At 41.5% G+C, this 45156-nt stretch carries 33 protein-coding genes and 1 pseudogene; 19 read left to right on the top strand and 15 right to left on the bottom strand.

Annotated features, from left to right (window positions below):
* Positions 1–179 precede the first annotated feature (179 nt).
* Together V7K42_RS02345 and V7K42_RS02350 are read right to left on the bottom strand one after the other, a co-directional pair.
* Positions 180–503 carry a hypothetical protein gene (locus V7K42_RS02345; RefSeq protein ID WP_334913178.1) on the bottom strand — a complete coding sequence of 108 codons (324 nt, stop codon included), beginning with the start codon at positions 501–503 and terminating at the stop codon, positions 180–182.
* A 1246-nt stretch (positions 504–1749) separates the two neighbouring features.
* On the bottom strand, positions 1750–2571 hold the full coding sequence (locus V7K42_RS02350; RefSeq protein ID WP_334913233.1) for a hypothetical protein: 822 nt from the start codon (positions 2569–2571) through the stop codon (positions 1750–1752).
* 105 nt (positions 2572–2676) lie between these two features.
* On the opposite strand from V7K42_RS02350, the gene V7K42_RS02355 reads away from it, so the two are divergent.
* From V7K42_RS02355 to recG, 7 genes and pseudogenes are all read left to right on the top strand, one after another.
* Complete coding sequence (locus V7K42_RS02355) at positions 2677–3474, top strand: HAD family hydrolase (RefSeq protein ID WP_334913180.1); 798 nt, start codon at positions 2677–2679, stop codon at positions 3472–3474.
* Positions 3475–3630: 156 nt separating this feature from the next.
* Positions 3631–4350, top strand: a pseudogene (locus tag V7K42_RS02360) (Uma2 family endonuclease).
* A gap of 805 nt (positions 4351–5155) precedes the next feature.
* Positions 5156–5326: a hypothetical protein gene (locus V7K42_RS02365; RefSeq protein ID WP_334913182.1), complete on the top strand. Its 171-nt coding sequence runs from the start codon at positions 5156–5158 to the stop codon at positions 5324–5326.
* A 236-nt stretch (positions 5327–5562) separates the two neighbouring features.
* Positions 5563–6357, top strand: coding sequence for a 30S ribosomal protein S2 (rpsB, locus tag V7K42_RS02370; protein WP_012411819.1), 795 nt, complete (start codon positions 5563–5565; stop codon positions 6355–6357).
* A 206-nt stretch (positions 6358–6563) separates the two neighbouring features.
* Positions 6564–7508 carry a translation elongation factor Ts gene (gene tsf / locus V7K42_RS02375; RefSeq protein ID WP_334913184.1) on the top strand — a complete coding sequence of 315 codons (945 nt, stop codon included), beginning with the start codon at positions 6564–6566 and terminating at the stop codon, positions 7506–7508.
* A 314-nt stretch (positions 7509–7822) separates the two neighbouring features.
* Positions 7823–8656, top strand: coding sequence for a hypothetical protein (locus V7K42_RS02380; protein ID WP_334913186.1), 834 nt, complete (start codon positions 7823–7825; stop codon positions 8654–8656).
* A 196-nt stretch (positions 8657–8852) separates the two neighbouring features.
* The gene (recG, locus tag V7K42_RS02385; RefSeq protein WP_334913188.1) at positions 8853–11339 is read left to right on the top strand and encodes an ATP-dependent DNA helicase RecG; all 2487 of its coding nucleotides are present in this window, start codon (positions 8853–8855) and stop codon (positions 11337–11339) included.
* Between the two features lie 287 nt (positions 11340–11626).
* Here the strand turns inward: recG and V7K42_RS02390 are convergent, their stop codons facing one another.
* The 3 genes from V7K42_RS02390 to V7K42_RS02400 form a co-directional block, all read right to left on the bottom strand.
* Positions 11627–13123 carry an aldehyde dehydrogenase family protein gene (locus V7K42_RS02390; protein WP_334913190.1) on the bottom strand — a complete coding sequence of 499 codons (1497 nt, stop codon included), beginning with the start codon at positions 13121–13123 and terminating at the stop codon, positions 11627–11629.
* Between the two features lie 113 nt (positions 13124–13236).
* Positions 13237–13959, bottom strand: a complete 723-nt coding sequence (locus V7K42_RS02395) for a cyclase family protein (protein ID WP_334913192.1) — start codon at positions 13957–13959, stop codon at positions 13237–13239.
* A 281-nt stretch (positions 13960–14240) separates the two neighbouring features.
* Positions 14241–17024 carry a PAS domain S-box protein gene (locus V7K42_RS02400; RefSeq protein ID WP_334913235.1) on the bottom strand — a complete coding sequence of 928 codons (2784 nt, stop codon included), beginning with the start codon at positions 17022–17024 and terminating at the stop codon, positions 14241–14243.
* 932 nt (positions 17025–17956) lie between these two features.
* On the opposite strand from V7K42_RS02400, the gene V7K42_RS02405 reads away from it, so the two are divergent.
* From V7K42_RS02405 to V7K42_RS02415, 3 genes are all read left to right on the top strand, one after another.
* On the top strand, positions 17957–20494 hold the full coding sequence (locus tag V7K42_RS02405; RefSeq protein ID WP_334913194.1) for a proteasome protein: 2538 nt from the start codon (positions 17957–17959) through the stop codon (positions 20492–20494).
* A 379-nt stretch (positions 20495–20873) separates the two neighbouring features.
* A complete protein-coding gene (locus tag V7K42_RS02410) occupies positions 20874–23915 on the top strand; it encodes a molecular chaperone (protein WP_442938508.1) in 3042 nt (1013 codons plus the stop codon).
* A 237-nt stretch (positions 23916–24152) separates the two neighbouring features.
* On the top strand, positions 24153–25244 hold the full coding sequence (locus V7K42_RS02415; RefSeq protein WP_334913196.1) for a hypothetical protein: 1092 nt from the start codon (positions 24153–24155) through the stop codon (positions 25242–25244).
* 87 nt (positions 25245–25331) lie between these two features.
* Here the strand turns inward: V7K42_RS02415 and V7K42_RS02420 are convergent, their stop codons facing one another.
* On the bottom strand, positions 25332–25511 hold the full coding sequence (locus V7K42_RS02420; RefSeq protein WP_069071239.1) for a high light inducible protein: 180 nt from the start codon (positions 25509–25511) through the stop codon (positions 25332–25334).
* A 304-nt stretch (positions 25512–25815) separates the two neighbouring features.
* Here V7K42_RS02420 and V7K42_RS02425 point away from each other — a divergent pair, with 304 nt between their 5' ends.
* The 3 genes from V7K42_RS02425 to trpD all read left to right on the top strand — a co-directional run bounded on the left by V7K42_RS02425 (position 25816) and on the right by trpD (position 29036).
* Positions 25816–26961: a hypothetical protein gene (locus V7K42_RS02425; RefSeq protein WP_334913198.1), complete on the top strand. Its 1146-nt coding sequence runs from the start codon at positions 25816–25818 to the stop codon at positions 26959–26961.
* A gap of 9 nt (positions 26962–26970) precedes the next feature.
* Positions 26971–27858, top strand: coding sequence for a DNA adenine methylase (locus V7K42_RS02430; RefSeq protein WP_334913200.1), 888 nt, complete (start codon positions 26971–26973; stop codon positions 27856–27858).
* Positions 27859–27941: 83 nt separating this feature from the next.
* A complete protein-coding gene (trpD, locus tag V7K42_RS02435; protein WP_334913202.1) occupies positions 27942–29036 on the top strand; it encodes an anthranilate phosphoribosyltransferase in 1095 nt (364 codons plus the stop codon).
* Here trpD and V7K42_RS02440 read toward each other — a convergent pair.
* Positions 28966–30006: a retropepsin-like aspartic protease family protein gene (locus V7K42_RS02440; protein WP_334913203.1), complete on the bottom strand. Its 1041-nt coding sequence runs from the start codon at positions 30004–30006 to the stop codon at positions 28966–28968. The genes trpD and V7K42_RS02440 overlap by 71 nt on opposite strands.
* A 419-nt stretch (positions 30007–30425) precedes the next feature.
* Between V7K42_RS02440 and carA the strand changes: the two genes are divergently transcribed.
* The 5 genes from carA to V7K42_RS02465 all read left to right on the top strand — a co-directional run bounded on the left by carA (position 30426) and on the right by V7K42_RS02465 (position 34860).
* Entirely contained in the window at positions 30426–31592 is a 1167-nt protein-coding gene (gene carA, locus V7K42_RS02445; RefSeq protein WP_334913205.1) for a glutamine-hydrolyzing carbamoyl-phosphate synthase small subunit, read from the top strand.
* Between the two features lie 166 nt (positions 31593–31758).
* Entirely contained in the window at positions 31759–32109 is a 351-nt protein-coding gene (locus tag V7K42_RS02450) for an STAS domain-containing protein (RefSeq protein ID WP_334913207.1), read from the top strand.
* Between the two features lie 664 nt (positions 32110–32773).
* Positions 32774–33289: a Mini-ribonuclease 3 gene (locus V7K42_RS02455; protein WP_334913209.1), complete on the top strand. Its 516-nt coding sequence runs from the start codon at positions 32774–32776 to the stop codon at positions 33287–33289.
* 96 nt (positions 33290–33385) lie between these two features.
* Positions 33386–34471 (top strand): 23S rRNA (guanosine(2251)-2'-O)-methyltransferase RlmB, encoded by a 1086-nt coding sequence (rlmB, locus tag V7K42_RS02460; protein WP_334913211.1) that lies wholly within the window; start codon positions 33386–33388, stop codon positions 34469–34471.
* Between the two features lie 86 nt (positions 34472–34557).
* A complete protein-coding gene (locus V7K42_RS02465; protein WP_334913213.1) occupies positions 34558–34860 on the top strand; it encodes a DUF1816 domain-containing protein in 303 nt (100 codons plus the stop codon).
* 188 nt (positions 34861–35048) lie between these two features.
* On the opposite strand, the gene V7K42_RS02470 is transcribed toward V7K42_RS02465, so the two are convergent.
* The 4 genes from V7K42_RS02470 to V7K42_RS02485 all read right to left on the bottom strand — a co-directional run bounded on the left by V7K42_RS02470 (position 35049) and on the right by V7K42_RS02485 (position 39895).
* Positions 35049–35897: an alpha/beta fold hydrolase gene (locus tag V7K42_RS02470; RefSeq protein WP_334913215.1), complete on the bottom strand. Its 849-nt coding sequence runs from the start codon at positions 35895–35897 to the stop codon at positions 35049–35051.
* Positions 35898–36051: 154 nt separating this feature from the next.
* Positions 36052–36936 carry a tRNA pseudouridine(55) synthase TruB gene (gene truB, locus V7K42_RS02475; protein WP_334913217.1) on the bottom strand — a complete coding sequence of 295 codons (885 nt, stop codon included), beginning with the start codon at positions 36934–36936 and terminating at the stop codon, positions 36052–36054.
* A 248-nt stretch (positions 36937–37184) separates the two neighbouring features.
* Entirely contained in the window at positions 37185–38954 is a 1770-nt protein-coding gene (locus V7K42_RS02480) for a WD40 repeat domain-containing protein (RefSeq protein WP_334913219.1), read from the bottom strand.
* Positions 38955–39499: 545 nt separating this feature from the next.
* Entirely contained in the window at positions 39500–39895 is a 396-nt protein-coding gene (locus tag V7K42_RS02485) for a hypothetical protein (RefSeq protein ID WP_334913221.1), read from the bottom strand.
* A 713-nt stretch (positions 39896–40608) separates the two neighbouring features.
* Between V7K42_RS02485 and V7K42_RS02490 the strand changes: the two genes are divergently transcribed.
* Positions 40609–41286, top strand: a complete 678-nt coding sequence (locus V7K42_RS02490) for an SDR family oxidoreductase (protein ID WP_334913223.1) — start codon at positions 40609–40611, stop codon at positions 41284–41286.
* 1 nt (position 41287) lies between these two features.
* Here the strand turns inward: V7K42_RS02490 and V7K42_RS02495 are convergent, their stop codons facing one another.
* The 4 genes from V7K42_RS02495 to V7K42_RS02510 form a co-directional block, all read right to left on the bottom strand.
* Positions 41288–42340 carry an aromatic ring-hydroxylating dioxygenase subunit alpha gene (locus tag V7K42_RS02495; RefSeq protein ID WP_334913225.1) on the bottom strand — a complete coding sequence of 351 codons (1053 nt, stop codon included), beginning with the start codon at positions 42338–42340 and terminating at the stop codon, positions 41288–41290.
* A gap of 178 nt (positions 42341–42518) precedes the next feature.
* Entirely contained in the window at positions 42519–42956 is a 438-nt protein-coding gene (locus V7K42_RS02500; protein WP_334913227.1) for a secondary thiamine-phosphate synthase enzyme YjbQ, read from the bottom strand.
* A gap of 49 nt (positions 42957–43005) precedes the next feature.
* Positions 43006–44193 (bottom strand): pyridoxal phosphate-dependent aminotransferase, encoded by a 1188-nt coding sequence (locus V7K42_RS02505; protein ID WP_334913229.1) that lies wholly within the window; start codon positions 44191–44193, stop codon positions 43006–43008.
* A gap of 240 nt (positions 44194–44433) precedes the next feature.
* Positions 44434–44652: a hypothetical protein gene (locus V7K42_RS02510; protein WP_334913231.1), complete on the bottom strand. Its 219-nt coding sequence runs from the start codon at positions 44650–44652 to the stop codon at positions 44434–44436.
* Positions 44653–45156: the final 504 nt, after the last annotated feature.

Raw genomic sequence — 45156 nt, forward strand, 5'->3', positions numbered from 1 at the left:
CTACTGATTAGAGAATTAGGTGTTATAAAGTATTAAAACATATAAGTATTTCAGCGATCGCTCTTTGGAGAAAAACTTTTTGGTTTACTGATAATGTCTTCTCTTTATCTGAAATTAAAAACTGCTCTTGCCGAAAGTAGACAAGAGCAGTTTTTAATAACAAAGCCCAAAATAAGAATTTAGGCATCTTCAAGTTCAAATTGAGCCACCGTAACAGCGTTAAAAGCAAAAGCTAAAACCAATGGCATCGGCGACTGAAACCAAAAGGTACAAAGAACAGCTAAAATTGTTCCAATTACTGCGGACATCGACCACAATCTTTCTTCAAAGGTTAATCCCTTCTCAGCTTTAATCACTCTGAGAACATTCACTGGGATTGGTTCTGGCATTACCCCACCTGGCGGAAAAGCCCAGAAGTTGTTACGTCGCTCTACAAATAAATCTGTCCAGCCATTTTCTTGGCACCATGCCTCAATCCATTGAAGTGAGTAATGATTCATCATCGCGTTTCGGAGTTCGGTTTGTAGAAGTTGTGTACTCTGTGAAGATAAACTCTTGGAGATTCCTAAATAACTAACTAATCGCTATAAAATTAATCGCTAATTATCCAGCTTTTAAGCTTTGTTAAGTAGTTGAAACGCATTAAATTACGCTCAAACCTTACTTTCACTAGTTAAAACATTAGCAGTTCATGGAGTCTGTTTAATTTAAAAGACAATAAACTTTACTTGAAAGGTTAAAAGTCAAGAAATGTAAATAAGCTAGTGAGTATTACTGCTTAATAAACCTCTTTATATCTTAAAATTCCAATCTAAAAATGAATAATTGTGAACAAACCAACAAGGATAGGCATAACCCGTCTTAGACCTTGCTCTCTCCAATTAAACTATTCCTTTCGAGTTAGTAATTTCAAGTTTTACCTTCATAAAGAGAGATAATTTTTGCTTTTTTTTATATGATTACTATTTGATTTTTGCTAAAACCTCGGTACATCTTAATATCCTGGAATCCTCTTGCCTACTGCCTTTTGCTTAATAAGCCAATTAATTTCAGGAATCAAACCGGATTCCTATATATTCTGTTAAAGCTTGTGTAATGTCAAAAATAATTGCTAATTAATCAAATTATTGATATTTAGGACTAAGGCATATTTTCAAAATTTTTATATCCTGAGACATAGGCGATCGCTATATTGTCACGATCAACAGAAGAGGTTTAAGTAACGAGCAGTGGGAGAGATTATACCATTTCTGTTTGAAAGTTACGCAAAACTACACGCGGTAGGGACAATTCACTAGTTGCCCCTACCGCGTGTAGTTTTGGCTATTGTTTGCATGAGTCCTGTCTGGTTCTGGAAAGGTTAAATATTTACTTTTAAACCGTACAGGCGCAGAGAACACAAAGCAAAAAAGAGATTTTTGGAGTTATAGCACAAGCCTTGGTGGTTAGGACATCAACAGATGATGAAACTTAGACACAAAAAGATTTTTCACCCAGTCCCTAGTCCCCAGCCCCCAGTCCCTTGCTATACCTTGAAAAGGCTACTGCAAATTGACATAAGTACCTAAATATGTATTTAGATTTTCAGGCATTTAAGTTTGATTTTTTCACTATTAGCTAGCGATGCTTGCGCCGGGCTACGCTAGCTTGAAACAATCAATTTAATAATGCATACGAAAGTCATTTTGTACAGTTCGTCAGTTTTTAATCTATTACATTTAATTACGTCTACCTACTTAAAGCCATAATTTATTGTCTAGCCGAGCCTGAATTTTTCATTCCAGATTGGTTTGGCAAAGTTGGGGAATTTGGTTGGCGACTAGTACGAAAAGTCACATTCACGCCTTCATTCGATTGCTCCAGAACCAGGAGAGGCGTGGGTTTAGCCTTTTGATCCCAATGCATAGTAGCAATCCGACCCTGAAGTGTTGGTTGCCAACTATCTTCATCTTCTATGGGACTTAGATAAGTTTCTATACAGTCAATAATTTGACTAATAGTCGCAGAAGTTGCTTGCGTCGGTAACTTCATTAACCTGACTTGAATGCGAAACAGCACTCGTTTAGCAGAGTTTCCTGGACTCCCAGTTTCATACTCTACATCAAAAGTTTCATCTACTTGCCGTCCAGAGCTATTAGCAATTCCGACAGATCCAAGTTGTGCTTGATTTGGACGCAGAGCTTGAGTAACTTTATCTTTAATCTGAATCTTCACCTGATTAAGGATTGCAAAATGAAACACCTCCTCTGACATCCGCATTCGCAGATAATCTAGGTTAAAGTCCCGTGAGTTGACCAAATCGGGATTAGTTTCCATTTTGCGAATCGTTTCCAGCGCCAGCTTAAACTTTTTTTCTAATTCTCGCGCCCGGAATTGTTCAAACTTAAGTTTTTTCTCCAGCTTATCCTTCTGGAGCTTACTATAGACAATTAAAGCAATCACCGCGAAAGCCAGTCCTCCAGAAGTTACCAACAATAACGGTGGTATTTGAGGATTACTTGCTGGCACTTCCTGGGTTGCTTTTTTAGGCTTTGTCCCAGAGGATTGGGCAAGAAACATTGAAGTGGACATGATTGCAAACTGAAAAACTTGACTCCTGATGTCTAGGATGCCCAAATCTTTCATGCCATCTTGCTGTATGATTAATATTTTTAACAGCTTTTTACAAAACCCCCTATGTCCAGACATTTGAGCATCCCTGCCCTGTCTGAAGTTTCATCTACAAGCTTTCGCAATATTCGTCTGATAGCCACAGATATGGATGGCACGCTAACTAGACGAGGAAAATTTACTTCCGCACTGCTGCAAGCTTTGGAGGATTTAGCGACTGCTGACATTAAGGTGCTGATTGTCACAGGACGTTCTGGTGGGTGGGTGAGTGGATTGAGTGCGATTATGCCAGTAGCAGGTGCTATGGCAGAAAATGGCGGTTTGTACTTTCCACCTAGAGATCAGAAACCAGTAGTTTTAACACCCATTCCCGATTTAGTTAAACATCGCCAGCACTTGGCTACAACTTTTGAGAATTTACAAACTAAATTTCCCCAAATCCAAGAATCTGCTGATAATCGTTTTCGCGTCACCGACTGGACTTTTGATGTAGCTGGTTTGAGTCAAGATGAACTACAAACACTAGATAGTCTTTGTCAACAAATGGGTTGGGGATTTACCTATAGCAATGTACAGTGCCACATTAAACCCCAAGGACAAGACAAAGCTGTGGGATTGTTGCAAGTATTGCGCGAATATTTGCCCCAGTACTCACCAGAACAAATTGTTACTGTAGGCGATAGTCCCAATGATGAAAGTTTATTCGATCGGCGTTATTTTCCTGTTTCTGTAGGCGTGGCAAATGTTCTGGAATATATGAATCAGTTGAAATATCACCCTGTTTATATTACTAATGCTGCCGAAGGCGAAGGATTTTGTGAGTTATCTAGTTATATTTTGAAAAGCTTGCACATCCCAACTTAGGGAGAGCAAAACTTGCTCTACAATAATCTTGTAGCACTGATTTTACAACCATGACCGAAACAAAAAGGATACAGAGCAACTAAATTTATTTATGAGGATTCTTAATTTTGAATTTTGAATTTTGAATTTTGAATTTTGAATTCGGAGCGAAGCGACGTGACGGCTACTTTACCTGTTGGTATCGAATCAGAAATCTTCTATCCCAGTGCTGATGGTCAACCAGTGGCAGAAACCTACGACCACCTTTATGCCTTACTAACTACTCTGGAAGTCCTAAAACAGTATTTGGTAGTTCGTCAAGCAACAGTATTAGGAAATCAATTTCTTTATTATGCACAAGGCTTTCCCAAGTTGCGGGTAGCCCCAGATGTAATGGTGATTTTTGATGTTGCACCCGGGGGTCGGGACAACTATAAAATTTGGGAAGAGGGTCAAGTACCCACAGTTATTTTTGAAATGACATCCTTTGGTACTAAAGGACAAGACGAAATCTTCAAAAAGACCCTCTATGAGCAGCTAGGTGTCAAAGAATACTGGCTATTTGACCCTAAAGGCTAGTGGGTAGAACAATAGTTACGTGGCTATCGTCTGCGGGGAGAAATCTACGAACCTATAGAAGATGGACGCAGTGAACCGCTACAACTGCGTTTGGTGATTGAGGGAAGGCTAATTGGGTTTTATCGAGAAGATACTGGGGAAAAATTACTCATCCCTAATGAACTGGCAAAGGCTTTGGGGCAGGAAGTTTTAGCAAGGCAGCAGGCAGAAGAACTGGTAGAACAAGAACGCCGACGAGCAGAACAAGCAGAATTGCAGATAAAACAGTTAAAGGCAAGGTTGCGATCGCTCAATCTAGACCCCGATACTATTGATTAACATATCCTCTTCTGTCACTTTCCGGGAGGGCGATCGCTAGAAGGCTCATGAGGCAATCAATACAAGCTATACTATTAGAAAAAATAGGTCTTGTATTTGTTATTAGAAAAGAATTGCGCCTAGGCGTAGCCCGTCGTAGACATCGCTTGCTATAGAAAAGCTCTAGATTTTAGAAAAGGCAAATGTTTTGGAGAGTGACAGAAGAGGAATATATAAAACCGATATATGTGTAGTTTTCTGCAAGACGGTTTGAAAAACTTCATCGTAAATAAAAGGGTTTAAGACCCCTACCTCTACAGGTAGCCCCAGTTTCAGTCGGGGTTTAAATCCCCGCCTGAAATTGTCTTGAATTTTGAATTTGAATTTTGAATTGTTAACCTGTCTGGGTTTACAATTTGCTATATCTGAGTTTTTCAGCCATCATTTACAACGGAAAATCAAGCCTTTCAAGAGCATCTTGCAGGTTTTTGATTATATTTTGGCTAAATGCCAAGTAGACAATTTGTTACCTGTGTCTTTGCCACATTTATTACCTCAGACAGAATACAATAGATGAATCTCTAGCGCGTTTCAATCTAGTAAGTCTCAACAATACTGCTTTGATTGAGAAACTGTTTTATACAGTCATTTCTAGGTAACACTAGATCAAAGGATAAATAAACGCCAGCCCTTTAAGCACGCAGAGACGCTAAGAGACTAACAGATACTTCGAGAATAGGTTAGCGTTTTATTTCCAATTTCCACTATAAAATCCAAGACCAATGTAGAGTCAAAAATTTACCTGTGAATACAGAGGTATAAAATTATGCAAGAAATTGAAAGATTCTTCAGCAACTTTTTCAGTGGCATACTCAACCGCTTTAAGTATTCTGCGATGGACGCTGCCGATCGCAAAATGAGAGAAACTATCGACGATCAGGTAGAACAACGGCGGCAAAAACCTAAGCCGAAGGATCGAGAAGACCGCGATTCGTAATTTGTAGCTCTCTACGAGACGCTGCGCGAAGGCGGACTTTAACGTAATTTTTGAGTTAAATAATAGCGCTTCCTATTGTTGAGTGGGCAGCGCTTATTTTATCGCCCCACCAAACTCTTGCCAATGTGCTAACCTAGTATGGTTAACTAATCTCGCACATCTGAGAATTCGGGTGTTTCCCAGTTGGGAAATGCACTTGGATGGAGGTTTAACCCGAATAGGAGTTAAGAATTTATATGCCAGTAGTTTCATTGGCTCAAATGATGGAGTCAGGGGTTCACTTTGGGCATCAGACCCGGCGTTGGAACCCAAAAATGTCTCCTTACATTTATACTTCCCGCAATGGTGTGCATATTATCGACTTGGTGCAAACTGCCCAGTTGATGGATAATGCTTACAACTATATGCGATCGCACGCAGAGCAAGGGAAGAAGTTTCTTTTTGTCGGCACTAAGCGCCAAGCAGCTGGAATTATTGCTCAAGAAGCCAGCCGTTGTGGTTCCCACTACATTAACCAACGCTGGTTGGGTGGAATGTTGACCAACTGGGCAACCATCAAAACACGGGTAGATCGTTTGAAAGATTTAGAACGCCGTGAAGAAACCGGCGCACTAGATTTATTACCCAAAAAAGAAGCATCAATGCTACGTCGGGAAATGACGAAGCTTCAGAAATACTTGGGCGGCATTAAAACAATGCGGAAAGTACCCGATATCGTGGTCATTGTAGACCAACGGCGGGAATATAACGCAGTTCAAGAATGCCAAAAGCTGAATATTCCTATTGTGTCCATGTTGGATACAAACTGTGACCCCGATGTAGTAGATATCCCCATCCCAGCAAACGACGATGCCATCCGGTCAATTAAGCTGATAGTCGGAAAATTGGCGGATGCCATTTATGAAGGTCGTCACGGTCAGCTAGATGCTGAAGATGATTACGAAGATTACGACGGTAGTGAGTATGACGATGACTACGAAGAAACCGAATATACTGATGCCGTAATTCCCGATGAGGAAACAGAGGAATAAGTAAAGCAGGGGTGGAGGAAGTATCCAAAGGAGGGCGGTTGTTTGCAGAGTAGCAGTAATCCGCCCTAACCTGGGGTATTAAGGTATAGACAAAAACTCATACCTGATAATTTCATTATTTTTTCTGCCCCAGCCCTGAGTAAGATAGAAATACTCAACACCCGTGAGCGATTACAACTCGAGGTCAAGTTAGGAATTGAGGCAACATGGCGGAAATATCTGCAAAACTCGTCCAAGAGCTACGCCAAAAAACTGGTGCCGGCATGATGGACTGCAAAAAGGCGCTGATAGAGACTGAAGGTAACGTAGAAGAAGCCGCAGACTGGCTACGCAAAAAGGGCATTTCTAAGGCAGGGGCAAAAAACGATCGCATTGCGGCAGAAGGTCTAGTAGACACTTACATTCAGCCTGGTGGCCGTGTCGGTGTACTTATAGAAGTCAACTGCCAAACCGACTTTGTTGCTCGTAACGACGCTTTTAAAGCTTTAGTTAAAAACCTAGCAAAGCAAGCAGCGACTGCTGATAGTGTTGAGTCTTTGTTGGCTCAACAGTACGCTGAAAGTCCAGGCGGGACTGTAGAAGAATTCATCAAGCAAACTATTGCTACGCTCGGTGAAAATATCCGAGTGCGTCGCTTTATCAATTTTGCACTAGCAGAAGGCACGCAAGGTGTAGTAGACAGCTACATTCACACTGGCGGTCGAGTTGGTGTATTAGTAGAACTGGGTTCTCAAAGTGAGTCAGTGGCTACTAATTCAGAGTTTCAAAGCTTGGCACGGAACACTGCTATGCAAGTTGCGGCTTGTCCAAATGTCGAGTATGTGAGCGTAGACCAAATCCCTGCCGAAATTGCCCAAAAAGAAAAAGACATTGAAATGGGCAAAGATGATTTGGCAAACAAGCCAGATAACATCAAAGAAAAGATTGTTCAGGGACGGATTGAAAAACGCCTGAAAGAATTGACTTTGCTAGATCAGCCTTACATCCGCGATCAGAGTATTTCTGTGGAAGACCTCTTGAAGCAAGCGAAGACGCAATTAGGCACAGAGATTCAAGTTAATCGCTTTGTCCGCTATATATTGGGCGAAGGCATTGAGAAGCAAGAGATTAGCTTTGCTGATGAAGTCGCTGCACAAATTAGCAGTATGTAATAGTGGTCATTGGTAATTAGTCATTAGTCATTAGTTTTGACCAAGGACAAAGGACTCTTTAACAAACAGGTCAAGCAAATAGCCTGACCTGTATTTTTTTAGTAGAGACGCGAAATATCGCATTTATAGCAACAGCCTTGGTGGTTAGGATATCAATAGATGATGAAACTTAGACACAAGAAGACTTTTCACCCAGTCCCCAGTCCCCAGTCCCTTGCTATGATTTAAAATCTAAAATCCTTTGGGAAGTTATTATAAAATAAATTTGTACATTTGTACTATGTAATAGTTCACATGGACAAGAACGAAAAGATATGGCAAGAGCAATCGAGCGAATTGAACAGGATATTGAAGCACTCAAAGAAGCGATTCGGGCGATCGCAATAGAACTACAAACCGCTTATGCTAGTTATCTAAACACTTTGGGGCTAGCTGTACGAAAACAATTGATTCTGGCGAGTTACCATCTTTGTACACAGGGGTATCCTGAAAACTTTCTGCATCTGTCATTAAATCAGCGCCAGCAATTGCAACAAGCCATCCGCAAGTCGGGTCAGGTGGCAGCAGAGCAATTGCTCGTTTGTATTAAAAGTGACGAAGCTAAGTTAGATAATGAAGAGGTGGAAGAAGAGGATAAGGAAGTAGTATCTTCTGAACTTCTAGACACCTCAAATTCTCAGCCTTTGACTGCTGACACTTCTAATCCTATAGAAGTAGCAAAATGGCAACATAACTTAGAAGAGACCACGCAAGAGATACTGAAAAAACTTTCTCATGATGCTAATCTTTTATTACAAAAAGCTGGGATATTACCCAAAAAATTACCAGAACCGATTTTAGCGGCTGCGGCTGCGGCTGCATCAGAAGCATCTGCCGAGGTTATGCCAGGGCCACCGAACTTATTAAACTTAGTCATTGAAATTGAAAATGAGCAGCAGTCAGAAGATTCTGGACTGACGCAAATCATGGCTATTAACCTGCGGCTAGGAGAAATTGAATTTGCTGATGTGGCACTCTCCTCTGAACGTAGGCAAATTCGCAGTATTTTAGTTAAGCTAAACAAACTAGGAAGAGAGTATCAAAAGAAACATCGGGAAAGAGCGATCGCTGAAGCTGAAGCTGCATGGCGTGCTAGTTGGTTTGAATAAAAAATCGGATTGCTATCGGAATCATATTTGATTTTTGAAAAAACTCAGTACAACTGAAAAGCTGCTTCTTCCCTACTCCCCACTCCCAGCCTAGGCAAATCATTTCATAAATAAAATAGGAATCCTCTATATGAGTTATAAGTTATGAATAATTTATTCCTAACTCCCAACTGCTGACTTCTAACTCTATTGACCAATGACTAATGAAAAACCAGATTGGATACGATTGCACAAAGCCTTGGCAATAGAAGCCGAACGGGGCTTTACAGACTTGGTGGGCAAACAATATCGCTTCAGTGAATTTCTAAGCCTAACTTTGGGCAAATTTCCAACAGGCTTACCCCAAACTGAACGCCGCCGTTGGCAAGGACTAGCGGTGCAATTTGCTAGTTATCCACATCTGGCACTTGAAGAAAGACAACATTTAGTAGCAGAGACTCGTAGATATCTCTCTCAACTACAGCAAGATGAAGAGGGAGAGCAGGGGATCAGAGGAGCAGGAGAGCAGGGGAGAACTTATCAAGCTAAAGTCCAAAATCCGAAATCTCCAATTGTTGCTGAGGTGAGTCGGAGGCTTGCACCGAAAATTGACCAAAAACTCAGCGATTTACCAGAAATAGGCTTCAAAAAAGCTGGTAATTTGGCACGACTTGGTTTACACACTGTCCGCGACTTGCTTTTTTACTATCCTCGTGACCACATTGATTATGCGCGTCAGGTGAATATCCGCGAGTTACAGGCAGGTGAGACGGTGACAATAGTGGCAACTGTGAAGCGTTGCAACTGCTTTAATAGCCCTAAAAATCAGAAATTATCAATTTTAGAACTGGTTGTCAAAGATAATAGCGGTCAAATTAAAATTGGTCGTTTTTACGCAGGGACGCGCTTTAGTAGTCGCGCTTGGCAAGAAAGTTTAAAACGCCGTTATCCAGTGGGTAGTATTTTAGCTGCGTGTGGGTTGGTGAAAGAAAGTAAATACGGCTTGACACTTGATAATCCAGAACTAGAGGTTTTGGCAAATCCAGGAGATTCGATTGAGTCGCTGAATATTGGGCGAGTAGTGCCAATTTATGGATTGACTGAAGGAGTAGTGGCGAATACAGTCCGACAGGCGGTAATTGCTGCTTTGCCTGCTGCGGCTAACCTAAAAGACCCTTTACCCAATGGTTTGCGACAGAAGTATGGTTTGATGGAATTGAAAGATGCGATCGCTAACATCCACTTTCCAAATGATAGTGCCGCTCTACAAGTTGCCCGTCATCGCCTAGTCTTTGATGAATTTTTCTACCTCCAACTTGGGTTACTGCAACGTCAACAGCAAGCAAGAGCGATTCAAACTAGTGCCATCCTCATCCCACGCGGTCAACTTGTAGAGAAGTTCCACGAAATACTACCTTTTCAACTCACTGGCGCACAGAAACGAGTTCTTAACGATATCCTCAACGATTTGCAAAAACCTGTACCAATGAATCGTTTGGTGCAAGGTGATGTTGGTTCAGGTAAAACGGTCGTCGCCGTGCTAGCTATCCTCGCAGCAATTCAATCTGGCTACCAAGCGGCGTTAATGGCTCCTACAGAAGTTTTGGCAGAACAACATTATCGCAAGTTAGTTAGTTGGTTTAACCTCTTGCATTTACCAGTGGAATTACTGACAGGCTCCACCAAAACTGCCAAACGAAGACAAATACATTCTCAGTTAGGAACTGGTGAATTACCTCTATTAGTGGGAACCCATGCCTTAATTCAAGACTCTGTAAGCTTCAAGCAACTGGGGTTAGTGGTGATCGATGAACAACATCGTTTCGGGGTAGAACAACGGGCGCGTTTGCAGCAAAAAGGCGAGCAACCCCATGTGTTAACTATGACAGCTACTCCGATTCCCCGAACCTTGGCACTGACGATACATGGGGATTTAGATGTGAGCCAAATTGATGAATTACCGCCAGGACGACAAAAGATTCAGACAACAGTATTGTCAGGTCAGCAACGCAACCATGCTTACGACCTCATCCGCCGAGAAATTGCCCAAGGTAGACAAGTTTATGTAGTTTTGCCCTTGGTGGAAGAATCAGAAAAACTGGATTTGCGATCGGCTGTTGAGGAGCATCAAAAGTTACAAGAAAGTATTTTTCCTGACTTTCAAGTGGGTCTGTTGCACGGTCGCATGAGTTCAGCCGATAAGGATGAAGCGATTACAAAATTCCGTGATAACCAAACGCAAATTTTGGTTTCTACTACAGTTGTTGAGGTAGGTGTGGACGTACCTAATGCTACGGTAATGCTACTTGAAAATGCGGAGCGATTTGGCTTATCACAACTGCACCAACTCCGGGGGCGTGTCGGTCGTGGTGCGGCTCAGTCTTACTGTCTGTTGATGAGCAGTTCCAGAAGTCCTGATGCTCAACAACGCTTGAAGGTGTTGGAACAATCTCAGGATGGCTTTTTTATCTCTGAGATGGATATGCGTTTTCGTGGCCCAGGGCAAGTACTGGGAACTCGTCAATCAGGAGTGCCAGATTTTACCTTAGCGAGTTTAGTTGAGGATGAAGAAGTTTTACTTTTAGCGCGGCAAGCAGCAGAGAAAATTATAGAGATGGATGTTACTTTAGAGCGTTGGTATTTGATGAAAGAAGAATTGAAGTATCGATATGAGCGCTTAATGGGTGGGGCGATTTTGACATAATATATTCTTGTCTTAATGATGAACAGCTACTAGATATAGATTGCACTTCAGTTTTTGATAGCTGGGGCGATCGCTGTTAATTCTCATCGCCATTGGGAGAAGTCAAGCTATGCGTAATTTTAGAAACTGGATGAAGGATAATTTATAAGCTGTCGCGCCTACAAGTTGCCTCATAACCTTTTAGGTAAAACCTGTAAACCCTCCCCTCTGCCCCCCCGCTCCTCTGCCCCTCTGCTGTCTCAATGTGCAAATTAAAAACACAACAGCTTAGTTGCTGGATTGCAAAATTAACTGCGGTTATCAATTTGAGCGCGTTGCAAACTTCCAGAAAAGTCAACATAAACGCTTTTCCATTCTGTGAAAACATCCAAAGCAGTAGTTCCAGCTTCGCGGTGTCCATTACCGGTTTGTTTCACGCCACCAAAGGGCAAATGTACTTCTGCACCAATAGTAGGGCCGTTAATATAGGTGATACCTGCTTCGATGTCGCGCATGGCAGTAAAAGCCCGATTGATATCGCGGGTATAAACTGAAGAAGAAAGTCCGTAATTGCTATCGTTGAGAATTGCGATCGCTTCCTCAAAGGAACTAACCTCAATTAATGCCACCACTGGCCCAAATATCTCTTCACGAGCAACTCGCATATCAGGAGTTACATCATCCAAAATAGTTGGTTGAAAGAAGTAGCCATTTTTCAATTCGCCTTCACTAGCAATTTCTCCACCAATTAAAACCTTTGCTCCTTCCTCACGGGCGATATCCAAATACTTGCTCACCTGTTGGAGTTGCTTTTGATTGACAATCGGGCCAATATCTGTATTAGTGTCAGTGCCAGCACCCAAGCGTAACTTACTAGTACGCTCATAAAGCATGGTGGTAAATTTTTCTTTAATATCACGATGCAAAATCAGGCGACTAGTGGCCGTACACCGTTGACCGGTTGTTCCAAATGCTCCCCACACTGCACCATCTAAGGCAAGTTCCAAATCGGCATCTTCCATTACCACTTGGGCATTTTTACCACCCATTTCTAGACAGACACGTTTGTGAGTGCGTCCGCAAGTAGCGCCAACAAAAGCACCAGTTTCTGAAGAACCGGTAAACGATACCAAATCTACATTGGGATGCTCAACTAAAGCTTTCCCTGCCTCTTCTCCCACACCATGCACCAAGTTAATTACTCCTGGTGGTAAACCTGCTTGTTGGAAAATTTCAATCAATTTAGTTGCACAGGCGGAGGTATCTTCGGCAGGTTTGAGGATGACTGTATTGCCACACACCAAAGCTGGCATAGCTTTCCAGCAAGGAATTGCCACAGGGAAATTCCAGGGAGTAATTAAGGCACAAACTCCGATAGGCATTCGCACAGTCATGGCGAATTTATTAGACATTTCCGATGGTGTGGTTTGCCCGAATAGTCGCCGTCCTTCGCCAGCAGTGTAAAAGGCACAGTCAATACCTTCTTGCACATCTCCCCTAGCTTCTGTTAGGGGTTTACCCATTTCTCGACTGATTAACTGGGCAAGTTCTTCTTTATGCTGGAGTAATATTTCCCCGACGCGAAAGATGTATTCTGCCCTCGCTGGGGCCGGGACTGTGCGCCAACTACGGTAGGCTTTACGGGCGGCGGCTACTGCTGTATCTACATCATTAACTTGCGATCGGGGAAATGTGGCAACAACTTCGGTTTTGTTTGCAGGATTGCGACTTTCTAAAGTTGCTTCCCCTACAGCACTCAACCATTGACCATCGATGTAATTGCGGCAAGATAGCGGAGTTGTCATCTTGAAAATCTCCGGCTGATTATCCACTGGAACTTGTGTACTAAGTTTGCTTGCTTTCTAGGTTATCCTCAAGTTTAAAAAATTGGTGTGAGATAGAAATATCGATATAAAAATTAAGGCACTAACGCCAAGACACCCACAGGAGAACCAGAACCACCACGCAACCGAAGAATCCCGATCGCTAGAGTAGTACCTTTAGGTGGTAACTGATCCAAATTGGTGAGATTTTCTAAAACAATACGGGGTTTTTCCAATACCAAACGATTAGTAGCAAAAGTGTTATCCTGTCCGGGCTCTACACCATGAGTATCAATTCCTACCCCAGCGATTTGCCGTTCCTTCAGTAAAAATTGAGTTGCGTCGCTACCAAAACCTGGAAAATGTGCAATACCTTGAGCATCATGATTTAGAAATGCACTTTTATCAAACCACTTTTTTTGCCAGCCAGTATTCAGTATAACTACGCAGCCTTGAGGAATTTCACCGTATTCTTCTTCCCAAGCCACAACATCAGCAACAGTCAGGGCATAATCAGAATTCACGGCTGTGGCTTGGCGAATATCTATGACTACCGCAGGTACAACTAGAGATTGGGCGGGGTATTGGTCAATTCCCATACTATAGCTATGAAAGCTATTAGGAGCGTTGATATGGGTAGCACTATGTTCCCCCAAGGCGAAACCTCGGAGATAATAGCCATCATTATTGAGTTCAGCCACAGTTTCAAATTCTACTGTCGGATCTCCCGGCCACTGGGGAATATCTATGTCAATTACATGACTTAGATGGATAACGCGTGTGTAGGTGATACTATTTTGACCTTGGGGTTGTATCATCCCAGCCTTTTACTTTACTTGTGTATTCAGGGATTTTTTAAATGTACTATCGCCTGGGTTGGGCTATGCCAACGCAAAGATAGTACTACCATTACAACGTTTTTCAATCAATTGAACTGTAATATTTCTAGTCATAACTCACTATACTAGTACAAATAATCCCCCCAATTCCTGTAAATTTTAGGTTTTTGGGGGGTTAAAATGTTGCAGCAAAAAGTGAATTAATCTTAGTTAACAACCAATAGGTTAACTTTTTGATTAAGAAAAGATTAAAGTTGTATCTATGTTGAAGGCTGCTGATGTAATGGAATCATGATGACAAACTCCGCACCTTCTCCTGGCGCTGAAATACACTGAATTTTTCCGCCGTGTTTTTGGACGACAATTTGGTAGCTAATTGACAACCCCATACCTGTACCTTTCCCCACGGGTTTTGTAGTAAAGAAGGGGTCAAATAAGCGTTTGCGTACTTCCTCAGTCATGCCTGGGCCATTGTCGGCAATGCTAATGATTACACGGTCTTCTTGAATGAAGGTACGAATGCGAATTGTGGGCATTGGGCATTGGGCATTGGGCATGGGGCATGGGGCTTTTGGTATTTGGAAAACTTTCTTCCAGTCCCCAGTCCCTACTCCCTCTTCCAAAACATCGATCGCATTTGTCAACACATTCATAAACACCTGGTTCATCTGTCCAGCGTGACAGACTACCGGTTCCAGGTTGCCGTAGTCTCGGATTACTTGGATGTCGGGATGTCCTGGTTTGGTTTTCAGGCGATTTTGCAACAGCAGCAACGCGCTATCAATACCTTCATGAATATCCACTCGTTTCGTGCCATCTTCATCAAGGCGAGAAAAATTACGTAAAGATAGGACAATCTGCCGAATACGTTCGGTTCCCACGTTCATAGAATCCAAAATTTTGGGCAAATCTTGTTTGAGAAAGTCTAAATCAATGTTGTAGATTTGCTCGTGAATCTCTGGTGTTGGTGGACAGTAATTCTGTTGATAAAGTTCTACCAAGTGCAATAAATCTTTAGTATATTCACGGGCGTGGCTAATATTGCCGTAGATAAAATTAACAGGATTATTGATTTCGTGGGCAATACCTGCAACCAATTGTCCCAAACTCGACATTTTTTCAGTTTGAATCAGTTGCGCTTGGGTTTGTTGAAGTTCTAGTAATGCTGCTTCTAGCTGCTGGGCTTTGTCTTGGGCGGTTTGGGCAGCAATGCGACTTTGGGTGTAGAGTTTAGCTTGGTCAATAGCGATCGCTAATTGAACTGTAACTGCTTGTAGTAAATCTACTTCGTTGTCTAGCCAAGGCCGGAAGCCCTGACAATAACCACAACTAAATGCACCTATTTCGCCAGATTGGGTGTGTACGGGTAGCGACATAAAGGCAGTGAAACCAAAATCCTGCAAAAACTGCTGTGCTATAGAATCGCCCACAGTTTTAACATCATTAATGCGGATGATTTCTCTATTTAAGGTTTTGCCTGCAATTAGTTCGATTTCTGCATTAGTTGCTTCTTGGTAGTTAAGCAGACAGGGTAAAAAGGAACTTTTCGCCTCATATACTCTCTCCCAGTAGGGTAAATCAGCCTCTTGCCTATACCAAAAGAAGGCGCAGCGATCAATCTGGAATAAGTTACGGATCTCCTGCACTGCGGTTTCTACAATGTAATTCAGATCAAAGGAAGCTCGAATCTGGTTAGAAAGACGGTTGAGTAATGCTTCCCGTTGGACGCTTTCTCTGAGTGCGACTTCTGCTTGTTTGCGATCGGTAGTGTCATGGCAAATACCAACGAAGTTTAAAACATTACCATTGCCATCTCTAATAGCAGATGAGTTGCTTGTATGCCATCGCCAAGTGCCATTTTTGTGTTTTATTCGATATTCAATTGCGTCTTGCTTTTCGGTTGTTGTCGCAATTCTTTGGAAATAATCTGCACAGATAGGCACATCGTCAGGATGTATGAAGGGAACAAAAGATTGGCCTTCAACCTCTGCAACCTCATGCCCAAAAATTTCAGTCCAGTTAGGAGAAACGTAAGAAAATATTCCTTCAAGTGTCAGGGCAAAAATAATGTTATTGGCATTTTCAATAATGGTACGAAATTTGGTATCGCTTTCTATTAATGCTGCTTGTACTTTGTCGCTGGTGTCGCGCACAAGAACTATGATTTGCCGATCTGGTAATGGTAATAACCTAACTTCAAAATTATTTTTTCCTTGTGCAAGCGGTAAGGTATATTCAAAACTGACTGGAGATTGAGTCTCAAGTACTTGAGTTATTGCTTGCTGTAAGCGATCGCCAACAACAGCTGGTACGCATTCTCGCAAACTCTTACCCTGACAATCTCCTGTGGAAATATACAGGTTCTCCATCTTCCCTGGCTTATAATCTAAAATACATCCATCAGTATCAAGACGAAAGTACAAATCAGGAAGCACTTCCAAAATTGCTGCCAATTCTGATGTTTTTTGGCTTAACTGGGCTTCAACTGCTTGGCGTTTTTCAGTTTCGGCTTGTAGGTTTTGTAGTACTTTTGTTAACTCTCCGTTTCTTTTTGGGGATGTAATATTTTTTAGAAAAAGAGAGAAATTCTTAGATGCTGATGAGCTTTTTTGCAGAGTAGTTTGACTTCCCACTATCAGCACTTCTGTTATATCCACACAATAACCGATGTAACCGACAAAGCTACCATCTACAGCAAATCGTGGCGCGGCTGTATCTAAAATCCAACGATATTTTCCATCAGCCCGACGCAGGCGATATTGCCTCTGAAAGGAATCATGCACAGCGAATGCTTCTAGGTATATATTGTCACATCGCTGTCTATCTTCTGGATGGACGCTACAAGCCCAGAGATTACCTATTTCCTCTTCTCGCGCAGATGCAGGCCCGCCTGTCGTTAGATATGTTCCAGTAAATTCCAGCCAATTTGAATTTAAGTAACAGTAAAGCGCATCACATCCAGCCATCCAAATCATCAGAGGAGCAGTATCCGCCTGTCGGCAAAATACTTTTTCATCCTGTGGTATTTCTTCCTCTTCAACCATGATTTGGTTAATGTAGCTCTGCACCTTTTTAGAAAACACTTTTGCCTGCCTGCTCTGCTTAAATTATGAAGGTAATAATCTGAAAAGAGGATTTGTTAATAAATGGATATCATCTACATTACGGTCTATTATTTATCTTAATACTTTATTCATTTTCTATCTGCAACAAATACTGTTTTATTGTAAATAAAATTAAAAAATGCTGAAGTTATGATTAAGATTAATTTCATAATTTTGGTTAACAATTAAACTATTCATCTATCAGGTAAATTCTTCCACTATGTTTATTCTTAAAATTACCTTTAAATTCATCTTATCTATACGATCGCATTGCCCAAAACCTTATTTAGCTTCACAAAAACTATATGACCTGCCATGATACGATTACATCTTTATCAGAAATTCATAATAATCAGTAATTTCATATCAAATAAATATTGATTTTTTATCAAGAAGATTTCAGCATGAATTAAAGTCCTGGCTACTATAAGTCACGGCTATACAAACAAAACCCACCTCCGTAGGTTTAAAATTTTTGATATTTCATATTTTCCGGGTAAGTAAACTTTGCTTGTGTAGTAGCAAATTATATTTACCTAATGTTTTTCATAAATCCTCTTAGAATGACTAGTCTAACAATTGAATGCCCACATCTATACTAACTAAGCTGTTCTGAACTTATGAGTGTATAAAAGCCTACTTTAATTATTCGGATTTCTGTTAGCGGTAGTGGGGCTTTATGCCATTCTGACTTCTGAATCCTTTTTCAACTTTCCCTAAAAAACCCGATTTTTCAAAATGCTTCATCCCAAAATCGCAAATTAAATGAGAGAGATGCTAAATGTGATATCAACAGGTTGCAACAATGGCTAGCGTTCGCATTTTATATGTTATAAAGCTCACAGAAATTAATGTTAGGCAGGAACTACTTTATGGAACCAGATAAACTGGGCCGTTTTAAGGAGTACGGCGAATTCATCCTCCGAAAGATAGATTCTGTGCCCCAGCACCCTTCAAAACAAGAAGATTGGGTTCCAGCTAGTCTTGATGACTGTCTCCTGCGTTTGCGGTCAGCTGCCCAAAAAACTGTAGACCTTGCAACTTCACCTGTCAAAATTGGGGTGATGGGGGAATTCAGTAGCGGGAAAACTTTACTTTTAGGCAGTCTAATTGGATATGCAGATGCTTTACCAGTCAGTGAAAACCCCACTACAGGTAATGTTACTGCAATACATATCATTCCGCAAGACGACTTTGCAACTACTCAATTAAGTAATTTCACTGTAGAGTATCTTTCTCACGAAGGTGTACATGAGTGTCTACGCTTCATGTTAGGAGAAGCCCATAAACGCACGACAGCAGCAGGGCTTCCTCCTATACCAGTATCGAAACTCAACTCTGGCAAAGATATTATTGGTTGGTGTGAAGAGGCTTGGAATAGTAGTAACAATTTAGAGTTACGTTATTTACTGCGGGAGTTGGTATTATTCCTCCGGGCTTATCAAGCTTATGGGGAAGTGATGTGTGGTGGACATTACCAGATTGATGCTATCACCGCCCGCGAGGGATTACAGCTGGTTGAACAGCCAATGGCAATCCAAAGTCTGAAATTTGAAGATTTACCCCCAGAGCATATCCGATTGCCGAGTCCACCCCAAAGGCTACCAACAAAGTTATTGCAGAATAGCTTTCCACTGATCCGGCGTGTAGATATTGATGTGAAAATCTCACGGGAAATTTGGGATTTTGCAGGCGCTGCTAAATTTATTCTGATCGACTTTCCAGGATTAGGGGCTGCTAATTCGGGGGCTAGAGATACCTTTTTGTCGTTGCGGGAATTAGCAGAAGTACAAACAATTTTGGTATTGCTAAATGGTAAATCCCCCGGTAGCGATCGCGCCAATAAAATCTTTACCATGATGCAGCAGCAGCGACCGGGACAAGACCTGAAAGATTTAATTCTCGTCGGTGTGGGTCGCTTCGATCAACTCCCCCTAGACAGTGAAGGTGGCGAAAGAGAACTCGATCAACTGATTGAAGATAGTTCACATTTAAAAGAGGAAACCGTTTTCCAAAAACTCAAAGTTCTGCAAACTACCATTGACGGTGCAGAAGCCTTTACAACCCAAAAAGACCGCATCGTTTTACTGTCGCCACTGTTGGGACTGGCTGAATTAGCAAAACGTTCTAGTACAGTCAAAGCCGGCTCACCAGATTTTTTAGCTAATTTGGACTATCCTGATTACCTAGATCGGTCTAAACGCCTACAAAATAAATGGGAGCTATTAAGCGAACGCCTGTTAGACACCGATCCCCGCAGTAATTTAGGCAAACAGCTAGGTTACTTCGGTCAAGATGGCGGACTTAGTAAGTTGCGGGAAGTGATTCAAACTCACGTAGCAACTCATGGTTTGAAGCAACTGTATGAAGATACCCGCAGAGCTTCTGATGTAGTGAGTCAGCAACAAGACCACTTGAAAGACATCATAGATGAAATTCACGAGCAAGGTATCCCTACAGGAGACAGCCCCGCTTTTCTTGAGTTGCGCTATGTGGTCGAAAGCTTGGATAAAATCTACAGGAATTTTCAAAAAGATTTAGGGACAGAACCACTCAAAGATCGGCGCGGTGTTGTCGTCAGTGATGTAGTTAAAGACGAACTCACTTTTAGAATCCTTAATTGGAACCAGTGGACTTTACTCTTCAACAAAGCCAACAATGGAGCGATCGCTCTGGCAGAATCTAAAGGTGCAGCCGGGAAACTATTCGATCGGGGAAATCGTGTAAATACTTCTCTACCAACCAAGAGCGATGATTTTTATCCAGTATTTGAAAAAACCGTTAAGGAAGTAGAAGATTTTGCCCGCGATCGCATCCATCAAGCAGTGGTAGATTTGTTGAACCAATTGTCAAATTATGTAGCCCCAGAACGCGAACAATTGCAAGCATTTTTCCATCTAGATATGGAAAAAGAAATTGAAGAAAAATTTGGTTTTGAAGATGCCGATCTCTTTTACAAGTTATTACTAGGGTGCGATCCTAACGAATGGAAAGAAGCGATCGTTTCGGAAATTAGTAGTAAAGATAAAACCGTTGCACCTGAAAGCATTTTTCCCCTAGCGCGTCAAGACGAGAAACACAACGTTGGTCAAATCTTTGACTGGGCCCCAGAAAAAAACCAGGGTTTATCTAGATCGAGCAATCACCAACTTTTAGTACTACGGCTACGAGATGAAATTACTGCTAGCGCTAGTCTCCATCTTGTGCAGTATGTTAGCGAAGTTAATCAGCAAATTAATTCGGAAATAGAAGGTATTTTGGATCAAATTATTCCTAGTTTGCAAAACCTTTCAAAAAAAGAAACTTTGCTGAGATATTTAGCGGCTGGGGACTTGCCAACAGAGGTAGCAATTCCTACTTGGTTACAGATTCTTTCAGAAATTGCTTCTGTTTCTTACTTAGATGTTTGAAATAAGTTAACTCAGAAAATAACTGATTGCGATCGGGTGATAGGAGGATGTTTTTGTGAGACGTGATGCTATTTTTTATACAATTTTCAAGCGTGTCCCAATCTACGCATACGCATCGCGCCACATAAAAAAGCCAGTGCTAAAAAGAATCAGTGTTACAAAACCTAATGATTAAAAGTCTTCACCACAAAGATTTTCTAAATTTGTCATTTTTATGATAAAAAACCATAGTTTTTAGCCAGCTATAAGGGATTTCCAAGGAATAAATTATCCCAAAAAACGAACCACAGAGACAATAGAGTTGCCAGTGCGTTGCGGGGGTGGAGGAGTTTGTAGCACCTGGCGCAACACAGAGAGAGGAGAGATCAAGAGGATTTTTGTGTCAGTTTTGGAATATTTTTTTATTTGGAAGTCTTTAAAACAAACAACAGAAAGTGATATTGTAATGAACCCTTTCCAACTCAACAAATATAGCGATCGAGAACCAAGCGAGAAACAACAAAAAAGATTTCCGGGATGGTTTGCTTTAGATTTTGGCACATCGAATTCCACAGTCACACTTTTCGATCCGATTGAAGTACCGATCGCAGAAATTCTACCAAAAGAACAGGAAATGCGGTTGCGCGATCGCTTATCACAATGGTTGAGTTCTCCTGCTTCAGTGGCTTTACCAGATGTCAGCGATGATGATTGGGCAAAATTCATCACCGAAATTAGCAAAAATCTGGAGATAGATCCAAGAAAGTTGAGTGAAGTATTTGAAAGTGACAATAAAGAGCGATTTTTGGAAGCAATTCGCCAAATTGAGCTTTCTTTAGGAAACAGCGAGAGATTCCGCCGGGCTGTCAGCAAAAAACTTTACCAAATCTATCATGAGGTATTCCGCGTTCCTACCCTAGAGTCGCAAAATCTGATCCCAGTTGTGCTGGATATCGATCGCCGCGATACGGAAATTCCCAGCGAGTTAGAAATTTCGCAGTTAGGGAACTTAAACCTGCGGATGGGTAGGGAAGCTAGAGATAACCGCAAAAAAGCGATCGCTCAAGGTACAAACAGTTCTTTAAAAGAAATTATCAGCAGATTTCACCATTCGCCCAAACGTTATTTTGGCCAGGAGCGATCGTTTTCAATTATTTTGGATGGTAAGGAAGAAATAATTACTGCTAACCAATTGATCCAATCTGCTTGGGCGCATTTAATCGAGTTAACTGAAGATTACCGCCAACGCGCCCAACGGAGATTTTCAGAAGGGACTTTTTTAACAGCAGTTGTCACCTACCCCACTGTCGCCCCACCAGTTGTTCGCAAGGAAGTTAAGGAATTTGTTGAGCAATTGGGGATCGATGATGTGCAAACTGCTTATGATGAAGCCGTTTCTGTAGCGATATTCTTTTTGTGGCGAGAATTTGGTGGTAATCTCAATATTGGTATCGAGTCATTCAAAACTCGTTGCCGTCAAGTCGGAAATAAATGGTCACAAAATGTCCTCGTTTTAGATATCGGCGGCGGAACCACAGATTTAGCTTTAATTGAACTGACTTTAGAAGATAAAACCCCAGCTTTTGCCGATTATGAAGACCGGGGTTTAGGAGGACGTTACTATAAACTCACCCCCAAACTATTAGGTTCATCTGGTCATTTACAGTTAGGTGGTGAGTTAATTACGCTGCGGATTTTTAGATTATTAAAAGTTGCGATCGCAGATTTTTTATTGACAGCAGTAACAACAGGTGATATCGAAAGCGAAAAGCTAGAAGATTTAATTAGCTCTGAATTAAACGAGCGCTTTTTAGAACAAGGCAAATTCAAAAGTGGCAGTCTTTTAAAATGTCTAGATAAAGAAAATCCAGAAGGCGATATTGCTTACAAAGATGCCCTAGATACTGCCGAGAAAGTATTACCCACTCGTTGGCAACAAGCACCACAACGGCTGCAATCATTTTATATCCTCTGGGATTATGCAGAAGCCGCTAAACTTAAACTTGGACAAAAAGCACTAGCAGATAATTCTTTATTAACCTTCACACTTTCTGAACAACAAATTTCTGAACTGCTCAACCAAAGTGCCGTTAAATTACAAGTCAAAGATCCAAATAGCATCTGCGTCACCCTAGATAGCCAGCAATTTGAACGAGCCGCCACTTCTGGAATTAAAGAAGCGATCGGTATTGCTAAAGGATTAATGGAAAGTCGCTTGCGTCCCGATGATATTACCAAAGATTCATGGAATTCTCAAAAAGTTGATTGGTTAATTCTGTCTGGAAAAACTTGTAATTTAGACATAGTACAGCGCCAAATCTATCAAGAATTTAGTAAATCTCCATATTTTGTGTGGAATCCAGAACGGATTACCTTTGTATTGGAATTTACCAAATTAGCTACCTCCGCAGGTGCTTGCTATGCCGAAAAATTGCGAAGATTGAGATTTGATCCAGAAGAGTCCAAAAGCTTGCTGCGGAAGGGAGCCAACCAGCTAGAAATTGATGTTAAAAACCTGTTTTATTATTTACCTTGTAACTTCAAACGCAAAACCCAAAGTAACGATTTACTAACTATATTCAAAGCTGGACAAGAACTCTATCAACTCGCACCTTGGGAAACTGCCGCCAAGGTTCGTACTGCATGGCAAGGGATACAATTAACTAATATTATTTACCGTCAAGACTACGAGGATGGAGATTTACGACTATGGGGTAGCTTTGACGGTAAAAATCTCATGAATAAACTGGGAATGCAAGAGGCAGAATTTCTGAAAAAAATTAAAGTCCAGTTTGAAATTGACCAAACCCTTGAATTTAGTGTGTTGCTTTCTCAAGGAACCCCCCATTATTTAATTGATATTCCCGGCATTGATTTGGAATCGGTTATTTCAGAAACATCACCGCTATTTGCTGATGGTAAATTGAACTGGAATATTGCTGTAGAAGGCTTCAATAAAGATTTAAATGATGGTGATATTGCCATCAATGTTATTGAGTCCGCAACTGTCGATCAACCAGATGCCTATCATCTTGTATTTGAAGTAGGAAATGATGGTAGTAAATTGTTCCAAAAATTTCACTATCTACGCGACGGCGTGACGGAACCAGGAATTGGATTAATTAGTAATCCTTTACCTCCATTCCCGCAAACTGGCCAGCACACATTCTATATTTATCAAACAGACGCAGAAACCAACAGCAAAAAATGGATAAGAATTGGCGCACTTAGTAAACCAGATGTGACAACAGATTATCCCTGCCAATATCGTGTAACTCTTGACGATCAAGGTATCCTGCGGATGCACGCTGGTGAAGTCCCTTATTGGACATCAAACAGTCAGGAATGCTTAAAAGAAGAGGGATGCGTTTATATTGCTGAATTAGAATTGCAGCCGAATGAAGTTGATAAAGAACGCGATCCATTTTGCGGGATACATTAGGGGCTTTAAAATAATACGAAATATCCCAGAACTGACGCAAAAATCCACTCTATTTCTCCTCTCTCTGTGTTCTCTGCGTCTCTGTGGTTCGTATTTCATTGAAACCCCCTAACGTCCTCATACAAATGCATTAAACCTTTCTGCTCCCTCCGTTGAAAAATTAATGTTTTTAAACTCATAGGAACCCAGAGTTTTACCAAATTTAATCCGCTACAAACATCTTTGGAGGTGATATTCATGCAGCACTTGCGTCAATTATTAGAGATAGAAAACTCAGAGTTAGCCCAGTTACTGCGGTTTAGTTTGTATGGACTAGAGGCTACTTTAAATCAGGCTCGTACAGAATTTCCATTAGATCCAGGATCTAAAATATGCGATGAAGTGCTGCAAGAGCTTCATAACCTATTGCAACCTGAACCCCTACAGCTAGATACTGGTTGGGAAGATGCGCCAGATGATTTAAAACTAAATCACCTGCGAGAAGCTTTCGATTCTGATTCAGAACTTAATTATTCTCTGGGTAATTCCCAACTGCAAAGCACAACGGATTCTGATTTGTGGAATGAGATTCAACGCAAGCTGCTGCGAGTACCAGAAGATTTGGCTGCAACTTGGCGATCGCGCACCTTAGATTTAGCTCAAGAAGTTGGTGCGATCGCAGATAATTCTAACCTCTATCAACTTCCCTTTATCCGCGATGAAATTATCTACCCCGGACTTAGTGGTACTGTTCAAACCCAGGGCTTAACTCTGTATCGAAAAGCACTGTTTAACCCGCAGAATACACAAGGTGATGCATCCGATTTAGCACCAGCATTTTTATTTTTATATATGAATTTTATCGAAATAGATCCAGATTTACATCATGCTTTAAAGAGCGTTTTTAGCTTCGATGTCATTTCCTTACACTCCAAAACAGAACAGCGCGATCAATATATTGATGCTTTAAGCGATCGCTTCCAACGCACCCAAAAAGCTGAAAAAAACACCGATCCCCTGTCAATTCTCCGTGCTTGGATTGACATGGATGAAGCCATACATTCCCTAGTATTTATACCACCGGCTGAACGCTATTCTTGGTGGGGAAAGCTACAACATGAATCACGGCGCATTTTGAAGAAAGTCGCTGATGAAGCTATTAATGCAGGTAATGAAGTGCGAATTCGCCAATTATCGGGACTTTATGCCGATATTTGTGCTTCATCTAAGGATGACTTACAACTAGACTGTGGTGGTATTCCTGGCGAAGTATTAACTTGTCTGCGAGTATATGCGCGAATTAATCAGGATGAATCCCCAGGGCGTGTAATATTTCGCTCATCACGATAAGGGAATTTCCTGACAAAGGAAAGGCAGACGATTTTATAAATCGCTGCCTTGTCCAATCATCTAATGAAGGTGTAAAAACGTTGAAATCTAAAGGATGCCCCAGAAGTGTAAAATCCCTTGACCAGAAAACACTTCAAGCGCAACAGCAGATAAAAAACCAATCATTGCAAAACGACCGTTCCAGTTTTCGCTCTGAGGAGTGAAGCCCCAGCGCAAAGCATTAGGATCTTCTGAAACTGAAGGCGTAGTCTTTTTAACGTCTGCCATAAATAATACTCCGAGCTTTTATGTTGTAACAGTTATAACTGTCTGTAAAGTAATGTAACAGTTTTTTACGAAAATGCAACATAAACTCGATATAAAATTCAGCAGTATATATTACGGGTACGTAATTTTATGATAGTAGGTTTGCGATCGCCTACGAGGGCAAGCTACGCCCCAATAGCCAACTACTTCAGAAAATCGTAGCTATTCAGGAGGAAATTAACTCTTGCTTGGTCATTTCTATGCTTTAATAACCAATGCTGAACTAAACTATGGCAAAGATAAATATTAATAAAAATTTGGATATATGGCAGAAGTTCTTCATTTTACAGGATTTATCAAAGGAGTGACCTATAAAACTTACTTAGATGATAAATTAAGTAGGATTAGTTTAGATGTATTTGATATCAATAAAGAAAGGGGTTATGGATTAATCAAGTCACCTACAACTGAAATTGCTTATTCAAAATGGGTATCACCTAAGAGAACCAGAAGTTATCCATTTGCCAGAATTTATAATACATATAATTCCTCTAAAGTTATAACTATTATCCCGGTGATTAAAGATGAGGGCAAAGATGGCGATATAGATAAAATCCAATACTCTACAATTTCTTGGATGAATTTGCTTAATATCTATATAGTACTTGCTTATTACGAAACGGCGAAAAAAAGTACTAAAAAGGGGCAAATTAATAAGAATAAGTTGAGTAATCAGAAATTTGCTAATGATTTTGTTAAATTTCAAATTAGTGAGATATTAGCATATCGCCAAAGCGCGCTTCATTGGAATAAGAATCTATTTGAAGAAAGATTTACACAAACTTTTGAAAAAGCTCTAGATTCTTATGATTATATTTTTAATCCAACTGGAGTAATAATTCACTCACGAGAAGGATCAGATAAATATTTACATAAAATCAGAGAAGAGTTTGAGGAATTTAAGAATATTTCTCTTAAAGGTTCTCAGAGTGCTAGTAAGAGAGAAGCGCTGACTTCTCATAAGCTAGAATATTTAGTGGATGGATTAAAAGCAACTTTTAGTATTGAAAACTATCTTGGCGGAATTTACTATTTGACTCCTGATGAGATAATATTCGAGAACAACATATATATTATACAAGAGTCAAAAAATACTTCAACAGCATCTTTGCCAAAGCTCCCTGATATTCAAGATGGTTTATTCAAGCTAATTTTATTTTCTAATTTAGATTCTTTAATATTGAATGATCAGGAAGTATTCTTTGTTACAAAACTCAAGCTTACAGGTAACAATGTTATCGGTTCTATTGTCTTTCCAGATGCATCATTAGAAGAACTAGAATATTTTTTAGAAGTTAATATTAAGATTTTTAATACCAATCAAAAACTAATTATCAAAAAATTGGCTTTAGAGGCTCAAAATAATCAGATACTTAAAATAGAAGTATCCAGTAATTTTCCAACATTGTAATTCTTGGTTATGATTAAAAGTCCTTTACGATATCCTGGTGGAAAGTCAAAAGCAATAAATCAAATAGTTGAATACTTGCCAGAGAGCTTTTCGGAATTTCGAGAGCCTTTTGTAGGTGGCGGCTCTGTATTTATTTATTTAAGACAAAAGTTTCCTCATATCAAGATTTGGATTAACGATTTAAACCGCGAACTCTTTTTATTCTGGAAGTTTGCTCAATCTGATTTAGCTCAGTTAGTTAAAGAAATTCGACATATTAAAGTCAAATTTACAGAAGGTAAATCACTATTTGCAGAATTAACTAATGTAGATGTCAATAATTTATCTGATTTAGAAAGAGCAGTTCGTTTTTTCGTTCTCAATAGAATTACTTTTTCAGGAACTGTAGAATCAGGTGGCTTTTCCCAAGAAGCTTTTCATAAAAGATTTACTAATTCTTCAATAGAACGCTTAGAAAAATTAGAAGGTATTCTATCAGAAAATGTCCAAATTACTAATCTCGATTACAGCCACCTATTAAAATCAGCAGGAGAAGATGTATTTTTATTTTTAGATCCCCCATATTTTAGTGCTACAAAATCAAAGCTATATGGTAAAGATGGTAACTTGCATACATCTTTTGAGCATCAAAGATTTGTTGAACTTATACAACAATGCCATCATCGCTGGCTAATTACCTACGATGACTCATCGCAAATCAGAGAAAATTTTCAATGGGCTAATATCTCAGCATGGGAATTGCAGTATGGCATGAATAACTATAAACAGAGTGGTGCAGCGAAAGGAAAAGAGCTATTTATTACTAACTACGAAGTTAAACTTTATTTAGATAAAAAAGCAAAAAATCAGAAGTTTGTTGATCCAGCTTTGCAGTTAAGCCTTGATATTTCAACCTAACTTTAATAGCGACCAATTTTCCGGTAGGATAGCTCCCATACCCTTCAACCTAGCTACACCCTACCAAACCAGAAACCTTAGCTATGACAACTTTTTCAATCTCTGCTCAAGAAGCCTCTGCTAGCTGGTATATGCTACTGCAACAATTAATAGATGGCCAATCCTTATCCCGTACTCAAGCTGCTGAATTGATGCAAGGTTGGCTTAGTGAAGCGGTTCCCCCAGAGTTATCAGGGGCTATTTTAACAGCGTTGAACTTTAGAGGCATTTCTGCCGACGAGTTGACCGGCATGGCTGAAGTATTACAATCTCAATCAAGGCTGGGGACTGGGGATTGGGGACTGGGGACTGGGCAAAAATCTACTCAATCTCTAATGCCTGTAATAGATACCTGTGGCACGGGTGGAGATGGTTCCTCAACTTTTAATATTTCCACAGCCGTGGCTTTTGTTGCAGCTGCATCTGGCGTACCTGTCGCTAAACACGGCAATCGTTCAGCTTCAAGTCTCACGGGGAGCGCAGATGTATTGGAAGCCTTGGGTGTAAACTTAAGCGCATCGGGTGACAAGGTGCAAGCCGCATTACAAGAGGTGGGGATCACTTTTTTGTTTGCACCTGGTTGGCATCCAGCACTCAAAGCAGTTGCCCAATTGCGGCGGACTCTCAGGGTAAGAACGGTGTTTAATTTGCTGGGGCCGTTAGTAAATCCTTTGCGTCCAACTGGGCAAGTAGTGGGGCTATTTACTCCCAAACTTTTGGCGACTGTTGCCCAAGCATTAAACAATTTGGGCAAGGAAAAGGCGATCGTTTTACATGGACGAGAAAAACTTGATGAGGCTGGGTTAGGAGATGAAACTGATTTAGCGGTTTTATCAAATGGAGAAGTGCAGGTAACTACCATTAATCCCCTCGATTTGGATCTAACACCTGCTCCTATAGGTATGCTTCGGGGTGGCGATGTCCAAGAGAACGCGGCGATTCTCAAGGCGGTACTCCAAGGTAAGGGAACTCAAGCGCAACAAGATGCTGTAGCATTAAATGCGTCGTTGGCGCTGCAAGTAGCGGGGACGATCGCACTCCTCGATCACGCCCAAGGGATTAAAATCGCTAAGGATATCCTACAAAGTGGGGCTGCTTGGACGAAGTTGGAGCAATTGGTTGAGTTTTTGGGGAATTGATTTGCGATCGCAATTGCGGGCGAAATTCTACTACATTCCGTTTAATAGTGACATCGTAGTTACCAAAAAAGTCATGTCCTAAAAGTCCAGTTTCTAGATCCGCACCTGCGATCGCCACTGGTATTTTATTTACTATTACCCCACCAATTGCCATCGAATTAACATAGCCCACAGGAAATTCTACAGCTCTAGAACTAGCAGTATTTGCCTTAGCTCTGCCTACAGTCACGACTCCCAAAGCATTAGCCATCTCTTGGGTGATGACAGTGCCACTAGCTCCTGTATCTATAATCATTTCAAATTGTCGCTGACCATTGAAGGTGACTTCGACAATTGGCGTTCCACCAAGTCGTCTTTTAATCGGGGCTGTAAATACTTCCTGATCTGGAATCACCACTACTGATGAGGGCAAATCTGGCTCTGCTGGTAATGGTTCTGTTTCTTGCGGAGGTGAGGTATACTTTGGTGTGATTCTTGTTTGGGGAACCACAACTACTATCCTCTTCGGTTCAGCAACCCGCACAGGGCGAGGATTAGCTTGTTGTTGAGCATATTTAATTTGGTGGTGATATTCAGCGATTTTGGTCTGAGCGATCGCAAATTCTGGGCTTTGTCGCCGGACTCTTTCCATCAACGCGATCGCATCCTGGTACTGATTCGCCACCAAAATCCAATCACCTGGAGATTGAGCAGATCGGCTAATACTCCAAGCACCAACCGCTTTGTCTAAACCCTGTTCAAAAAGACTTGGTTCGCTTTCAGGCGGCTCTAGCGGCTGTACTTCCGGGGTAACTGTCGGTTTCGGCGGTTCTACAGTAGGCTGTGCTGATGCCAGATCCCCAATTAGTGTGGGTTGCTCATTGCCACCAGTTGCAGTGTTCCGTTTGTCTTCACTACAGGCAACACACAAAACCGCTAAAGCGCTTGATACAAAAATTAGGGTTGCACGGGATAAAAAAGACTGAAGCATAATTAATTTTAACCGTCCAAGCTTTGCCAGATCCACTCCCGCCACTTTAAATTCCCAATTTAATTTTAATTAACTATCCAAAAAACTCCCAATTGCCCAACTCATGGGATAATTAACAATCGCAGTATTGGGGACTGGGGACTGGAGACTAGGTGGGGAAGAGTTTTCCCAATGCCCAATTCCTAATTCCCAATTCCCAATGGGAGCAACGCGAAAAAGTGAGATCATCGTCCAATGAGCAGGGGGAGCAGGGGGAGTAGGGGAGGCAGGGGGAGTAAAGAGAAATATTTAGTAATTTTTGCTGCCAAGATAGTCCAAAATACACTTAATTTCTTGATTCCCCCCCTGCCTCCTCTGCCTCCCCTGCTTACCCACCTCACAAAATCGCATTGCTCCAATTCCCAATTCCCCAATTTACTATGCCCCTGACTGATGCAATACCTGCTTTACTTGTCCTGGCAGATGGAACCACTTATCGCGGTTGGTCTTTCGGTGCTACGGGAACCGCGATCGGAGAAGTGGTGTTTAACACTGGCATGACCGGCTACCAAGAAGTCCTGACTGACCCTAGTTACTGCGGTCAGATTGTTATTTTTACCTATCCAGAATTAGGTAACACTGGGATTAATCTTGAAGATGAGGAATCAGATGGCCCCAAAGTGCGGGGTGCGATCGCTCGAAATATTTGTCAACGACCAAGTAACTGGCGAACGACACAATCCTTACCAGACTACCTCAAACAAAACCAAGTACCGGGGATATACGGCATCGATACCCGTGCCCTCACCCGCAAAATTCGGATGTTTGGAGCCATGAACGGTGGCATTTCCACAACCACTCTCGATGAGGCGGAATTGCTACAGCAGGTACAGGCGGCTCCCAACATGGCGGGATTGAATCTGGTTCAAGAAGTCACCACCTCAATAGCTTATGAATGGTCAGATCCCACTATTCCAGCATGGGAATTCAACTCTGAGGCTGCGGAAAATCTTGGGGCAGCCTTTACCGTTGTTGCCCTTGACTTTGGCGTAAAACGCAATATTTTGCGTCGCTTAGTCAGTTACGGTTGTCGGGTAATTGTTGTGCCTGCTGATACACCACCAGAAGAAATCCTCAATTACAATCCAGATGGTGTGTTTCTTTCTAACGGGCCAGGCGACCCGGCTGCCGTCACTGGAGGGATTGCAACTGCTAAAGCGCTTTTGTTAAGTCAAAAGCCTATCTTTGGTATTTGTATGGGGCATCAGATATTAGGTCATGCATTAGGGGCAGAAACCTATAAACTTAAATTTGGTCATCGTGGTTTAAATCAGCCTGCTGGATTACAACAACGGGTAGAAATTACTAGCCAAAACCATAGTTTTGCGATCGATCCAGATTCTTTACCTACGGCAGTTGTAGAAATCAGCCACCTGAACTTAAACGATCGCACCATTGCCGGAGTCCGTCACAAGTCTCTACCTGTATTCTCCGTACAGTATCACCCAGAAGCTAGTCCTGGCCCCCACGATGCTGATTACTTGTTTGAGCAATTTGTTCAAGCCATGCGAACAGCCCGTCAAGCCGCAACAGCCGAGGTTAGGTAAATAGGGACTGGGGACTGGGGACTAGGGACTGGGGAAGAGCTTTCCCAATACCCAATACCCAGTACCCAGTACCCAGTACCCCAAAAGATTGTAGACAACTTGCTCAAAAACCATTTATACTTGAGCGTTCACTTTAACTCATGAGGAGGGAATTATTGCTGAGCCATTGAATCTAACCGTTAGCCTGAGGGGTACTCGTGAAGTCCGGGATAACTGCCAGCTATTCCGCCTCACAGGTTTGTTAGATGCGTTTTCTGAACCAACATTTCGTAAAGTACTTGGCAACAAGATTGAAGAGGGCCCTAAGCATATTATTTTGGATCTCTCACAAATCGACTTTATTGATAGCTCTGGCTTGGGTGCTTTGGTACAACTAGCCAAGCAAGCTCAAACTGCTGAGGGCACTTTGCAAATTGTCACGAATGCCCGTGTAACTCAAACGGTGAAGCTTGTTCGCCTAGAGAAGTTCCTCTCCCTGCAAAAATCAGTTGAAGAAGCTCTAGAAAACGCCAAGTAGCCTTGATTGCTTGAACCAAATCGATTCAGCTATCCAGATTCAACATCGGGTAGCTTAATTTTTAAAACTTCTGGCAGAAAACCTCTCTCCTGGTGGGAGAGGCAAAAAGCCAGTTTAGTTATTATGTTTAAAGTTGAGCAATAACTAAAGATAAGTATTTGGACAGAATGAATTACAATAGTCATTGCGAATGAAGCGTACTTCTTCGGGGAAGCAAGCTACGCGATAGCGTCTCTAAGAGTTGCGTAATGACTGTAAATATTTTTGTCCAACTACTTATAGACACTCAGTTATTGGGTAAATGATTATTGGGCAGAATATTCGGATAAACAATCAAGTATGAAAAAATTGTAGAAAATACAAATTCAGCAGATTTGTGTATAGGTAAAATTGACTTGATACTGTATAGTTAGAAATTGTCGCTTACTAAGTAAGCATGACAATAGGATTTAGTAACAGGGTGTATTTGATGTCAAAAGTTTACCCTATCTTAGACACAGACCACAATAATTAGGCAAAATTTGGTTTATAGGCATTGACATTAGGGTGATTTAAAATGCCAACTCTCAGTCAAAATGATGAAATTAGGAAGTAATTTTGATAGTATTAATTATGCTAAGTATACTATCAAGGCACACTTCAGAAAAATCAGTCTTTGCGAAGAATGCCTGCCAAATTTAGCCCGTCAAGGAATGATTTATTTGTGAAGCCACAAGAGGAACTATTAGATGGACAAGATGAAACTCACAACCAGAGTTTATCTTGGACTCAAGCTCTCTTAGCAACCACAGGGCCATTCCAACAGATTTCCCGCTCACAAGTGCAACAAATTTCTCCTACTGCTTTAGCATATTTGGGGGATGCAATTTATGAGTTGTATGTTAGAATGCTCTATCTGCTGCCATTGCAGCGGTCAGGAATTTACCATCGGCTGGTAGTGGAGCAGGTAAGAGCAGAAACACAAGCGCTACATTTGCGATCGCTAACTCCTCATCTGAGGGACACCGAATTAGATATTGTCCGACGGGGTAGAAACGCCGCTACAGGCCGCCCTAAGCGACTCAATCCCGAAATTTATCAACAGGCAACTAGTCTAGAAACCTTAATAGGCTATTTATATATCACCGATTACCAGCGTCTAACCGAACTGTTGCAAATGCTTCATGTAGAAAAAGAGTGAAAACTCAATTTCACAACAATTAGGTACAGCAGTAGATTAGGTTCCAGAAATTCAGGTAATCGGTATGTTCAACCATAAGCTATATCCATAAATCAAATGCAGAATCAACCGAGAAAAATCATCAACACTTCTACTAGCGAACCCAATCGTGGGAAACCCATAAAAATTAAGGGTAAGCGTGTTGTTAGTAATCCCACTCGCAATCCCCGGAAAGCGGATAGCAACCCCATTTCTGTTGCTAATCCCACTCGCAATCCCCGGAAAGCGGATAGCAACCCCATTTCTGTTGCTAATCCCACTCGTAATCCTCGGAAAATAGATAGCAACCCCATTTCTGGCAACTCCCGACAACGAAATAGCAACTTCTCCGAGTCGCCTGTATCTACACAACCGATAGAAGAAGAGAACGATCTCATCTACGGTCGTCATCCAGTACTGAGTGCGTTGCAAAAACAGCGCAACCTCAACCGCATCTGGATTATTACCCGGCTGCGCTACGATCCCAGCTTCCACCATTTTCTCCTGCAAGCTAAGGAAAATGGCACAGTTATTGATGAGGTTGAACCCAAGCGCTTAGACTATCTCACAAATGGCGCTAATCATCAAGGTGTGGCAGCACAAACTGCTCCTTACGCCTACATCGAATTGCCCGATCTCATTGAACAGTCTAAATCTGTAACCGATCCCGTAATAGTAGTAGCTGACGGAATTACAGATCCCCACAACTTGGGAGCAATTATTCGCACCGCCGAAGCAATAGGCGCTCAAGGATTGGTGATTCCTCAAAGAAGAGCATCTGGGATCACTTCTACTGTAATGAAAGTATCAGCAGGCGCTTTAGAAAACTTTGCTGTATCTAGAGTTGTCAACCTCAGCCGCGCCTTAGAAGAATTAAAAGAAGCTGGCTTTTGGATTTACGGCACTGCTACAAGTGGAAGCGAACCCGTGCATACTGTGAATTTCAAAGGGCCAATCGTTTTGGTAATCGGTTCAGAAGGCGAAGGTCTGAGTATGTTGACTCAACGTTCCTGTGATTTTTTGGTATCGATTCCTCTGCAAGGTAAGACTTCTAGCCTGAATGCATCTGTAGCAGCAGGGATGGCGCTTTATGAAATTTATCGCCAGCGATCGCTAAATACGCTTTATTTAGATAAGTTACAAAAAATTTCTTTGAAAAAATAACGGTAACAGAGTATAAAGAAATGTAAAAGATAATAAAGCAACATATCGTTTAACACCCTGTAGACGTTTATAAATCGGCTAAAACCATGAAAACCATTTGGCATAACCTCAAGGAAGTGTTGATCAACACATTCGACTACCTCGGCTTGGCTTGGTGGGTAGAGATAGTGACGCAAAATCCCCGATGTACTTATTACTTTGGCCCATTTCTGAGTTCTTCTGATGCAAGATTGTCAAGCAATGGATACATAGAAGACTTAGAAGCCGAAGGAGCTACGGGAATTAGTATGCGTGTCAAACGTTGCAAACCTAATACCTTAACAATTGCTGAAGACTTGGGGGAAAGATTTGACCGCAAAGTACAGCCTGCCTTTGGCGGTCAAATTTAAGTTAGGCAAAAATCAAGATAATTCGTAATTCGTAATTCGTAATTTCGAGTTCTAAATTACAAATTATCTGGTTAAAAGTTAAAAGCCCTTGGACTATTAACAATTATTAATTACGTTATGGATGGAGCTTTAGATTCCAACCATAACGGGACGAACAATAGATGTTTTGAACTCCAACCCGATTTTAATTACGAATTACGAATTACCTGCGGATGTTCTTCCAGCCAACAATCAATGTCATTCAGCACCTGCTGGGGGACTTCCCACGGGAAAAGATGGGCGGTGTTTGGATAGCACTGCCACTCAGAATTTGGGAGATGTTGAGCGGTTTGTAAGCTGGAATCAGATGTAATGTGGCGGTCTCTATCGCCAGCAAGTACCAAACTAGGACATTGGATTTGTGGCAGTTCTGGAAGCCGATTGTATCCCGATTGAATTGCACTGTAGAGAGCGCGAGTAGCAGCAGGAGAGGTTTGCAGATAAGCTGGTACTGCTTCCTTAGCGATATAGTGGTAAGTTGTAGATGTATGTTGTTGGATTAGGTAGCGGAAAAGCGATCGCTTGCCAAAAGTTTCAATATTCCATTGCCAACTCGGTTTTATATAGTTTAATAAGCCAGCAACGCCAGTATATAAATTATCCTGCCAAGTTATAGGAGGATGGCTACCACGGGGTTTTGCGGCTGTCGCCACCAAAATCAGCCCAGTAATGCGCTCTGGTAAACGCAATGCCATTTCCATTGCCAGAATGCCCCCAAGTGACCATCCCAATACTAGGCATTTTTCAATATTTAAGCGGTCTAGCAGCGCTTCTAAATCAGTTAAATGGTCATTCATATCAAAATTGCCATTCCAGCGACTTTTGCCATATCCGCGTAAATCGGGGGCAATAGTTTGATAGCGTTTTGATAAATGATTGGTAAAGACAGAAAGACTACGACCAGTACCAGGATGACCGTGTAAACCCAGTATGGGGAATCCTTGACCTTGGATGTAAACATTGAGACGTGCAGTAGTGTTAGGATGGCGATCGCTCATGACTTGCCGTTCTCCTGTTTAGTGAAAACAGCGATCGCTTCAGTCCTTTGTGCTGTCCGCTCTATAATCGCCTCAATCTGGACTAACCTTTCTTGCATAGTAGTTCGTTATATTATTCTTCTTGACAAATGACTAATGATCAATAACTAAGATATTAAGAAATCGGTTCAAAAACCATTTGGGGGATCAACACTTCGTCTTGTAATTGCCCAATACCTAAAAAGCGAGTTTCTTCATCATAAACTCGTACTATTTCAGGAACATCGAAAGTTAGAGAAATTCGCTGACCTTGACACCACTTTTGAGCAGATGTTGCTGGTAAAGTAACAGATGATAAATGTTGTAAAGCTGCATCTGGGCAAACGGGTAGAAATGTTTTAGCTTGTAGCTGTACTTCTAAATCAGTCAAGGTGAGACTATCTGTTAAATTGAAACCACTACTTTTGGTACGGATTAAAGCCGCAAGAGTGCCACCAGTTTCTAAGATTGCACCTAAGTCACGAGCGATCGCTCTAATATATGTACCACTCCCACAAGCGATCGCCACATCCAATTCCGGGAAATCTCCTTCTCTCCAGTTCAAAATATTTATCTGAAAAACTTCCACTGTTCGCACTGGAACTTCTACCGTTTTACCTTGGCGTGCTAAATCGTAGAGACGTTTACCATCCACTTGAATTGCACTGTAAATAGGTGGTATTTGCTCAATCTTCCCTTCAAATTGCGCTAGTGCCGTTTTCACCTCTGCCAAACTCAATCCAGCACAAGGTTGAGAAGTGATGATTTCACCTTGCAAATCGTCCGTTGTGGTACGCACACCCAGCCGAATAGTGGCAATGTACGCTTTGTTTTCTGGCAGATATTGCAATAATCTGGTAGCTTTACCAAGGGCGATTGGTAAAACCCCTGTAGCAGCTGGATCTAGGGTTCCCGCATGTCCTACACGTTTGAGGTGCAACAATTTTCGCACCCGCGCTACGCAGTCGTGGGAAGTCCAGCCAAATGGTTTGTTTAAGTTGAGAAAACCTTCAGATAACACAAAATCAATACTTACAGCTTCTAAGGTCTATTAAATACTTATTTAACGAGCAAAGCATTAATATTTAGCAATTAATGATTAATTCGGCATTAATTTATCCAAATTAAGTAGGCTAAAGGTATTTTTTAATCACTTTAACGAATAATACACCAAAAAATGTAGATAACCTGGGGAAGCTGGAGAAGCTTACCAGGGATAAGTTAGGGGAAAGGTGAGATACTACGCGGTATGGTTAAACCGTGTAATCTTCAACTCCGTTGCCAAATTTTAATTGTTTTATCCAAACTCCCGCTAACCAACATCTCGCCAGAAGCTGTGAAGGCTAATGCTGTGACTATATTCCCATGACCTGTAAAAGTACCCAGCAATTCCCCGGTTTGTAAATGCCATAATTTGATGGTTTTATCAGCACTACCACTGGCGATAATTTGTCCATCGGGACTTAGTGCGATCGCATATACTCTATCTCTATGTCCTTTCAGAGTATGCAGTAATTCCCCAGTCTCCAATTGCCAAATTTTAATCGTTTGATCCCAGCTACCACTGACGAGTATTCTACCATCTGCATTAATCGCCAAGGAACGAACGATGTGAGAATGACCCATGAGGGTATGCAGTGGTTCTGCGTCCTTTAAACTTTTTATTCCCGTCTGGGGTAAGGTGCGCCAAACTTTGATTTTGCGATAGCTACCTGTAACTAAAGTTTCCCCGTCTCGACTCAAAACCAGGGAATGAGCAGCTGTATCATCTAAAGAAAGTGCGATCGCAACCTGACGTTGCATCAAATCCCAAAACAGAATTTTTCTGTCATCTCCACCAGTAGCTAACATTCTGCCATCTGGGGTGAAGGCAGCGCATCGCACTACTCCATTATGTTTGTGCAAAATATCTATCAAGTCTAGTGCGCCTACATGCCAAAGCTTAATTGTGGAATCTGCACCACAACTCACTAAAGTTTGTCCATCTGAACTAAAAGCCAGGGAATTCACTTCATCTACCAGTCCAGATATCACCCAAGGATACTCTGATAATGTCTCTATTAATTCACCCTTGCTTAAATCCCAGAGTTTTGTCTCGCCCCGACTACCACTTGCCAATATAGGTAAAGCTTTGCCATTCTTACACCCAGAACTAAAAGCTAGGCAATTAATACCTCTGTTGTGTCCTTGCAAAGTTTGCCAGCATTCCCAGTCACCGACTACAGCCTTAAGGCAATGCTCTGATGGTAGAGTCTGTATTGTATCTGCGATCGCTATCTGATTAATTACTGGCGACGTGTCTTTTTTACCAATAAGTGATTCTAAATACCAACTCAACCCTCCGGCATACAACAAGTTACTCGGATTAATGTAGAGTTTTGGTTCAGTAAGTTCAATTTGATTAGCAGGTAAAAAGCCTGTAATGATACTTTGTCTTTCGTATCCCAACTCACCTGTAGATGGATAAAACAAACACAGAAAAACTAATATTTGGTGATTTTTTAAATCTTCTTGAGTAACCGACCACTTAATTTTGTCTTTCTTAATACCATTAAAACTTTCTCCATCAGCAACATAAACTTGAACACTTAGCTGAGGATTATCTTTTAGTAGATAAGAAAATTTGCTTTCGCCACACAAATTTCCCTCATCATCTAAAATCATATTTTCCAAAGTATCGCAAGATACCTTTTTTACCAACTTTCCCAAACGTTCAGTTATCACCCTATCAACGATTAATTCCCGCAAAAGATAATCTTGGGCTTGTTGCTGGAAGTATTTGGGAAAAGGTATCGTCCAGTCGGGAGGCTCAGGATATTCAGGCGGTATCGGCGGCGGATTTTTGGCGAGAACTTCTGCTTGTTGGCGAGAAAGTTCTTGGAGTCTAGCCAATGGCTCGCCCCAAAAAGCCATAATTTCAGTGTGACAACCTTTGACTTGACTTTCTAGTAAAGATAAGTCATAAGTTTTAGGTTTCTTCACACGTTGAAGGAAGTCAGTTTGTTGAGCTTTAAGCAAGCTAATCCAATCCATCTTCATTCCTGCGGCAAACTATTGCATACCTACGGTAAGCTATACCAATGCAATTACTCAAGTTTATAACCTTAGTTAATTAAAAATTTAGTAATGTTAGTAGTCTAATAAAACACAGCCATTGGCAGATGTTTCCGGGAAGGATAAAGATAGATAGCACTTAGACATTTCATGAACTGATGCAGTTGAAGTATATATAGCAATCCGATTTGATTTCTGAATCACTCGTAGAGGTAAGGGACTGGGGATTGGGGATTGGGGACTGGGGACTGGGGACTGGGAAGAAGGAATGAAGGTGTACTGAGTTTTGTTCAAAAATTAAATATGAGTCCTATAGAATTAAATGATGTCAGTCAATTCTAACGGAGATGGATAACAAGATACTGTTTCTAAGGAAACACTTCTAGCGGCAAAGGAAAATTTAATGTTAGAGGCGTTTTAAAGGTTGCGGCAACGTTAAGTCAAGAAATACCTACACAAGACTGACTTAGTAACGGTGATTTTCGGGGAGATTATCTTAAATTGGCGTAAACGGTAAAGTTCGGCTAATTTTAACCTTTGCGTTTTGGTTGTCTGGGGATAGTACTTACATCAGATGAGTCGCCAAAAGTATCTCTTACCTCAATCTGTTTAATTTTCATTTGCAAATTTAAGTCATCACTACTAACAATTGTTTCTAAATTTGCTAATCTCCGCTCTAACAGTTCTATTTGCTGCTGTTGCAAATAGTTAGTTTTTGATTTTTGTTCATCAGAACGCCAAACGGCAACTGTACCAACAGCTGCGCCACCAATAGCAACCAAAGGAAGAATAGCACCGCTTCTAGTAACGGCTGACAGTGGGACGCAAACTCCAAGAATGGCGACTGTAATTACCCAGATTCTGGTGGTGGCAGATAATCTAACATCTTGGTATTGTTCTAGATTTGTTTGAGATTTTTTAGCCATAAGTCTATCCCAAGAAAAGTTATTTGGGGAGCAACGCGAAAAAGTGAGATCATCGTCCAATGAGCACTTGGGGAAGGGGGAGTAGGGGAGGCAGGGGGAGTAAAGAGAAATATTTAGTAATTTTTGCTGCCAAGATAGTCCAAAATACACTTAATTTCTTGATTCCCCCCCTGCCTCAAGAGCATCCCCTGCCTCCCCTGCTTACCCACCTCACTGTTAGAGCATTGCTCCCGTTATTTGCTAGATTGGCACAATTGCTTACCAAAATACTTCCTACAATGGGGTTAGGTATAATTGCTCGACTTAATGATGACAGTTCATGCTTTTTTGCAGACCGCTAAAAAAATAGTGCCAACCCGCATTTCTCACAAGCTTGAGGGGGAGGATGGGCAGAGGGGCAGAGAGGCAGAGGGGCAGGGGAGGCAGGGGAGGCAGGGGAAGCAGGGGAAGCAGGGGAGGCAGGGGAGGCAGGGGAGGCAGGGGAAGCAAGGGAAGAAAAAACTAATACTCGCATTTCTCACAAGCTTGAGGCGAAGGAGGGGCAGAGGGGAAAGAACTTGGTATTTGAACTCTCCTCTGCTCCCCTGCTCCCCCGCTCCCCTGCTCCCCTGCCCCCTGCTCCCCTGCTCAAGCGCAGGCTTAATCGAGATGTGGTGAGAAATCCGGGCCAAGCCTCTGATAGAATCCTTTGAGCGTAAGTAGTTAAGTTTATTATGACAAGTGCATCTTACATTTTTCTGGCTGGAGCAAGTCGCGGTGTTGGTCGAGAAATTGCCCAATACCTTACAGCGCAACAGCTAAAGGTTAAAGCACTCTTGAGAACAGCAGCAGTTGCTGGTGAACTAGAAAAAATTGGTATTGAGGTGGTTCAGGGAGATGCTTTGAATGTTGGCGATGTGGAACGCGCAATGCTTACAGATGAACCTATTCACACCGTTATCAGTACAATTGGCGGTTTGCCATCAGATGTAGAAAGGCCAGATTACCCTGGTAATAAAAATCTGATCGATGCAGCAGTTCAAGCTGGAGTACAAAAGTTTATTCTTGTGTCTTCCATTGGTACTGGCAATAGTGTTGTTGCTACCTCACCCCAAGTTTTAGCGGTACTAGGAAAAGTTTTAGCTGAGAAAGACAAAGCTGAACAACACTTAATTGCCAGTGGACTTACCTATACAATCATCCGCCCAGGTGGACTAAAGTCAGAGCCAGCAACGGGTAATGGTGTTTTAACCGAAGATCCGCAGATTATTGGTAGCATTAATCGTGCAGATGTCGCCCAGTTAGTTGGTCGTTGTTTAAATAGCCAACGTACCAATAACAAAATTTTGTCAGCAATAGACCGAAATATGCAATTCGGGCAAAGAGAATTTGCAGAATTTAGCTTGGAGTAATTTAGGCACGCCAGCGAAGTATTTGATCCTTGACAGGGTTCACAAATTCTCGTCCTTCAGCAACAGACCGCGCATACTCTCGCTTTAACTGGTAATACCACTGCGCCTGCATATCTGAATCCTTAATCAGTCGCAGCACAGGACTATATTTGAGTCCTATTTGCTGTTTTTCGACAACCGTTCGGTCTTGACCAATAAAAGTCCGCGCCAGCACATGCAGCAGTGGCTTGAAAAATCCCGCCCAAGGAACAGTCCAGTAAAGAGCAAAAGTTACTTCGGTTTCTGTGTCTGAAATAGGTGTAACTGCCGTTAAATTAACGACTCTTTGGTTGCCAATTGTGGTTTCTTCTATTCTGACTCCAGGTAAACGAAAAGAAATCTCTGTTTCCGGTACACCACCGCCAATCAGCAAGTATAGTCTACCCCCGTTCGCTGGCAATCGATGTCGTCGCATTGTGAAGCCGTAGGGCGAAGCATCGAATTGCTTGACTTCCTCGTGCAGTTGTTCGCTTCGCCACCACCAAGCACGATGAACATAGGGTGAATGAGCAGGATCCATTAGACCGACTACAGCATGATCCACAAAACAGGGAAATTTCATCACCTCTATGAATTGTGGCGATCGCTCATCAAACCCTGGAATCACTGGAATCTCCATTTCAGAAGCAGGTTTAGATTTATCGGGATCGGCCATATATATCCAGATATTCCCTTGGGCTTCCCTGACTTCATAGGATTGGACATCAAAGCGACTCAAATCCATTTGCTGCTCCTCAACAAGAGATGGAATTGCAGTGCAGCGTCCAGCCGGATTAAAGCGCCAACCGTGATAGCAGCATTCCACTTCCTGCCCATCGAATCTACCACAACTCAAAGGCACGGCACGATGAGGACAAATATCTCTCATCGCCGAGACTTTGCCATCTTGTCCTCGAACTAACAGCACCGGTTCACCTAAAAAGATGCGGCTTACCATCATACCTGGCTTGATTTGATTACTAGGCAGAGCATAGTACCAAGTATTACGTAATACAAAGTTATCGTTATTTTTCATCACTAGTTGCCTCTACCTTTGACACAACAAAAGTTTCGGTTTGTGGAAAGGAAGATTATGTTTAGAAACATTCTTTCAGGTTTTTAATTGCTGTAAGTAAATTCAACTGATGCACTTGTCGATCGCTTTCGTAATTTTATTTTGGGTTATCTGGGAGAATTGCAGGTGTGAAGTTGCATTATTCTCCAGATATTTGCACAAATACCGTTCTTTTGCGCGGTCCATCCAACTCAAAAAACAACACAGATTGCCAAGTTCCCAAGGCTAATTTACCATCCACAATGGGAATTATCTCACTAGTGGTCAGCATCATTGCCATTAAGTGAGAGTGAGCATTAATCGGCTCATCTTCTGGGACATCTCTTAAATGCAAGTCATTATGCAAGTAACTGTCTGATTCAGGTACTAATTTTTGCAAGAATATTTTTATATCTTCTAACAATCTGACTTCATTTTCGTTGATGGCTAAAGCTGTTGTTGTGTGCCGATAAAATACTAAAACTTGTCCATTTTTAATTGATGTTGAAGCAAGAAAATCTTGAATTGGTGGTGTGATATTATAAATATTAATTTTTGGCTCAGTTTCAATTTCAATTAACTTATTAATAATCGGCATCTGTTCAATTTTATATTCAGGATTGCATCTGAGGCAGGATTAATGACTTCTAGCCTCGAACTATAGTTTCCAAACCTTGCACTAATCTTTCTATACCTTCTTGGGCTGTATCTTTTTGCAGCGCCCCATAAGCAACACGCAGATAGCATCCGTCATCCATACCAAAGGTTGTACCTGGAATAACTGCTACTTTATATTCCTGAATTAATCTTTTAACTAACTCAAAAGCATCCATCTGGGTATTAACTTTGAGAAAAAAATAGAACGCCCCATTAGCGGGTGTAATGCTACATAAACCTTGTAGGCGGTTAAGGGAGTCGAGTACTAATTGCCGTACTTGAGCGATGCCTACGGCGGGCTGCGCCAACGCACCTATATTACTCTGCAAATACTCCGCTTTTGCTTGCAATGCCCCTAAAGCTGCATATTGAGAAATTACTGGCGGACAAATCAAAATCGTATCCTGGACTTTTTTGATAGCGACAAATAAGTGTTTGGGAATCACCATGTAGCCAATGCGCCAGCTAGCAAACCCGTATGCTTTGGAAAGGCTAAAGAGAGAAATAGTAGACTTGCTATTCCCAAATGCACCAGGAGAAAAGTGTTTTACGCCGTTATAGGTAAAGTATTCATAAGCTTCATCGCTGATGTGGTAAATGCCGCGAGTTTCACAAATTTGATTTACTTGGCGTAATGCTGCTTCTGAATAGACAACTCCAGTGGGATTATTTGGCGAAATTGTGACTACAGCCCGTGTTTTGGGAGTAATTGCTTGAGCGATCGCTTCTTTTTGTAGTTGGTAATTTTCATCTGTCGCCACTAACACTACACGACAACCAGCCATTGCGATCGCCATTTCGTGGTTGAAATAGTAAGGCGTATTCAGAATAATTTCATCGCCTGGGTTAGTAATCGCAAGAATGGCATTCATAAATCCCATATTGCTCCCTGCTGTCACAACGATGCAGTTTTCCTCGTTGATTTCAATACCGTTGAAGGCTTGCAATTTTCCAGCAAGTGCTGTCAGCAACGGCGGAATTCCCTCAACTGATTTGTATAAATTATTAGTGGGTTCAGCTAAAAATTTGGGTAAAAATTCGATGGCTTCTGGTGGTGGGTTGTAAGAAACAACACCCTGTCCTAAAGAGATTGTTCCAGGAGAATTTTTAATCAGTTCCCCAACCACAGGAATAATTGGCGACTGTACACCCTGCATACGAGAGGTTAGGGATTCCATATTTCCTTGCCTATGTACTTGGACTTAGTATCTCTTAACGTGGAAGACATGGAAAGTTACTCTGCGATCAACTCCCATAATGCTTGCATCAATGTGGGAGTATGTCACCAAAATAATTCAGGACTTACGCAAAATCATGAAAAACGAACTACCAAGGCGCAGAGTACACGGAGAAATAACATTTTTAGAGAGTTGTTGCGTAAGTCCTATAATTAACCTGATTTACGATTACTCAAAAATTTAGTCAATCGAAATCTGTTGAGGCCCACTTGCTTTGCCATTATGTCTATCTGTTGTGCTGCTGGTATAACTATTTGAGTGGGTCTGTTGATCCAGCCAGCTTTTAACAGGATCGTCTGCAAGATTGAGCCGAAGGACACCAGAGAATAACCCACCCACAAATGAGGCTGGATGCTGGATAAATTCTCTAAATAGAGGTGACAATTCATTAATGAACATAAAAAGACTCCTGGCGAGGCCATAAAAAATTATTACTTCTTAATCGATCGTAACCTGTTGATTAGTATATGGTCGGTGGTAACGAAGTTGCGAACTTTTTGAACTTCAATAAGAGGCAGGGGAGCAGAGGGATTGTACGCCGACTAAACGAGAGTCAAGTCGCTTCTCGAAATTAAAAATTAAAAATTAAAAATTATTAATTAAAAATTGCAAGAGGCTCTCTACGAGATGCTGCGCGTCGCTTGCAGGGGTTTGCGGGCTTCTATGTAAGAGTTGCCATATAGGCTTTACACTGCGCTATCAGTGGGGGCTTGTACCCCAAATTATAGCTATTTACCTGAAAATAGCTGTAAACAGAAAAATTCCCAACTTCTTAAAAAGTCGGGAATATGAGCCTGTTGAATCTAATTAGGGGTTGCTGAAAAAGAAAGAGAAGCTCACAGGATATAGATTATCTGACCAAAGAAGTATATTCAGGTGCAAGACTTGAGGGTAAAATAGCCC

The organism is Nostoc sp. (genome assembly GCF_036917455.1).
In the GTDB taxonomy this organism is placed as follows: Bacteria; Cyanobacteriota; Cyanobacteriia; order Cyanobacteriales; family Nostocaceae; genus Nostoc.

What these genes read in the sequence shown, in the direction of transcription:
- V7K42_RS02345 (WP_334913178.1), bottom strand. Translation starts at nt 503, where the DNA reads ATGATGAATCATTACTCACTTCAATGGATTGAGGCATGGTGCCAAGAA.
- V7K42_RS02350 (WP_334913233.1), bottom strand. Translation starts at nt 2,571, where the DNA reads ATGTCCACTTCAATGTTTCTTGCCCAATCCTCTGGGACAAAGCCTAAA.
- V7K42_RS02355 (WP_334913180.1), top strand. Translation starts at nt 2,677, where the DNA reads ATGTCCAGACATTTGAGCATCCCTGCCCTGTCTGAAGTTTCATCTACA.
- V7K42_RS02365 (WP_334913182.1), top strand. Translation starts at nt 5,156, where the DNA reads ATGCAAGAAATTGAAAGATTCTTCAGCAACTTTTTCAGTGGCATACTC.
- rpsB (WP_012411819.1), top strand. Translation starts at nt 5,563, where the DNA reads ATGCCAGTAGTTTCATTGGCTCAAATGATGGAGTCAGGGGTTCACTTT.
- tsf (WP_334913184.1), top strand. Translation starts at nt 6,564, where the DNA reads ATGGCGGAAATATCTGCAAAACTCGTCCAAGAGCTACGCCAAAAAACT.
- V7K42_RS02380 (WP_334913186.1), top strand. Translation starts at nt 7,823, where the DNA reads ATGGCAAGAGCAATCGAGCGAATTGAACAGGATATTGAAGCACTCAAA.
- recG (WP_334913188.1), top strand. Translation starts at nt 8,853, where the DNA reads ATGACTAATGAAAAACCAGATTGGATACGATTGCACAAAGCCTTGGCA.
- V7K42_RS02390 (WP_334913190.1), bottom strand. Translation starts at nt 13,123, where the DNA reads ATGACAACTCCGCTATCTTGCCGCAATTACATCGATGGTCAATGGTTG.
- V7K42_RS02395 (WP_334913192.1), bottom strand. Translation starts at nt 13,959, where the DNA reads ATGATACAACCCCAAGGTCAAAATAGTATCACCTACACACGCGTTATC.
- V7K42_RS02400 (WP_334913235.1), bottom strand. Translation starts at nt 17,024, where the DNA reads ATGGTTGAAGAGGAAGAAATACCACAGGATGAAAAAGTATTTTGCCGA.
- V7K42_RS02405 (WP_334913194.1), top strand. Translation starts at nt 17,957, where the DNA reads ATGGAACCAGATAAACTGGGCCGTTTTAAGGAGTACGGCGAATTCATC.
- V7K42_RS02415 (WP_334913196.1), top strand. Translation starts at nt 24,153, where the DNA reads ATGCAGCACTTGCGTCAATTATTAGAGATAGAAAACTCAGAGTTAGCC.
- V7K42_RS02420 (WP_069071239.1), bottom strand. Translation starts at nt 25,511, where the DNA reads ATGGCAGACGTTAAAAAGACTACGCCTTCAGTTTCAGAAGATCCTAAT.
- V7K42_RS02425 (WP_334913198.1), top strand. Translation starts at nt 25,816, where the DNA reads ATGGCAGAAGTTCTTCATTTTACAGGATTTATCAAAGGAGTGACCTAT.
- V7K42_RS02430 (WP_334913200.1), top strand. Translation starts at nt 26,971, where the DNA reads ATGATTAAAAGTCCTTTACGATATCCTGGTGGAAAGTCAAAAGCAATA.
- trpD (WP_334913202.1), top strand. Translation starts at nt 27,942, where the DNA reads ATGACAACTTTTTCAATCTCTGCTCAAGAAGCCTCTGCTAGCTGGTAT.
- V7K42_RS02440 (WP_334913203.1), bottom strand. Translation starts at nt 30,006, where the DNA reads ATGCTTCAGTCTTTTTTATCCCGTGCAACCCTAATTTTTGTATCAAGC.
- carA (WP_334913205.1), top strand. Translation starts at nt 30,426, where the DNA reads ATGCCCCTGACTGATGCAATACCTGCTTTACTTGTCCTGGCAGATGGA.
- V7K42_RS02455 (WP_334913209.1), top strand. Translation starts at nt 32,774, where the DNA reads ATGCCTGCCAAATTTAGCCCGTCAAGGAATGATTTATTTGTGAAGCCA.
- rlmB (WP_334913211.1), top strand. Translation starts at nt 33,386, where the DNA reads ATGCAGAATCAACCGAGAAAAATCATCAACACTTCTACTAGCGAACCC.
- V7K42_RS02465 (WP_334913213.1), top strand. Translation starts at nt 34,558, where the DNA reads ATGAAAACCATTTGGCATAACCTCAAGGAAGTGTTGATCAACACATTC.
- V7K42_RS02470 (WP_334913215.1), bottom strand. Translation starts at nt 35,897, where the DNA reads ATGAGCGATCGCCATCCTAACACTACTGCACGTCTCAATGTTTACATC.
- V7K42_RS02480 (WP_334913219.1), bottom strand. Translation starts at nt 38,954, where the DNA reads ATGAAGATGGATTGGATTAGCTTGCTTAAAGCTCAACAAACTGACTTC.
- V7K42_RS02485 (WP_334913221.1), bottom strand. Translation starts at nt 39,895, where the DNA reads ATGGCTAAAAAATCTCAAACAAATCTAGAACAATACCAAGATGTTAGA.
- V7K42_RS02490 (WP_334913223.1), top strand. Translation starts at nt 40,609, where the DNA reads ATGACAAGTGCATCTTACATTTTTCTGGCTGGAGCAAGTCGCGGTGTT.
- V7K42_RS02495 (WP_334913225.1), bottom strand. Translation starts at nt 42,340, where the DNA reads ATGAAAAATAACGATAACTTTGTATTACGTAATACTTGGTACTATGCT.
- V7K42_RS02500 (WP_334913227.1), bottom strand. Translation starts at nt 42,956, where the DNA reads ATGCCGATTATTAATAAGTTAATTGAAATTGAAACTGAGCCAAAAATT.
- V7K42_RS02505 (WP_334913229.1), bottom strand. Translation starts at nt 44,193, where the DNA reads ATGGAATCCCTAACCTCTCGTATGCAGGGTGTACAGTCGCCAATTATT.
- V7K42_RS02510 (WP_334913231.1), bottom strand. Translation starts at nt 44,652, where the DNA reads ATGTTCATTAATGAATTGTCACCTCTATTTAGAGAATTTATCCAGCAT.